55 protein-coding genes (2 of these 55 running past the window's edge) are annotated in these 56626 nt (G+C 59.5%); 23 read left to right on the top strand and 32 right to left on the bottom strand.

What is annotated here, in order from left to right; all coding sequences use genetic code 11:
- Positions 1 to 1497, top strand: the 3' portion of a protein-coding gene (gene purL / locus J5276_RS04710; RefSeq protein WP_209159544.1) for a phosphoribosylformylglycinamidine synthase subunit PurL. It extends 738 nt beyond the left edge of the window; only the last 1497 of its 2235 coding nucleotides appear in the window; the start codon falls outside the window, past its left edge; its stop codon occupies positions 1495 to 1497.
- A gap of 16 nt (positions 1498 to 1513) precedes the next feature.
- Complete coding sequence (locus J5276_RS04705; RefSeq protein WP_003516012.1) at positions 1514 to 1747, top strand: BolA family protein; 234 nt, start codon at positions 1514 to 1516, stop codon at positions 1745 to 1747.
- Positions 1748 to 1883: 136 nt separating this feature from the next.
- Here J5276_RS04705 and J5276_RS04700 read toward each other — a convergent pair whose 3' ends face one another.
- On the bottom strand, positions 1884 to 3032 hold the full coding sequence (locus J5276_RS04700) for a hypothetical protein (RefSeq protein ID WP_065702413.1): 1149 nt from the start codon (positions 3030 to 3032) through the stop codon (positions 1884 to 1886).
- A gap of 109 nt (positions 3033 to 3141) precedes the next feature.
- Here J5276_RS04700 and J5276_RS04695 point away from each other — a divergent pair, with 109 nt between their 5' ends.
- From J5276_RS04695 to J5276_RS04685, 3 genes are all read left to right on the top strand, one after another.
- Positions 3142 to 3393 (top strand): hypothetical protein, encoded by a 252-nt coding sequence (locus J5276_RS04695; protein ID WP_013636391.1) that lies wholly within the window; start codon positions 3142 to 3144, stop codon positions 3391 to 3393.
- Between the two features lie 170 nt (positions 3394 to 3563).
- Entirely contained in the window at positions 3564 to 3899 is a 336-nt protein-coding gene (gene grxD / locus J5276_RS04690; protein ID WP_003516034.1) for a Grx4 family monothiol glutaredoxin, read from the top strand.
- A gap of 138 nt (positions 3900 to 4037) precedes the next feature.
- Positions 4038 to 5246 (top strand): multidrug effflux MFS transporter, encoded by a 1209-nt coding sequence (locus tag J5276_RS04685; RefSeq protein ID WP_065702540.1) that lies wholly within the window; start codon positions 4038 to 4040, stop codon positions 5244 to 5246.
- Positions 5247 to 5319: 73 nt separating this feature from the next.
- On the opposite strand, the gene J5276_RS04680 is transcribed toward J5276_RS04685, so the two are convergent.
- The 5 genes from J5276_RS04680 to rpsD all read right to left on the bottom strand — a co-directional run bounded on the left by J5276_RS04680 (position 5320) and on the right by rpsD (position 9613).
- Complete coding sequence (locus J5276_RS04680; protein WP_003516036.1) at positions 5320 to 6144, bottom strand: inositol monophosphatase family protein; 825 nt, start codon at positions 6142 to 6144, stop codon at positions 5320 to 5322.
- A 30-nt stretch (positions 6145 to 6174) separates the two neighbouring features.
- Positions 6175 to 7002, bottom strand: a complete 828-nt coding sequence (locus J5276_RS04675) for an inositol monophosphatase family protein (protein ID WP_003516037.1) — start codon at positions 7000 to 7002, stop codon at positions 6175 to 6177.
- Positions 7003 to 7018: 16 nt separating this feature from the next.
- Complete coding sequence (gene ttcA / locus J5276_RS04670) at positions 7019 to 7933, bottom strand: tRNA 2-thiocytidine(32) synthetase TtcA (protein WP_003516038.1); 915 nt, start codon at positions 7931 to 7933, stop codon at positions 7019 to 7021.
- A 63-nt stretch (positions 7934 to 7996) separates the two neighbouring features.
- Entirely contained in the window at positions 7997 to 8926 is a 930-nt protein-coding gene (locus J5276_RS04665; RefSeq protein WP_003495341.1) for a glutaminase, read from the bottom strand.
- A gap of 69 nt (positions 8927 to 8995) precedes the next feature.
- The gene (gene rpsD, locus J5276_RS04660; RefSeq protein WP_003516040.1) at positions 8996 to 9613 is read right to left on the bottom strand and encodes a 30S ribosomal protein S4; all 618 of its coding nucleotides are present in this window, start codon (positions 9611 to 9613) and stop codon (positions 8996 to 8998) included.
- Between the two features lie 451 nt (positions 9614 to 10064).
- On the opposite strand from rpsD, the gene J5276_RS04655 reads away from it, so the two are divergent.
- Positions 10065 to 11048 carry a TerC family protein gene (locus J5276_RS04655; RefSeq protein WP_003516041.1) on the top strand — a complete coding sequence of 328 codons (984 nt, stop codon included), beginning with the start codon at positions 10065 to 10067 and terminating at the stop codon, positions 11046 to 11048.
- Between the two features lie 131 nt (positions 11049 to 11179).
- Positions 11180 to 11698 (top strand): hypothetical protein, encoded by a 519-nt coding sequence (locus J5276_RS04650; RefSeq protein WP_112154602.1) that lies wholly within the window; start codon positions 11180 to 11182, stop codon positions 11696 to 11698.
- A 3-nt stretch (positions 11699 to 11701) separates the two neighbouring features.
- On the opposite strand, the gene J5276_RS04645 is transcribed toward J5276_RS04650, so the two are convergent.
- The 7 genes from J5276_RS04645 to J5276_RS04615 all read right to left on the bottom strand — a co-directional run bounded on the left by J5276_RS04645 (position 11702) and on the right by J5276_RS04615 (position 18328).
- Positions 11702 to 13219, bottom strand: a complete 1518-nt coding sequence (locus J5276_RS04645; RefSeq protein WP_025593912.1) for an ATP-binding protein — start codon at positions 13217 to 13219, stop codon at positions 11702 to 11704.
- A 126-nt stretch (positions 13220 to 13345) separates the two neighbouring features.
- Positions 13346 to 14233: an EamA family transporter gene (locus J5276_RS04640; RefSeq protein ID WP_025593913.1), complete on the bottom strand. Its 888-nt coding sequence runs from the start codon at positions 14231 to 14233 to the stop codon at positions 13346 to 13348.
- 37 nt (positions 14234 to 14270) lie between these two features.
- On the bottom strand, positions 14271 to 14909 hold the full coding sequence (locus J5276_RS04635) for a LysE family translocator (RefSeq protein ID WP_019567084.1): 639 nt from the start codon (positions 14907 to 14909) through the stop codon (positions 14271 to 14273).
- 446 nt (positions 14910 to 15355) lie between these two features.
- Positions 15356 to 15595, bottom strand: a complete 240-nt coding sequence (locus J5276_RS04630; protein WP_013636401.1) for a DUF1127 domain-containing protein — start codon at positions 15593 to 15595, stop codon at positions 15356 to 15358.
- A gap of 380 nt (positions 15596 to 15975) precedes the next feature.
- Positions 15976 to 16797 (bottom strand): glutamate racemase, encoded by an 822-nt coding sequence (gene murI / locus J5276_RS04625; protein WP_013636403.1) that lies wholly within the window; start codon positions 16795 to 16797, stop codon positions 15976 to 15978.
- Positions 16781 to 17623 carry an RNA methyltransferase gene (locus tag J5276_RS04620; RefSeq protein ID WP_003516049.1) on the bottom strand — a complete coding sequence of 281 codons (843 nt, stop codon included), beginning with the start codon at positions 17621 to 17623 and terminating at the stop codon, positions 16781 to 16783. Before J5276_RS04620 ends, murI begins: the two co-directional genes overlap by 17 nt.
- A gap of 174 nt (positions 17624 to 17797) precedes the next feature.
- Positions 17798 to 18328, bottom strand: coding sequence for a hypothetical protein (locus J5276_RS04615; RefSeq protein ID WP_162632902.1), 531 nt, complete (start codon positions 18326 to 18328; stop codon positions 17798 to 17800).
- 216 nt (positions 18329 to 18544) lie between these two features.
- On the opposite strand from J5276_RS04615, the gene J5276_RS04610 reads away from it, so the two are divergent.
- Together J5276_RS04610 and J5276_RS04605 are read left to right on the top strand one after the other, a co-directional pair.
- Positions 18545 to 19759, top strand: a complete 1215-nt coding sequence (locus J5276_RS04610; protein ID WP_003516051.1) for an NADP-dependent isocitrate dehydrogenase — start codon at positions 18545 to 18547, stop codon at positions 19757 to 19759.
- 335 nt (positions 19760 to 20094) lie between these two features.
- On the top strand, positions 20095 to 20721 hold the full coding sequence (locus J5276_RS04605) for a glutathione S-transferase family protein (RefSeq protein ID WP_003516054.1): 627 nt from the start codon (positions 20095 to 20097) through the stop codon (positions 20719 to 20721).
- A gap of 77 nt (positions 20722 to 20798) precedes the next feature.
- On the opposite strand, the gene J5276_RS04600 is transcribed toward J5276_RS04605, so the two are convergent.
- From J5276_RS04600 to recA, 3 genes are all read right to left on the bottom strand, one after another.
- On the bottom strand, positions 20799 to 21182 hold the full coding sequence (locus J5276_RS04600; RefSeq protein WP_111782482.1) for a VOC family protein: 384 nt from the start codon (positions 21180 to 21182) through the stop codon (positions 20799 to 20801).
- Positions 21183 to 21258: 76 nt separating this feature from the next.
- Positions 21259 to 23922, bottom strand: a complete 2664-nt coding sequence (gene alaS, locus J5276_RS04595; RefSeq protein WP_003516058.1) for an alanine--tRNA ligase — start codon at positions 23920 to 23922, stop codon at positions 21259 to 21261.
- Between the two features lie 231 nt (positions 23923 to 24153).
- Complete coding sequence (gene recA, locus J5276_RS04590) at positions 24154 to 25245, bottom strand: recombinase RecA (protein ID WP_003516062.1); 1092 nt, start codon at positions 25243 to 25245, stop codon at positions 24154 to 24156.
- 246 nt (positions 25246 to 25491) lie between these two features.
- Between recA and J5276_RS04585 the strand changes: the two genes are divergently transcribed.
- On the top strand, positions 25492 to 26433 hold the full coding sequence (locus tag J5276_RS04585) for a carbohydrate kinase family protein (protein WP_112154601.1): 942 nt from the start codon (positions 25492 to 25494) through the stop codon (positions 26431 to 26433).
- Positions 26434 to 26464: 31 nt separating this feature from the next.
- Complete coding sequence (locus J5276_RS04580; protein ID WP_065659254.1) at positions 26465 to 27388, top strand: pseudouridine-5'-phosphate glycosidase; 924 nt, start codon at positions 26465 to 26467, stop codon at positions 27386 to 27388.
- A 202-nt stretch (positions 27389 to 27590) separates the two neighbouring features.
- On the opposite strand, the gene J5276_RS04575 is transcribed toward J5276_RS04580, so the two are convergent.
- Positions 27591 to 29819 carry an OmpA family protein gene (locus J5276_RS04575; protein ID WP_112154600.1) on the bottom strand — a complete coding sequence of 743 codons (2229 nt, stop codon included), beginning with the start codon at positions 29817 to 29819 and terminating at the stop codon, positions 27591 to 27593.
- 341 nt (positions 29820 to 30160) lie between these two features.
- On the opposite strand from J5276_RS04575, the gene J5276_RS04570 reads away from it, so the two are divergent.
- The 5 genes from J5276_RS04570 (at position 30161) to J5276_RS04550 (ending at position 34022) form a co-directional block, all read left to right on the top strand.
- A complete protein-coding gene (locus tag J5276_RS04570; protein WP_013636412.1) occupies positions 30161 to 30934 on the top strand; it encodes an ABC transporter substrate-binding protein in 774 nt (257 codons plus the stop codon).
- Positions 30935 to 31047: 113 nt separating this feature from the next.
- Positions 31048 to 31851: an ABC transporter permease gene (locus J5276_RS04565; RefSeq protein WP_003516067.1), complete on the top strand. Its 804-nt coding sequence runs from the start codon at positions 31048 to 31050 to the stop codon at positions 31849 to 31851.
- Positions 31848 to 32678: an ABC transporter permease gene (locus tag J5276_RS04560; RefSeq protein ID WP_112154599.1), complete on the top strand. Its 831-nt coding sequence runs from the start codon at positions 31848 to 31850 to the stop codon at positions 32676 to 32678. The genes J5276_RS04565 and J5276_RS04560 overlap by 4 nt, the downstream gene beginning before the upstream one ends.
- Positions 32679 to 32846: 168 nt before the next feature.
- Entirely contained in the window at positions 32847 to 33113 is a 267-nt protein-coding gene (locus tag J5276_RS04555; RefSeq protein ID WP_003516070.1) for an usg protein, read from the top strand.
- A gap of 84 nt (positions 33114 to 33197) precedes the next feature.
- A complete protein-coding gene (locus J5276_RS04550) occupies positions 33198 to 34022 on the top strand; it encodes a class I SAM-dependent methyltransferase (protein ID WP_025593927.1) in 825 nt (274 codons plus the stop codon).
- Positions 34023 to 34123: 101 nt separating this feature from the next.
- Here J5276_RS04550 and J5276_RS04545 read toward each other — a convergent pair whose 3' ends face one another.
- The 4 genes from J5276_RS04545 to J5276_RS04530 all read right to left on the bottom strand — a co-directional run bounded on the left by J5276_RS04545 (position 34124) and on the right by J5276_RS04530 (position 37170).
- Positions 34124 to 35089, bottom strand: coding sequence for an aliphatic sulfonate ABC transporter substrate-binding protein (locus J5276_RS04545; RefSeq protein WP_112154648.1), 966 nt, complete (start codon positions 35087 to 35089; stop codon positions 34124 to 34126).
- Positions 35090 to 35380: 291 nt separating this feature from the next.
- Positions 35381 to 35869 (bottom strand): Lrp/AsnC family transcriptional regulator, encoded by a 489-nt coding sequence (locus J5276_RS04540; protein WP_003507846.1) that lies wholly within the window; start codon positions 35867 to 35869, stop codon positions 35381 to 35383.
- 70 nt (positions 35870 to 35939) lie between these two features.
- Complete coding sequence (locus tag J5276_RS04535; protein WP_162632901.1) at positions 35940 to 36584, bottom strand: uracil-DNA glycosylase family protein; 645 nt, start codon at positions 36582 to 36584, stop codon at positions 35940 to 35942.
- Positions 36577 to 37170, bottom strand: a complete 594-nt coding sequence (locus J5276_RS04530) for a thermonuclease family protein (protein WP_111782415.1) — start codon at positions 37168 to 37170, stop codon at positions 36577 to 36579. The genes J5276_RS04535 and J5276_RS04530 overlap by 8 nt, the downstream gene beginning before the upstream one ends.
- A gap of 108 nt (positions 37171 to 37278) precedes the next feature.
- On the opposite strand from J5276_RS04530, the gene pdhS2 reads away from it, so the two are divergent.
- On the top strand, positions 37279 to 38814 hold the full coding sequence (pdhS2, locus tag J5276_RS04525; protein WP_065687226.1) for a two-component system sensor histidine kinase PdhS2: 1536 nt from the start codon (positions 37279 to 37281) through the stop codon (positions 38812 to 38814).
- A gap of 16 nt (positions 38815 to 38830) precedes the next feature.
- On the opposite strand, the gene J5276_RS04520 is transcribed toward pdhS2, so the two are convergent.
- A complete protein-coding gene (locus tag J5276_RS04520) occupies positions 38831 to 39235 on the bottom strand; it encodes a diacylglycerol kinase (protein ID WP_013636420.1) in 405 nt (134 codons plus the stop codon).
- An 8-nt stretch (positions 39236 to 39243) separates the two neighbouring features.
- Positions 39244 to 40278, bottom strand: coding sequence for a nicotinate-nucleotide--dimethylbenzimidazole phosphoribosyltransferase (gene cobT, locus J5276_RS04515; RefSeq protein ID WP_003516086.1), 1035 nt, complete (start codon positions 40276 to 40278; stop codon positions 39244 to 39246).
- Positions 40279 to 40409: 131 nt separating this feature from the next.
- On the opposite strand from cobT, the gene J5276_RS04510 reads away from it, so the two are divergent.
- From J5276_RS04510 to J5276_RS04500, 3 genes are read left to right on the top strand one after another with little or no spacing between them, the layout of a single operon-like run.
- On the top strand, positions 40410 to 41195 hold the full coding sequence (locus tag J5276_RS04510) for an adenosylcobinamide-GDP ribazoletransferase (RefSeq protein WP_112154598.1): 786 nt from the start codon (positions 40410 to 40412) through the stop codon (positions 41193 to 41195).
- A 19-nt stretch (positions 41196 to 41214) separates the two neighbouring features.
- The gene (locus J5276_RS04505; RefSeq protein ID WP_003516090.1) at positions 41215 to 41409 is read left to right on the top strand and encodes a DUF1289 domain-containing protein; all 195 of its coding nucleotides are present in this window, start codon (positions 41215 to 41217) and stop codon (positions 41407 to 41409) included.
- On the top strand, positions 41406 to 42113 hold the full coding sequence (locus J5276_RS04500) for a TIGR02281 family clan AA aspartic protease (RefSeq protein WP_003516092.1): 708 nt from the start codon (positions 41406 to 41408) through the stop codon (positions 42111 to 42113). Before J5276_RS04505 ends, J5276_RS04500 begins: the two co-directional genes overlap by 4 nt.
- A 115-nt stretch (positions 42114 to 42228) precedes the next feature.
- Here J5276_RS04500 and J5276_RS04495 read toward each other — a convergent pair whose 3' ends face one another.
- From J5276_RS04495 to J5276_RS04475, 5 genes are all read right to left on the bottom strand, one after another.
- A complete protein-coding gene (locus J5276_RS04495) occupies positions 42229 to 42990 on the bottom strand; it encodes an ABC transporter permease (RefSeq protein ID WP_003516094.1) in 762 nt (253 codons plus the stop codon).
- Positions 42987 to 43913 carry an ABC transporter ATP-binding protein gene (locus J5276_RS04490; RefSeq protein ID WP_019567066.1) on the bottom strand — a complete coding sequence of 309 codons (927 nt, stop codon included), beginning with the start codon at positions 43911 to 43913 and terminating at the stop codon, positions 42987 to 42989. Before J5276_RS04490 ends, J5276_RS04495 begins: the two co-directional genes overlap by 4 nt.
- 104 nt (positions 43914 to 44017) lie before the next feature.
- Positions 44018 to 44839 (bottom strand): sulfite exporter TauE/SafE family protein, encoded by an 822-nt coding sequence (locus tag J5276_RS04485; RefSeq protein ID WP_112154597.1) that lies wholly within the window; start codon positions 44837 to 44839, stop codon positions 44018 to 44020.
- Between the two features lie 401 nt (positions 44840 to 45240).
- Positions 45241 to 46509, bottom strand: coding sequence for an extensin family protein (locus J5276_RS04480; RefSeq protein WP_019567064.1), 1269 nt, complete (start codon positions 46507 to 46509; stop codon positions 45241 to 45243).
- Between the two features lie 304 nt (positions 46510 to 46813).
- On the bottom strand, positions 46814 to 48628 hold the full coding sequence (locus J5276_RS04475) for a methyl-accepting chemotaxis protein (RefSeq protein WP_013636425.1): 1815 nt from the start codon (positions 48626 to 48628) through the stop codon (positions 46814 to 46816).
- A 251-nt stretch (positions 48629 to 48879) separates the two neighbouring features.
- On the opposite strand from J5276_RS04475, the gene J5276_RS04470 reads away from it, so the two are divergent.
- Positions 48880 to 49194, top strand: coding sequence for a DUF1883 domain-containing protein (locus J5276_RS04470; protein WP_003516101.1), 315 nt, complete (start codon positions 48880 to 48882; stop codon positions 49192 to 49194).
- Positions 49195 to 49275: 81 nt separating this feature from the next.
- Here the strand turns inward: J5276_RS04470 and J5276_RS04465 are convergent, their stop codons facing one another.
- Together J5276_RS04465 and J5276_RS04460 are read right to left on the bottom strand one after the other, a co-directional pair.
- Complete coding sequence (locus J5276_RS04465) at positions 49276 to 50592, bottom strand: replication-associated recombination protein A (RefSeq protein WP_112154596.1); 1317 nt, start codon at positions 50590 to 50592, stop codon at positions 49276 to 49278.
- A complete protein-coding gene (locus tag J5276_RS04460; protein ID WP_112154595.1) occupies positions 50589 to 51995 on the bottom strand; it encodes a DegQ family serine endoprotease in 1407 nt (468 codons plus the stop codon). The genes J5276_RS04465 and J5276_RS04460 overlap by 4 nt, the downstream gene beginning before the upstream one ends.
- 174 nt (positions 51996 to 52169) lie before the next feature.
- On the opposite strand from J5276_RS04460, the gene J5276_RS04455 reads away from it, so the two are divergent.
- The gene (locus tag J5276_RS04455) at positions 52170 to 52523 is read left to right on the top strand and encodes a lysozyme inhibitor LprI family protein (RefSeq protein ID WP_019567060.1); all 354 of its coding nucleotides are present in this window, start codon (positions 52170 to 52172) and stop codon (positions 52521 to 52523) included.
- 3 nt (positions 52524 to 52526) lie between these two features.
- Here the strand turns inward: J5276_RS04455 and J5276_RS04450 are convergent, their stop codons facing one another.
- Together J5276_RS04450 and ilvD are read right to left on the bottom strand one after the other, a co-directional pair.
- On the bottom strand, positions 52527 to 53528 hold the full coding sequence (locus J5276_RS04450; RefSeq protein ID WP_003516108.1) for a serine hydrolase: 1002 nt from the start codon (positions 53526 to 53528) through the stop codon (positions 52527 to 52529).
- Positions 53529 to 53792: 264 nt separating this feature from the next.
- On the bottom strand, positions 53793 to 55628 hold the full coding sequence (gene ilvD / locus J5276_RS04445) for a dihydroxy-acid dehydratase (protein ID WP_112154647.1): 1836 nt from the start codon (positions 55626 to 55628) through the stop codon (positions 53793 to 53795).
- A 312-nt stretch (positions 55629 to 55940) separates the two neighbouring features.
- Between ilvD and msrP the strand changes: the two genes are divergently transcribed.
- On the top strand, positions 55941 to 56626 hold the 5' portion of the coding sequence (gene msrP / locus J5276_RS04440; RefSeq protein ID WP_025593942.1) for a protein-methionine-sulfoxide reductase catalytic subunit MsrP. Its footprint extends 256 nt past the window's final position; 686 of the gene's 942 nt are visible here — the first part of the coding sequence; the start codon lies at positions 55941 to 55943; its stop codon lies off the right edge, out of view.

Here is a 56626-nt window from a genome sequence, read left to right as displayed (position 1 = left end):
ACCGAAAAGTGCCTGCTGGAAGCCTGCCTCGAGCTGATGAAAACAGGTGCGGTCATCGCCATTCAGGACATGGGTGCCGCAGGCCTTACCTGCTCGGCCGTCGAAATGGGCGCCAAGGGCGATCTCGGCATCGAACTTGATCTCAACGCCGTACCGGTGCGCGAAGAGCGCATGACGGCCTACGAAATGATGCTATCGGAAAGCCAGGAGCGCATGCTCATGGTTCTCGAGCCCTCCAAGGAAGAAGTCGCCAAGGCGATCTTCGTCAAATGGGGCCTGGACTTCGCCATCGTCGGCAAGACCACCGACGACCTGCGTTTCCGCGTGCTGCACAATGGCGAGGAAGTCGCCAACCTTCCGATCAAGGATCTCGGTGATCAGGCTCCGGAATACGACCGCCCGTGGACGCCCGGCAAGGTTCAGGCTCCGCTTGCGGAGAACGACGTTCCTGATGCAGACATTGCCGACGCATTGGTGTCGCTGGTCGGTTCGGCCAACAACTCCTCGCGCCGCTGGGTCTACGAGCAGTATGACACGCTGATCCAGGGCAATTCCCTGCAGCTGCCGGGTGGCGATGCCGGCGTTGTCCGCGTTGAAGGCCATGACAAGAAGGCGCTCGCCTTCTCCTCCGACGTGACACCGCGTTATGTCGAGGCAGACGCCTTTGAAGGCGGCAAGCAGGCCGTGGCCGAATGCTGGCGCAACATCACCGCAACCGGCGCTTTGCCGCTCGCGGCCACCGACAACCTCAATTTCGGCAATCCGGAAAAGCCCGAGATCATGAGCCAGCTCGTCCATGCCATCAAGGGCATCGGCGAAGCCTGCCGCGTACTGGAATTCCCGATCGTTTCCGGCAACGTCTCGCTCTACAACGAGACCAACGGTCAGGCGATCCTGCCCACCCCCACCATCGGCGGCGTTGGCCTGCTGAAGGACTGGGGCCGTATGGCGCGCATCCGCTTTGCCGCCTCGGACGAAGTCGTGCTGCTGGCGGGCGCGCCTGCCGGTCTTGGCACCCATATTGCCCAGTCCGTCTACATGCGCGACGTGCATGGCCGCATCGATGGCCCGGCACCGCATGTCGATCTGGAAGCTGAAAAGAGAAATGGCGATTTCGTCCGCGCCCTTATCGCAGACGGTCTTGCCACAGCGGTTCACGATTGCTCCTCGGGCGGCCTGGCTCTCGCGGTTGCCGAAATGGCAATTTCCTCCGGCATCGGCGCGACGATCGACGCGGTCGAGGGCCATAATCCCGTCCTCACCTTCTATGGCGAAGATCAGGGCCGTTATGTGCTGACCGTCAAGAAGAGCGATCTGGATGAAGTGCGCGCGGCAGCGAAGGCAGCGGGCGTTTCCTGCCCGGCGATCGGCGTCACCGGCGGCTCAAGCGTAAAGCTGGGCACGGCACGCGCTATCGAGATTAAAGAATTGCACTTGGCCTATGAATCGTGGTTCCCTCAATTCATGGATGGCGAAACTCTAATCGCCGCAGAATGAATTAAGGAGATACACCATGCCCATGAAACCCGGCGACATTGAAGACATGATTAAGGCGGGAATTCCCGGGGCAAAGGTCACGATCCGCGATCTGGCCGGTGATGGCGATCATTACGCGGCGGAAGTCGTCGCGGATGCTTTCAAGGGCAAGACGCGCGTGCAGCAGCATCAGATGGTCTATGACGCGCTGAAGGGCAATATGGGCGGTGTTCTGCACGCCCTTGCCCTGCAGACCTCGGCTCCCGAATGACTGAGCTCCGAAAAGCGTCTCCGGCAGGACGGTTTCACTGTCCTTGCCGCGGCAACGCTTGAAGCCATGGATTGAAAAAGGCCCGCGTGAGACTGTCACGCGGGCCTTTTCTTTTCCGGCAAATGGCGCGTGCCGCTTACAAAACAGGTGGCTGCTGCGATTCCAGATCGGCAAAGGAGGCAGCCGGCAACGGCCCAGCCGTCAGCAGGGTAAAATCGTAACCGGACTTGCGGTCCGGCCCCAGAACATATTGCCGGTGCATGCGCAGGAAGTTGCGCTTGTTCTTTTTGTAGCGATCGGGTGAAAGCGAGTGCTTGAAACGGATCGGCACGATCTTCGGCTGCGGCGCATCCTTGTGCCCGGTCAGCGCCACGGTGTTGCAGCGGTAGAGGTGGATCGGATCCGTCAGGCACTGGATATCGAACCATGTCACTTCAGAGTGACGCGCAATCACGCCGACGCTCTGGCGAAGCCTGTCCGCACTCGACAGCAGCGCGCATTGCAGCGCAGCGCCACCGAGCGTCGCAAAGGACAGCTTCCGGCCATCCAGCGCATCTGGCCGCAGTTCCAGCACACGGCCTATCACGGCGAGCGCCAGGCTGGCGCCCATGCTATGCGACACGACCAGAACCTCCTCAGACGGCTGCTCCAGCGCCTTGAGAACGAGGGCTGCCTTCTCTTCAATCCAGTTGCGGGCAATCGGCTCATCGCGCCCGACGGCCAGCGCAAAGCGCCAGTCGGCATAAAGATGCAACGTATGAAACCGCTCGGCGAAAGGCAGAAATGCCTTCACGAAGAACAAGGCCGCAGCGGGAAGACTGATCGCAAGCAACCAGAGCGGCAAACCGAACAGCCATGGCGAGAGCGCGATCCCCGCCGCAAGCGCACCACCCACCAGCATCAGCAGAAACGGGAAAATGAAGAACAGGCCGAAACGCCAGGCGTGACGGAGGTAACGCCCTGCCCCACCTTCCGCGACGATACCGGCCGCAGCCGCAAAGCCTAGTGCGATCTGCCGCCAGAGTGGCGCATCCCGCAGGCGCGATATCACAGCATTGTGGTCGTAGACGAAGATGGTGGAACGCGTCCGCCAGTCGCCCGCCGAGGCCTCCACCGAAAATGTTTCGCCAGCCGGCGAGTTCTCCAGCGCACCCACGGCATAATTGACATCCCACGTCTTGCCAGCAAGCGCTGCCGCCCGCTGATAGCGCAGATGATGCGCAGCCGCATCGAGCGGATCGAAGCCCGGGAAATAAAGAACAAGTCGTGACTTGACGGTCGGCATGCATAAACCCTCGGGCTGGAGACACCCGAAAGGATCGCTTGATACAGTGGGCGATGCACGTATAGTAAAAAACGCGACGGAAATATGATTTATTTGTTGCGAGGGAATTTTGTCTGGGATCGTCGATCAATTGCTAAACGGCGTCGTCAAAGGCGCTCTGTCCGAAGTCCTCGCCAAGACAGGCCTTCGCAAAACCCGCCGCATCCGCCGCCGGACCAAAAGCAACACGTCCCTCGCAGGCGGCATCGTCGGCTCCGTGCTGGAAGCGGCAATCAAAGCAGCCGTCAAACCCAAGCCGGCCAAAAAACAGGTGAGCAAAAGACGCACCGCCGCCGCCCGCAGCAGACAGCGGCTTCGATGATGCATCACCTCAGCGTGCTTCCCACCTGGTAGCCAAGGTTTCGGCCGTCACTTTGCGACTACACACCAGCGTATTTTTTACGCTTCCCGGGTGGAAATCGCGCCGCGACATGTTATTTAGGGACAAAGTCAAAGCAGCGGCCTTGAACCGCATGTGAAAGGAATAGGCCAATGAGCGGCATTCACGATATGATCGACAGCGAAGTGAAGAGCAACGACATCGTTCTTTTCATGAAGGGCACCCCGCAATTCCCGCAGTGCGGTTTTTCCGGTCAGGTCGTACAGATCCTCGATTATCTCGGCGTCGACTACAAGGGCGTCAACGTGCTCGCCGATGCCGACATCCGTCAGGGCATCAAGGATTATTCCAACTGGCCGACCATCCCGCAGCTCTACGTCAAGGGCGAATTCGTCGGCGGCTGTGACATCGTAAGAGAGATGTTCCAGTCCGGTGAACTTCAAAATCACTTCCAAGAACAGGGTATCAGCGTCCGCGGCGCGGCCTGATTTCGGCCGGTTCATCCGGCCCACCCTGATTGTCAGAAAACTTATGCCAGGCGTTGCTTCATGCAACGCCTTTGCCGTTCTTTTTGGGGCAATCCTGTGACAGAACTTTCACAATCCACCACTTCGCGCGCCGTTTCGATGGGGCGCACGGAATTCATCGCGCTTGCCGCGATGCTGATGGCGCTGAATGCGCTTGCCATCGACATCATGCTTCCCGGCCTTCAGGAAATCGGCGCGTCACTTGGCGTCGTGAATGAAAACCACCGTCAATACGTCATTTCCAGCTATCTTCTAGGCTTCGGCATTGCCCAGCTTCTGTACGGACCGATCTCGGACCGTTTCGGGCGCCGCAAGCCGATGCTCGTCGGGCTGGCAATCTACATCGTCTCGGCCATTGCAGTCGTCTTCGTACCGTCATTCACTGGTCTGCTGGTTCTGCGCTTTATTCAGGGCATCGGCTCTGCGGCGACGCGCGTCATCACCATTTCGATCGTGCGCGACATCTATGGCGGCCGTCAGATGGCGGAAGTCATGTCGCTGATCATGATGGTCTTCATGGTCGTTCCGGTCATCGCACCCGGCACTGGCCAGATCGTGCTGTTTTTCGGTGACTGGCACCTTATCTTCGCCTTCATGGCCGGAATTGCCGCCGTCGTGACCGCCTGGATGTATTTCCGCCTGCCTGAAACCCTGCATGCCGATGACGTCAGGCCTTTCACGATTCGTTCGATCCTCGGTGGCTTCAAGATCGTGCTCACCAACCGTATCGCGCTCTGCTACACGCTCTCCAGCACATTTATCTTCGGTGCGCTGTTCGGCTTCATCAATTCCGCCGAACAGGTCTATAAGGGCATCTACGGGCTGGGCGCATGGTTTGCGGCCGCTTTTGCGGGCGTCGCCCTGTTCATGGCCTTCTCGTCCTTCATCAATGCAAGGCTTGTCGGCAGGTTTGGCATGCGCAAGCTGTCGCACGGATCGCTGCTCGGCTTCATCGCCATCACCTTCGTGTGGCTGGTGGTACAGATGGTTGGGCCGGAACCGATGCCCTTTGCGATCTTCATCGTGTTCTTCGCGCTTGCCATGTTCCAGTTCGGCTGGATCGGCTCGAACTTCAACTCGCTCGCCATGGAGCCGCTCGGCCATGTCGCCGGCACGGCCTCGTCCGTTATTGGCTTCATGGGAACCGTCGGCGGTTCGCTGATCGGTGCCGTTATCGGTCAGGCTTTCGATGGCACAGCGCTGCCAATGGTAGCCGGCTTCTTCGCCGTCTCCATTATCGGCCTCGTCTTCGTGCTGATCGGAGAAAAGGGCGTGCTGTTTCAGGCCCACAACAAGCCGACGCACTAAGGGCGGATAGACAAATAAAAAGGGCGCGGAACTCGGTTCCACGCCCTTTTTGTTGATAAAAGCCGAACTTCACTCAAACCGTGAAAATCTTCTCGCGCAGCAATTCCCATGTCTCCTGATCAGGAGCAAGCAGCAGGCCACCCTCAAGGTGGCGCGGCAGGTAAGGCGAGCCGTCGAAACGGGCGGCGTAGGCGCCCGCTTCCTGCGAAAGCAGGGTGCCAGCGAGATGATCCCAGGGCATAAGCTTGTTGTACATCAGGAAATGCATGTGGCCGCCGCAGAACACGCGGTATTCATGCGCAGCACAACGGTAGCTGGTGAAGAGCCGCACATCCGCGAGGTTCATGAGAATCTTGCGGCGGGTCTCCACGTCAAAATAACCGGTGTTGGCGATGCCGACCATCTGCGACAGTGCCGGTGCGGGCACGACGGACATCTGCGTCTGCGAACCATCGGCGGCACAAAGCCATGCGCCGGAACCCTTTTCAGCAATCGCCCAGTCATTGCCCATCGGATCGAAAATGAGACCGGCAACGGTCTCGCCCTTGGAGATGACGCTCATCATCACGCCAAACAGCGGCAGGCCCGACGCGAAGTTGTAGGTGCCGTCGATCGGATCGACCACCACGGCAAGATCCGCATCCGCAAGCTTGCCAAGCAGCGAGGCATCCGCCGCAACGGCCTCTTCACCGATGAACAGCGCCTGCGGCATGATTTCCTGCACGCGGGCGCGGATCAGCCGCTCAGCAGCCTCGTCAGCCTCGGTTACGAGGTCTATCGCCTCGCTCTTTATCCTGACGTCGCCCTCACCCAGATTACGGAACCTCGGCAGGATTTCCACTGCCGCCGCCTCCTGAAGCGCATTGGCGAGAGAGGCGATGTCGAGTTCGATAGCCATGGGCGATATCCTTCTATTTAAGCGTCAATATTATAAGGCCACGATTTCCCGGCGCAGCATCTTCCAGCTTTCCTTGTCGGGCGCCGACAGGATGCCGCCTGTCGTCTGTCCTGGCCGGTAGGGCGTATTGTCGAAACGGGCCGTGTAGCCGCCCGCTTCCTGATGAATGAGAACGCCGGCGAGATGATCCCAGGGCATCAGCTTTTCGTGGCCGATGAAGTGCAGCTTGCCAGTCGAGGCAAGCCAATATTCATGAGCCGAGCAATTGATTGAAAGCGCCATCTTGATCTTTGCCATATTGGCGGCGATCACCGGGCGGCGATCTTCATGGCTGTGACCCCAGGAAAATATGCCGACCATTTCGGACAATGGCAGGGGATCGGCAACCTTGAGCCTTGCCTGTGAGCCGTCCTTGCGGTGGAGATAAGCGCCCTCGCCTTTGAGAGCAAGGATGGTATCACCCATGACAGGATCGTGGATGATGCCTGCGACCGTCTCACCCTTGACGGTGACGGCGAGCAGCGTGCCGAAAGCTGGAAAACCGGAAGCATAGTTGAAAGTGCCGTCGATTGGATCGATCACGAAGGCAAATGGTGCATCGGCAAGGGCAGGAATAACGGATTGATCCGCGTCATAGGCCTCTTCGCCGACAATATGGGCCTTCGGAAACCGTTGCAGAAGAGCGGCGGTTATCGCCTTTTCCGTCAGAATATCCGCCTCGGTGACGAGATCGACCGCAGAGGTCTTTTCGGAAATCGCGCCTGCGTCGAGATTGCGGAAGCGGGGCATGATTTCCTGGCGGCCGGCAGCGGCAACGGTGGAAATCAGAAAGTCGATATCTTTATCGGAAAGGGTCATCGCTAAGGGCACTTCTTCATAAGGGAGGGCTGGCCTCCGTACGCTCTTCAGGTGACGCGCCGGTGACAGAGAGCGCCGAGAAATCAAAAAGCTTCGGGTCGAGCAGATGCGATGGATTGACATGGGCAAGCGCCCGCAGCATCACGTCCTTGCGGCCCGGCATACGCCTTTCGATGTCAGCCAGCATCTCCTTCATGGCATTGCGCTGAAGCCCGTCCTGCGAGCCGCAGAGGTCACAGGGAATGATCGGGAATTCCATCGCCGCCGCGAATTTCGCCATATCCTCTTCGGCGCAATAGGCAAGCGGGCGCAGCACCATCAGGTCGCCCTCGTCGTTCATCAGCTTTGCCGGCATGCCAGCCAGACGGCCGCCATGGAAGAAGTTCATGAAGAAGGTCTCGAGAATATCCTCCCGGTGATGGCCGAGCACGAGCGCGTCGCAGCCCTCTTCCCGCGCAATACGGTAGAGATTGCCGCGCCGCAGCCGCGAACAGAGCGAACAATAGGTGCCACCCGCCGGCACCTTTTCCTTCACAACGGAATAAGTGTCGCGATATTCGATGCGATGTGCGACGCCGATCTTCGCCAGATATTCCGGCAGGACATGCTTGGGGAAATTCGGCTGGCCCTGATCCAGATTGCAGGCAATGAGTTCCACGGGCAAAAGGCCGCGCCACTTCAGATCAAGCAGCAGCGCCAGAAGGCCGTAGCTGTCCTTGCCGCCGGAAAGGCCTACCAGCCAGCGCTTCTGGCCGTTCAGCATGCCAAAATCCCCGAAGGCCTGACGTACATTGCGCAACAGCCGCTTGCGCAGCTTGTTGAAGGAGACAGAACGGGGTGCCGCGTCGAACAGCGGATGCGAAGCGCCATTTTCTCCGGCCAGGTCCTGATCGGCCTCGACCTCATCTGCGATGCTGGTGACAATGTTCATGATTAGCCCGCTCTGGCATTCAGCCATTTTCAATGCAGGAAATGCCCGCATCCGCCCGCAATATCAAGCCCCGAATACCGACCAGCCGGTTTTCGTCGCCAGCATTTCCAGTGCATGCGACCCAAGCGCCGAATTGCCAACCTTGTTCAGACCCGGCGACCAGACCGCAATCGACGCCTTGCCCGGCGCCACTGCCATGATGCCGCCGCCCACGCCGCTCTTGCCCGGCAGGCCGACATGATAGGCGAAATCGCCCGATCCGTCATAATGGCCGCAGGTCAACATCAGCGCATTGATGCGCCGCGCGCGTCGGTCTGACACAACCGTATGACCACTCAGCGGATTGCGGCCGCGATTCGCAAGGAAAAGACCGGCCCGTGAAAGCTGCGCGCAGGTCATGGACAGCGCGCACTGATGAAAATAGACGCCCAGCGTATATTCAACAGGGTGATGCAGATTGCCGAAGGACCGCATGAAATTGGCAAGCGCGAAATTGCGGAAACCCGTCGCCTGCTCGGATTTCGCCACGGTGTCATCAATGCTGATCGTGTCATCATCAGCGAGATAACGGACGAAACGCAGAAGCTCGCCAATCGCCTCGCGCGGCTGGTGGCCGGAAAGAACGATATCCGTCACCACGATGGCACCGGCATTGACGAAGGGATTGCGCGGAATGCCGTGCTCATGCTCCAGCTGGACGATGGAGTTGAAGGACGACCCCGACGGCTCACGCCCCACCCGGTTCCATACCGTCTCGCCCGCCTTGCCGAGCGCCAGCGTCAGCATGAAGACCTTGGAGATGCTCTGGATCGAAAACGGCGTGAGCGCATTGCCAGCCGTATAGGTGGTTCCGTCGACAGTGGTGATGGCGATACCGAACTGGTTCGGATCGACCTTGGCGAGTTCCGGAATGTAATCCGCAACCTTGCCCTCGCCCAGGCGCGGCACCATGCTGTCGTAAATGGAATCGACGATCGCCTGAATGTCCTGCATGCAAAGCCTTCCCCAGCAAACAAAAAAGCCGCCCCGAGGGGCGGCTTTCTCAATACTGAAACGCGCCGATTAACGCGAGTAGAATTCGACGACCAGATGCGGTTCCATGACGACCGGGTACGGAACGTCAGACAGAGCCGGGATGCGAGCATAGGTCGCAACCATCTTGTTGTGATCGACTTCGATGTAATCAGGAACGTCGCGTTCTGCGAGCTGAACAGCTTCGAGAACGGTCACCAGCTGCTTGGACTTCTGGCGAACTTCGATAACGTCGCCCGGCTTGCAACGGTAAGAACCGATGTTGACGCGAACGCCGTTAACCGTGACGTGGCCATGGTTGATGAACTGACGCGATGCGAAAACGGTCGGAACGAACTTGGCGCGGTAGACGATGGCGTCCAGACGCGACTCGAGCAGGCCGATCAGGTTCTCGGAGGTATCGCCCTTGCGACGGTTTGCTTCGTCGTAGGTGGCGCGGAACTGCTTTTCGCGCAGTTCGCCGTAGTAGCCCTTGAGCTTCTGCTTGGCGCGCAGCTGCGTGCCGAAGTCGCTCATCTTGCCCTTGCGGCGCTGACCGTGCTGGCCCGGGCCGTATTCGCGGCGGTTTACCGGGGACTTCGGACGGCCCCAGATGTTTTCGCCCATACGGCGGTCAATTTTATACTTAGCCGATTCGCGCTTGCTCATCGTATTTCCTTCTCAATAGGTTATGCCGGTTTGTTGCCAAACCGGTTTGAGGAAACACGCCCTCCTCTGAAGCCCGTTTCAGGACCTCTGACAGGTTTCTCACATGCGAATGGAGAGACCACGGGACATGTCGGTGATGTTGACCGCCGAACGTCAGCTTATAAACTGCAAGGCAGTCAACGAAACACACCGGACATGACTGCCCGGCGTTGGGGCGGCTTCTAAACACGTTTTACAAATTTGTCAAACAAAGCCCGCCGCTTTTTTCTCGAACTAGCCCTTGAAAAGCTGGAAGGCCCACCCACTTCTAAGCCGTAATCAGGACTCGGGCCCCTCTGGCGTGTTACCGGACAACACGCGATGTCGAGTCTCTTGAAGGTTGGGGCCCACGTTTATTCCTGATACGCGTCCCCATCCGCAAAGCCAACCTCGTCCGGCTAAAGGTTGACTGATGGAGTTCCTCCTCAACGATTTTCTCGGTACCCCCACATGGATGTGGGCGGTCTTCATTTCTCTCGTCCTTGGCCTCTTGGCGCTCGATCTCGGCGTGCTGCACAAGAATTCCAAGGAAATCGGCATCCGTGAAAGCTTGCTGATGTCCGGCTTTTATATCGCCATCGGCTTGGCCTTCGGCGGATGGATCTGGTACCAGTCCGGTGAACAGTCAGCGATGGAATATGTCACCGGCTTCGTGGTCGAAAAAAGCCTCGCCATGGACAATATCTTCATCATCGCGATGATCTTCTCCTATTTCGCCATTCCCCGCCAATATCAGCACCGCGTGCTGCTATGGGGCATCCTCGGCGTGATCGTTCTGCGCGGCATCATGATTGCCGGCGGCGCCGCAATTGTCGAAAACTTCCACTGGGTGCTTTATCTCTTTGCGGCCTTCCTCGTCTTCACGGGCCTCAAGATGCTGTTTTCATCCGACCATGACGAGAACGACATCGGCAATAACCGCATCCTGAAATTCCTGCGTAGCCGCCTTCCGGTAACGGAGAAGCTGCATGGCGAGAAATTCTTCGTCAAGGAGACCGATGCTGCCACAGGCAAGCTGAAGACCTTTGTGACGCCGCTGTTTCTGGCGCTCATCATGGTCGAAATCGCCGACCTCATCTTCGCGGTCGATTCGATCCCGGCGATCTTCGCTATCACCACCGATCCGTTTATCGTCTATACCTCTAACATCTTCGCGATCCTCGGCTTGCGCGCCCTCTATTTCGCACTTGCCGCCCTGATCCACCGCTTCGCCTATCTGAAATACGCGCTGGCTGCGGTTCTGGTCTTCGTCGGCTCGAAGATTTTCGTCGCGGATATGCTCGGCATCGCCAAGATCCCGCCCGCCGTCTCGCTCGGCGTCACCGTCGCCATCCTCGCAACAGGCATCATCGGTTCGCTGATTGCGACGCGCAAGGAAACAAAGGCTATCGAGTAATGATGAGCAAGGAGGAGGCGATTACGCCTCCTCTTTCTTTTTAGATAATGAAATATATGATCTGTATTATTGTTAGCTAGACCGAAATATATTTTCTCAATATTAAAACAAACGTCCAATTCATCGCAAAAATGACTTTTGAAACCGTTGATCAGGCAATCTCAGAAAAGAAACTTTGGCGAGCGAAGGAAATCCTTCAGGGCAGGCTCAGCCATCCTGAAGTCGATCTGGCACTCTTTCAAAAATACGGTGAAGTGCTGCTTGAGATGAACGATCTCATTGAAGCGGGACGGATGTTGTTCTGCTCAGGCGCACGCGACGAGCGTTTCAGGGAAGCGATCACTATATTCCTGTCAAGAAGCAACAGGCGTGAACCGCAACGCTTTCTGGCGCAATTGCCTTCTTCTATTAGACGACAACGGCATCTTGCTGATTTTATCGCTTCGCCGGAATTCGAACGTGACGGATGGACAGCGACCCAGCTCTCCCGGCTCGCTCCCTTGCAAACACATGTCAGCATCCGCCGCTATCAACGGCCGCATCGATTGACCTCGGCACTGTTTATAGCCGTTATTTTTTGCGTACTGGCTCTGAGCCTCAGTGGTCTCTACACGATGATCAGTTTCGCGGTGCGGACTTTGACTGAATAGCGATTATTCGGCCGCCAGCCTCGCATCATCCTCAGCCGCATCCGCATCGCCGGGTGCGGTCTTCGCGTCGAGATCGGGGAACGCCACGATGCGCTTGCCGGAGAAATCGGCGTGTACCACCACAAGCTCCTTCTCCTCGAAATAACCGAGAAGACGGCGCGCACGGCGGGCGGAATGGGTACCGTAAGCGCGGGCAATACGGGCGTCGGATGGGCAAGGCTCCTCATTGAGCGCCGCCTTGACCAACAGCAGGAAAACCCCCTGCAGATCGTCGGAGACCGACATCGACAATTCCAGCGCCTTCTCCCAGCCTTCGCTGGCCGCCATTGCCGCATCCACGCCGGAGCGGGCAATCGCCACCTGCCGGCGGAAATCCGCCAGCGTCATCGGCGTGCCGGGAATACGGCGCATGCGGGCGCGCACCAGAAAATCTTGGTACAGCACGGCGTCCGTGCGATAGGCCGATTGCGGATCGTCGAGAATTTCGACCAGCACCGCCGCGATCTTCTCTTCGCGCTCCTCCGGCGTCAGCTCCGGCTGACCTGCACGTGCCGACTGCTCCGGTGAAGGACCGGCGGCGGCGGGGGTGGAGCGAGAGAGTTCAGCGAGAATATCGGTTGTAGGGCGCGGCGCTGGCGGCGTGCGGCGCGTGGCGGGTCGCGTGAACTCTTCCGGGTCCGGCGTGAAGATCAGATCCTCCACATCCTGCGGTGCATCCGGCAGCGGCATGAGCTTCGGCGAGGAAGACCGCGCCGAGGTTTCCACCGCACCGATGACGATGGGCAACGGGCGGCGCGACAGCGCCGGTCCAAGCGCCACGAAATTGCCGCGCTGCAGATCCCGGAACATTTCCGCCTGCCGCCGGTCCATGCCGAGCAGATCGGCAGCGCGCGCCATATCGATATCGAGAAAGGTGCGGCCCATCAGAAAGTTCGAGGCTTCCGCCGCTACGTTCTTGGCAAGCTTGGCAAGGCGCTGCGTGGCGATGACGCCCGCAAGCCCGCGTTTACGCCCACGGCACATCAGATTGGTCATGGCGCCCAGCGACGCCTTGCGCGCATCCTCGGTCACCTCGCCGCCGACGGAGGGCGCAAACATCTGCGCCTCATCAACAACGACAAGCACGGGATACCAGAATTCGCGATCCGCATCGAACAGGCCGTTGAGGAAAGCGGCAGCGGCCCGCATCTGCTGCTCGATATCAAGACCTTCAAGCGTTAGCACGCAGGAAACGCGGTGCTGGCGGATGCGGTTGGCAATGCCCGCAAGCTCGGCTTCCGTGCGCTCTCCATCCACCACCACATGGCCGAACTTGTCGGACAGCGTGACGAAATCACCCTCGGGATCGATAATGACCTGCTGCACCCATTGCGCCGATTGCTCCAGGAGCCGGCGCAGAAGGTGTGACTTGCCGGACCCGGAATTGCCCTGCACCAGCAAACGCGTTGCAAGCAATTCCTCAATATCGAGCTTGGCCTGCTGCCCGCCCGATAGGGTTCCCATGTCGATGCCGACCTGCAATGTTCCGTTCCTCGTGCTGCATGTCATCCGACCGATTCCCGTAACGGCGGCCGAACATGCTCTTTACCAAAAAATCACCGATTGCGTCTGCCCCGTGCCGATAATGCACAGGCAATTGCGCCACATCTATGCGGCCCCGGACGAGACGCGCGAAAATGATAGCCGCCTGCCAAACACATTCAGCATCAGCCCGATGATGACCAATGCGGCACCGACCACTTCGAAGACGGTAATATGCTCCGCAAAAGCGAGATAGGCGCTGACGAAACCGACAATCGGCACCAGCAGCGAAAACGGCGCCACCGTTCCGGCCGGATAACGTAGAAGCAGGTAACTCCAGATACCCGCGCCGACGATGGTCGCACCATAGGCCATGTAGATCACCACGAGAGCCATCGTAGGCGTCGCATTGCGCAGCCCTTCCGCAATCGCATCAGGTCCCTCCACCACCAGCGAAAGCAGCACCAACGGCAGAACGGGAACAAGGCTCGTCCATGCGACAAAGGAGACCGCATTCACCTGGCCGATGCGGCGATTGACGATGTTGCCGCAGGCCCAGGCAATGGCCGAGCCGACGCCCATCAGCAGCGGTATCAACGCTGCAGCCGTCATGCGCTCCACGCCGATGACCGCCAGCCCGCCAAAGGCAACGATTGCGCCGACGATCTGTGACGGCAACGGCCGCTCGCCGAGAAACACCACGGCCAGCGCCAGCGTGAAGAAGGCCTGCGACTGCATGACGAGCGAAGCAAGCCCTGCCGGCAGGCCGAGCTTGATGGCCGGGTAAAGCAGGCCGAATTGCACGAAACCCATCGCCATGCCGTAAACGATCATATGCCGCCACGGCACATTGGGTTTGGGAAGGAAGAACACCAACGGCACGGCTGCAAACAGATAGCGCACCCCCGTCAGAAACAGAGGCGGCATGTCGGCGACGCCGATCTTGATGGCAACGAAGTTGAAGCCCCACAAAAACACGGTGATCAGGGCAAGAAGAATATGCGGCAACGCCATTTTGTTATGTCCGAATTTCAGGCGATCGACGGGCGTTTTACGCCGAAACCGCCCTCTTCCAGCCAAATGTAATGAGACCGGCGCCGATCAGGAGACCGCCGCCCGTGCGGTTGACGATGCGCTGAACCTTGGGTTTGCGGATCGTATTGCGGGCGGCACTTGCCAGAAGTCCATAAAGCGCCGCATTGCAGCTGGCAAGCACAAGGAATGTCGCTTCGAAAATCAGCACCTGCGGCCAGAAAGGCAGAGTCGGCACCAGAAACTGCGGCAGGAAGGCGACGAAGAAGACAATGCTCTTGGGGTTCAGCGCCGTGACGACATAGGCATGCAGGAAGATTTTGAGCGGCCTTTCACGGCCGGTCACGCCCGTCCCTTCGGCACCTTCTCCGCCGACCGGCGAACGCCACAGCTTGATGCCGAGATAGATGAGGTAAGCCGCACCGATCCATTTCAGACCGGTAAAAAGGGCCGCCGATGTGGCAAGCAGCGCGCCGAGCCCCAGCATGGAGGCCGTCATCGCAGTGAAATCACCAAGCGCCACACCCGTCACCGTCGCGGTGCTCGCCTTGCGGCCATGCCCCAGAGCATAAGAAATCACCAGCAGGATCGTCGGCCCCGGAATGGCAAGCATGATGGCGGATGCGGCCACGAAGGCCAGCCAGTTCTCCAGTGGCATGATGCAATCTCCCCCGTTCGGTCTTTGGAGCAAGCCACCAAAAGCGCCCGGTATCAAGCCAAATTTTCGGAGGCTGTGCCGCTTTGTCATCCAGCGGACGAAGGGGCTGCTGCTGCCGCTTCATCACCTGTGCAAGATCGTAATTTGACTGCATGGCAAGCCATGCCGCGCCGCGCTGACCCCTGCCCGCTCCAGCCGCAGGGCAAGATCAGGGGTAACGCCCGCCCGGACGTTCAGGAGGATAGTGCAACGCGCTATATGCCAGGCCTTTCCGCAGCTTCCGTTATGGAAAACTGAAGTGCGGCAATGAACCCCTCGCAGACGCACCGTGGGTGGATGCAGGATCAAGTCCGGCATGACGGTGGCGCGCATTTCGAACTTCATTAGAAGTGTGAAACGGACAACGGAGCCTCCCCGGCATTTTCTCGCCGGAGAGACTGTCGCCATCAAAACCGCGGCGCCCAGTAAGGAGGGGCCCACTCCCGCCGCATTTTGCGGTCGGACGGCTCCAGGCCGATATCATCCAGAAGACGCTCCGGCAGATCGGAAAGATCGGTCGGCGGCGGGCGCGGCACCATTGCCGCTACGAGAACCGCTTTCAGGGTTTTCCAGACGCCGAATGTGACGAACAGGCGGTCGACCGCATCCGGCAGCGCATATGCTACCAATGGTTGATTTTTCTGCATGGGGAATCCGTCCCGGCGCGGCGAAGCAGCCAGGTCCTTTATCGATGATAAAACGACATGCAGGAACGGCGGGCGCAACACGCGGTAGCGCGGACGCACAATTCAGCTGTCAGACGAAGTGAAGATGCCAAACGGCAGGGAAATCAGGCAGGAAGCCTTATCGGAGGTCGATGCCTCGGGACATGTAACCGCCGATGACCATGCCGGAAAAGCCAGACATGCCGGTAAGGCGCATATTCATATAGTCAGTCATTCCACGCCTCCTTTTTATAGCGGTTACAGACAAGATGCATCTTACACGAGATGCCGGACGCGACAAGAGGTCGCAATCTCGAATTGCAAAAGTCCGGCAGAATAGATGCAAAAATGCAACAAGCCGTTCAGCTCAGCGAGACGCTGAGGCCAAAACCCTGCATCAGCCGCCGTGTGGCGAAATCCGGCTTGCCGGAAGTGAAGACGGCGAAATCGAAACCATCTGGATGCTCCGCATCCTGCGGCAGCGGCACCAGGTGGCGCGCGCGACGGGCAATCGCTTCCGCCGGATCGAGCCAGTCCACCGGCCATGGCGCCAGCCGGCGAAACACATTGGCCATGAAGGGATAATGAGTGCAGGCGAGAACAACGATATCGGTGCGCTTGCCGTCGCTATCGATGAAGCAGGGTTCGATTTCCGCCAGCACCGCTTCATCGGAGATCGGTTCGCCCCTGATCCAGCTTTCGGCCATACGCGCCAGATTTTCCGATCCCACGAGGCGAACATGGCATTGCGTGGCGAATGACTGGATGAGATCGCGCGTATAGGCGCGCTTGACGGTGCCGGGTGTTGCCAGCACGGAAACGAGACCGGAACGGGTGCGTTCGGCCGCAGGCTTGATAGCTGGAACAGTGCCGACGAAGGTCATATCAGGAAAGCGCGCCCGAAGATCGGCACCTGCCAGTGTGAAGGCGGTGTTGCAGGCAATGATGCAGACTTCGGGGCTATAGTCTTCAAGCAGCTTTTCGAAGAGCGAAAGAATGCGCGCTTTCAGCGCCTCCTCTTCCCAGCCGCCATAGGGGAAACCGGCGTCGTCGGCCACATAGATGAAACCGCGCTCGGGCATCAGCACGCGCGCCTCGCGCAGTACCGTCAGCCCGCCAATGCCGGAATCGAATACCAGCACCGGTTTGAGAACATCGGCCAGAGCCTCAGTCGTCTTCAGCATTCTCCCCAGCCCTCTCCGACAATGGTCCCTCCGCCGTTCCGGCCCGGCCTGCCTGCTTAGGCCACTGCCGGGGAAAACGATCGAGTGACCTGATCACGCCACGGAAAACACTGATTTCCTGCTCGGAAAAGCCGCGTCTCGACAGCACCGCACGCAGATTGTCCACCATTTTCGGCTTTTTTTCGGGCGGATGAAAATATCCGCGCGCATCGAGCGCCTCCTCGATGTGTTCGAACAGGCCGAAGACCTGTTCCTTGGTCGAGGGCCGCTGCTCGATGGGCTGGAAAAGCGTCTCGTCCAGATCGTCCATGCCGGATTTCATCCACTCATAGGACATCAAAAGCACGGCCTGCGCGATATTGAGCGAGGCGAAGGCGGGGTTGACCGGAAATGTCACGATCTCATCGGCCAGCGCCACTTCTTCATTGGTAAGGCCCCAGCGCTCACGCCCGAACAGGATGCCGGTTCTTTCACCCGCCTTGAACTTCGCGCGCAGCGTGCCGGCTGCGGTAACGGGGGCACGAACCGGTTTGAAACCGTAACGCTCCCGCGCGGTCGTGGCATAGACGAAATTGAGATCCTTGATCGCCTCTTCCAGCGTCTCGAACACCTTAGTCCCGTCGATGACATGATCGGCCTTGGAAGCGGCGGCGCGCGCCTTCTCGTTCGGCCAGCCGTCACGCGGCTTGACGAGGCGAAGTTCGGCAAGACCGAAATTGGCCATTGCCCGTGCCACCATGCCGATATTTTCGCCGAGCTGCGGTTCGACCAGAATGATCGCCGGGCCTTCCGCCACAAGTTCAAGCTCGCTGTTTGTGCCTGCCATCGTCGTTTTCCAGTTTCTGAAGCGCCGCATCGATTTTCAGGCCGATGCGTTTTATGGTTTTCGCGCATTTCCAGACTGAAAACCGGTCGCCGCTTTTCCTGAAAATGCTCTAAAGCGCGCTTCACTGGCACAGATCGGCGCCAAAATCAAAGCCGGGGCAGGCAGAACGCCCTGTTATTCGCCCTTGATGATCGCCGCCATCTCTGCGCGTAGCGAATCCCTGCCCTCGTCTCCAACCCGGTGAATGTCGCTGATGACAGGCTGGCCGTTTTCCTCGATGACATCGAAATGCACCTCGTCGACCGTTGCCTTCATCTCTGCCTCATCCATGCAGGCCCAGAGCTTGAACTTCGCCGTCACGTCAGTCACGCCGTCCTTCACCTCACCGGGCGTTACCGAAACATCCACCAGCGGACAGCCATCCTGCGAGTTGGTCACCACATCGTAGCCGAAGGGATCGCCGGTCTCGCCGCTTTCCGCCTCGTAAGCCGGCTTCTTGGAAGCTTCGCGGTATTGGGCAATGAAGTCCTTGCTGAACAGGCTGGTCAGCATGTCCTCGTCGAAGATGTATTTCCAGTTTTCCGCATCGCCGGACCAGTTCTTGACGGTAATGTCCATCACCTTCTGGACGGGATCGGCAGGGCCGGCCGCAAGGGCGCTGTGGGAAAAGAGGACGGCGGCAGTCAGAAGCAGAATATTCCGCATGATGTGATCCCGGAGGTAGGCCCGACGCGCGGGCGAAGCGATTCGCCTGACTGTATTCCGGCAATATGGTTTGGCAATGCGCAAAGCGTTATTGCACCGCGCCAAAAAAGCGCCCCCCATGGCTTTGCCTCAGGCGCGCGCGATGCTATAGCCGCACCGGATATTTTTCCGAATACCGGCGTCACCAGGCGCCACAGCTTCGAAGGTGAGGAATTCATGGCAAAGATCAAGGTAGCCAATCCAGTCGTCGATCTCGACGGCGACGAAATGACCCGTATCATCTGGCAGCTCATCAAGGACAAGCTGATCCTGCCATACCTCGATCTCGACATCGAATATTATGACCTCTCGGTCGAAAACCGCGATGCTACCAACGACCAGGTAACAGTCGATGCGGCACACGCCATCAAGAAGCACGGCGTCGGCATCAAGTGCGCGACGATCACACCGGACGAGCAGCGCGTCGAGGAATTCGGCCTGAAGCAGATGTGGAAGAGCCCGAACGGCACGATCCGCAACATTCTGGGCGGCGTCATCTTCCGCGAGCCGATCATCTGCAAGAACGTTCCCCGCCTCGTTCCCGGCTGGACGAAGCCGATCGTCGTCGGCCGCCACGCCTTCGGCGACCAGTACAAGGCAACCGATTTCAAGTTCCCCGGCAAGGGCAAGCTGACGATCAAGTTCGTCGGCGAAGACGGTCAGGTCATTGAAAAGGACGTCTTCGACGCTCCGAGCGCTGGCGTTGCACTCGCAATGTACAACCTTGACGAATCCATCCGCGAATTCGCCCGCGCATCCATGATGTACGGCCTGATGCGCAAGTGGCCGGTTTACCTGTCCACCAAGAACACCATCCTGAAGGCCTATGACGGCCGCTTCAAGGACATCTTCGAAGAAGTCTACCAGACCGAGTTCAAGGCGAAGTTCGATGAAATCGGCATCATCTATGAACACCGCCTGATCGACGACATGGTCGCCTCCGCTCTGAAGTGGTCCGGCGGTTACGTCTGGGCCTGCAAGAACTACGATGGCGACGTTCAGTCTGATACGGTTGCCCAGGGCTTCGGTTCGCTCGGCCTGATGACCTCCGTTCTCCTGTCGCCGGACGGCCGCACGGTTGAAGCTGAAGCGGCACACGGCACGGTCACGCGCCACTACCGCCAGCACCAGAAGGGTCAGGAAACTTCGACCAACTCGATCGCTTCGATCTTCGCCTGGACCCGTGGCCTCGCCCACCGCGCCAAGCTGGACGACAATGCAGAACTCGCAAAGTTCGCAGCAACGCTCGAAACCGTCTGCGTCGACACCGTCGAAAGCGGCTTCATGACCAAGGACCTCGCGCTCCTCATCGGTCCGGACCAGCCCTGGCTCTCCACCACCGCCTTCCTCGACAAGATCGATGAAAACCTCAAGACGGCGATGGCGGCTTAAAAGAACGGGGCGCTGCCCGTTTGAAATATCGACAAAAGGAAACCCGGCCGCAACGCCGGGTTTCTTTTTTTGTTCACAGTATCTTGCTTAGATGTTGCACTAGGCGCAGACTTCGATTCCGCAGCGTGCCGCAGTCAGAAAAATAAAAATGTATAGCTGAAACAGCATAAAACGACACATAACTTGTCCGGCACAGTCAAAAATTCATGTGGTTACCAGCGCGATCCTTCGGGAAAACAGATAATGCTGTGGACTATAAAAACGCACCGTGTCAGCGCGAACTGCGCGCAGGTTTTCAATGATGCTTTTGCAATTTTGCTTGGGGAGGCAAAGCAATGAGTGAATTGATCTTCTACACCAATCCCATGTCGCGCGGACGCATTGCGCGATGGATGCTCGAGGAAGTGGGCGTTCCCTACAAGACAGAGATACTGGGCTTCTCGACGTCGATGAAATCGCCGGCCTATCGGCTGATCAACCCGATGGCCAAGGTGCCCGCCATCAAACACGGCGACACCATTGTCACCGAAGCGGCAGCGATCTGCGCCTATCTGGCGGATGCCTTTCCGGGTGCCAACCTTGCGCCGACGCCCAAAGCGCGCGGACTTTATTACCGCTGGATGTTTTTTGCTGCCGGTCCGTTGGAAATGACAACCAGCATGAAGGCGATGGGGTTCGAGGTGCCGCAGGAAAAGCTGCGTATGGCTGGCTGCGGCAGCTATGCGGATGCGATCAACACGCTCGAACGTGCCGTCAGCGAAAACCGCTTCATCGCCGGCGATCACTTCACTGCGGCGGATGTCTATGTAGGTGCCCATGTCGGCTGGGGCCTGCAGTTCGGCACAATCGAAAAACGTCCGGCCTTCACGGACTATATGGCGCATCTGACCGACCGCCCCGCCTTCAAGCGGGCCACCCAGCTTGACGAAGCGGCAGCGAAGGATATGCAGGCAGCGGGTTGAGGAAACTGACAGGCATTTCGCCTGAAAGCGGAGCACGAGCGCTTACAAGGGTCACAAAACGGATTTTGGAAGCGGGCTTATTCGTTGGGCTGGGCGAGTGGTTCGCCGATCTCGATTGCATGCCCGTCCGGATCATAAAAACGGAACACTCTCTGTCCCCATGCCTGCCGCTCAACGGGATGGATCAACTCCACATGCGGCGCAATATTCCGAAATGCCGCATCGACATCCTCGTGTTCGAAATAGAGCAGCAGGTTCCGTCTGCCGTAAGGTTTGTCCGTGTCCGGCGATGTCCGCCAGACCGTCTGTTCGAGCGAACGCCCCTCATGGATTGCAAAGCCGCTTTCAAAGAGGACGAAATTTCCGAAATCGTCCAAAACCTTCAGGCCGAGCCTGTCACGATAAAACTCCTTGGAGCGGTTGATATCGCACACGAAAGGGATGGGATTTACAAAGCGCATCACGTTCCTTTCGGATTTCAACATCCAGAATCAAAAAGGCGGGGTAGAACCCCGCCTTTTTTTCAATTCATCCAGATCAGGCCGCGAGCGCTGCCGCCACCGCGTTGATGGCGTCCTGTGCCTTGGCGCCATCGGGGCCGCCGGCCTGCGCCATATCCGGGCGTCCACCGCCGCCCTTGCCGCCGAGGGCCGCAGAGGCCGTGCGGACGATATCGACGGCGCTGAACCGGCCAGTCAGATCCTCGGTCACGGCAGCAACAGCACTTGCCTTGCCGTCTTCGGACACGGCGATCAGCAGCACGACGCCGGAGCCGATATTTGCCTTGGCTTCATCTGCAAGACCCTTGAGGTCCTTGGCATCGATGCCGGACAGGGATTTTGCGAGGAAATTGACGCCCGCAACCTGCTGTACGTCGTTTGCGCCGGCATCCGACGAGCCGCCGCCCATTGCGAGTTTCTTGCGGGCATCCGCAAGCTCGCGCTCCAGCTTCTTGCGCTCGTCGAGAAGTCCCTCGACACGCGACAGCACATCGCCCGGCTGAACCTTCAGAGACGACGCCAGTGCCTTTACGCGCTCATCCTGCTCGGAGAGATAAGCAAGCGCGCCTTGACCCGTTACGGCCTCAAGACGGCGCACGCCCGCACCGACGGCACTTTCGCCGAGAATGCGGATAAGGCCGATCTGGCCGGTTGCGGCAACATGGGTGCCGCCGCAAAGCTCGACCGAGTACGGACGGTTGGCCTTCGCACCGTGAACACCGGTGCCCATGGAGACAACGCGGACTTCATCGCCGTATTTTTCGCCAAACAGTGCCATAGCACCCTCGGCGATGGCGTCGTCAACGCTCATCAGACGCGTCACGACAGGCGAGTTCTGCAAGACGATCTCGTTTGCCATTTCTTCGACGACCTTCAGCTCCTCGGCCGACATCGGCTTCGGATGCGAAACGTCAAAGCGCAGACGCTCGGGTGCGACCAGCGAACCCTTCTGAGCAACGTGCGTACCAAGCACCTCGCGCAGCGCCTCATGCAGCAGGTGGGTGGCGGAGTGGTTGGCGCGCAGACGCGAGCGGCGGTCGTGATCGACCGTCAGCTGCACGGCGTCATCGAGCTTCAATCCTCCCTTGGAAACCGTGCCGGAATGCACGAAAAGGCCCTCGCCCTTTTTCTGGGTTTCTGAAACGGTAAAGGTGCCGTTATCGCCAGAGATTACGCCGGTATCGCCCATCTGACCGCCGGACTCGCCATAAAATGGCGTCTGGTTGACGACGATCTGCACCGTCTCGCCCTCGGCAGCACTATCCACCGACTTGCCGTCCTTGACGATCGCCTGAATAACGCCCTCGGCGGTTTCAGTGTCGTAACCAAGGAATTCGGTCGCGCCGAGCTTTTCCTTCAGTTCGAACCACACCGTTTCGGTCGCCTTATCGCCGGAACCAGCCCAGTGCGAGCGTGCTTCCGCCTTCTGGCGCTGCATGGCATCGGTGAAGCCGGAAATATCGACGCCGATTTCGCGGGCGCGCAATGCGTCCTGCGTCAGATCGAGCGGGAAGCCATAGGTATCGTAAAGCTTGAAGGCGGTTTCGCCGTCCAGCATATCGCCCTTGTGCAGGGTCGAGGTGGCGTCGGACAGCAGCGACAGGCCGCGTTCCAGCGTCTTGCGGAAACGGGTTTCCTCAAGCTTCAGCGTCTCGGAGATCAGCGCCTCGGCGCGAACCAGTTCCGGATAGGCGCGGCCCATCTGCTGTATCAGCGCCGGCAGCAGCTTGTAGATCAGCGGCTCGCGCGAACCGAGAAGCTCGGCATGGCGCATGGCGCGGCGCATGATGCGGCGCAGAACGTAACCACGGCCCTCATTCGACGGCAGGACGCCATCGGCGATCAGGAAAGCGGAGGAGCGCAGATGATCGGCAATGACGCGGTGGCTGGCGCGCTTCTCGCCCTCTGCCGGAACGCCGGTCGCTTCGACGGAGGCCGAAATCAGCGCCCGGAACAGATCGGTGTCGTAATTGTCGTGTTTGCCCTGCAACAACGCCGAAATGCGCTCGAGACCCATGCCGGTGTCGATAGAAGGGCGCGGCAGATCGATGCGCTCTTCCTTCGTCAGCTGCTCATATTGCATGAAGACGAGGTTCCAGATTTCGATGAAACGGTCGCCATCCTCTTCCGGTGAACCGGGCGGTCCGCCCCAGATATGATCGCCGTGGTCATAGAAGATTTCCGAGCAGGGACCGCACGGACCGGTATCGCCCATGGCCCAGAAATTATCGCTGGTCGGAATACGGATGATGCGATCGTCGGAGAAACCGGCGATCTTCTTCCAGAGATTAAAAGCCTCGTCGTCGGTGTGATAGACCGTGACCAGCAGACGGTTGCGATCGATGCCGAATTCCTTGGTAATCAGGTTCCAGGCATGGGTAATCGCCTCTTCCTTGAAATAGTCGCCAAAGGAGAAATTGCCGAGCATTTCGAAGAACGTATGGTGACGGGCCGTATAACCGACATTGTCCAGGTCGTTATGCTTGCCACCGGCGCGCACGCATTTCTGCGCCGAGGCAGCGGTGGAATAAGGACGGCTTTCGAGACCGGTGAAGACGTTCTTGAACTGCACCATGCCAGCATTGGTGAACATCAGCGTCGGATCGTTGCGCGGCACCAGCGGGCTGGAGGGCACAATCTCGTGTCCGTTCTTCTTGAAGTAGTCGAGAAAGGTCGACCGAATTTCATTCACACCGCTCATGCCCACACACCGCTCACAGCTGGAGTCCATCACCGCCATCCCGAATGATGGCTATCTTGCAAAATCAAAGGCTTTTATCGTCCGCATCCTGCCCTGTCCAGCCATGGAGGCGCACCAAGGCGTCTAGGCAAAGAAAAAGGGCCACGCGAGGAAAATCGCGCGACCCTTTTGATCCATACCAGCTCATGCCGGCAAAGCCACCGGACGCGAACGCCCGGACCTTCGAATGCATCAGCCCTCGTCGGGACCGTCGTCGCTTTCGCCGGCTTCCGGGCCGCCATTCTGCAGGAACCGATCGGCGATCAGACCAGCGTTCTGGCGCAGCGCCAGTTCGATCTCGCTTGCCATTTCCGGATTGTCGCGCAGGAAGGTCTTGGCATTTTCACGCCCCTGCCCCAAACGCTGGCTATTATAGGAGAACCATGCACCGGATTTCTCGACGATACCGGCTTTCACGCCGAGATCGACAAGCTCGCCGGTCTTGGAAACGCCTTCGCCATACATGATGTCGAATTCCACCTGCTTGAAAGGCGGTGCCATCTTGTTCTTGACGACCTTGACGCGGGTCTGGTTGCCGACAACCTCTTCACGCTCCTTGACGGCGCCGATACGGCGAATGTCGAGACGCACCGAGGCGTAGAATTTAAGCGCATTACCGCCCGTCGTCGTTTCCGGCGAACCGAACATGACACCGATCTTCATGCGGATCTGGTTGATGAAGATCACCATGCACTTCGACTTGGAGATCGAGGCGGTCAGCTTGCGCAGCGCCTGGCTCATCAGACGTGCCTGAAGGCCCGGCAGGCTGTCGCCCATCTCACCTTCGATTTCGGCACGCGGCGTCAGCGCCGCAACCGAGTCCACCACCAGAATGTCGACGGCACCGGAGCGCACCAGCGTATCGGTGATTTCAAGCGCCTGCTCGCCCGTATCCGGCTGCGAGATCAGAAGGTTCTGCAAATCCACACCGAGCTTGCGGGCATAGACCGGATCGAGCGCGTGCTCGGCATCCACGAAGGCGCAGATGCCGCCCTTCTTCTGGGCTTCCGCGATCGTCTGCAACGCAAGCGTCGTCTTACCGGAGCTTTCCGGGCCGTAAATCTCAACGATACGCCCCTTCGGCAAACCGCCGATACCGAGCGCTATATCCAGGCTGAGAGAACCCGTCGAAATGGTCTCTACTTCAACCACGTTTTCATTGGAACCGAGCTTCATGATCGATCCCTTGCCGAACGACCGTTCGATCTGGGAGAGCGCCGCTTCCAGTGCCTTGCTTTTATCCACCGATTTATCCTCTACGAGACGCAAAGAATTTTGTGCCATCCGATCCACCTTTAGGTTATTGAAGCCGCACAGGCAATGAAGCAGTATGGAAATAGGATGTACTCTATTTGTTCTCATATCGCAAGGCGCAGCCAGCATATTGAAAACAAATAGCGATAAGTGGTTTGTTCTGCTTTCGTTTTTCCGTGTCCGGCCTATCGCTGCGAACCGGATGTGAAGGGGAACAAACAGAAGATTGGGACGAATCGTCCACCTTTTCCATCCGCGAAAGAGGGAAACACAAGCGTGAAGAAAATACTCGTTCTGGGCGGCGCGCATATAGACAGGCGCGGCATGATCGAGACTGAAACGGCGCCCGGCGCCAGCAATCCTGGCTCATGGATGGAAGAGGCTGGCGGCGGCGGTTTCAACGCGGCGCGCAATCTTTCCCGGCTCGGTTTTGCCGTCCGTATCATCGCACCGCGCGGCGGTGACGTGACCGGCGAAGCGGTGGCCGAGGCAGCAAGGCAGGCGGGCGTGGAAGATACGCCCTTCGTTTTCCTCGATCGCCGCACGCCAAGCTACACCGCCATTCTGGAGCGCGACGGCAATCTTGTCATCGCACTCGCGGATATGGACCTCTACAAGCTGTTTTCGCCGCGCCGACTCAAAGTTCGCGCGGTGCGTGAAGCGATTACCGCGAGCGACCTTCTGCTTTGCGATGCCAATCTGCCGGAGGATACGTTGAAGGCGCTCGGTCTCATTGCCCGCGCCTGCCAAAAGCCGCTCGCGGCCATCGCCATTTCGCCCGCCAAGGCGGTGAAGCTGAAGGACATGCTCGCCGATATCGACATTCTCTTCATGAACGAGGCAGAGGCGCGCGCGCTGACGGGACAGACGGCAGACAATGTTCGCGACTGGCCGGACATTCTCCGCAGGGCAGGCCTTGCCGGCGGCGTCATCACCCGTGGCGCAAGCGAAGTGGTAGCCTTCAACGCGACGCAAACCGCAAGCCTCCACCCACCCATCATCCGCGAGGTGAAAGACGTAACCGGCGCCGGAGACGCCATGGCGTCCGGTTATCTCGCGGCGATTACGGAGGGCAAAGCCATCACTGAGGCCCTGCGACTGGGTGCCGCGGCGGCCGCCATCACCGTGCAATCGCCTTTCGCCACCGCCCAAGACCTGTCAAAAGACAGTGTCGAGACCATGTTGGGGCTTGTCCCCAAGGCCGAAATGCTGGCATGAACCCGTTTTTTTATAGTCTGGAACAAACAGAATGACCCGCCCCATCTCCCCGCTCCTGCCCATCGTCTATTCGCAAGAGGTTGCCGCTGCCAAACAGCGCGGCGCGCCGATCGTCGCGCTGGAATCGACCATCATCACCCACGGCATGCCCTATCCCGGCAATATCGAGATGGCCGAAGGCGTCGAACAGATCATCCGCGATCAGGGAGCCGTTCCGGCAACCATCGCCGTCATTCACGGCACGCTGCATATCGGCCTCGAGAAGGAGCAGCTCGAAGCGCTTGCCCAGACCACCGACGCCATGAAGGTCTCGCGCGCAGATATTGCCTTTGCGATTGCCGAGCGCCGCACCGGTGCCACGACAGTGGCAGCCACCATGATTGCCGCTGCCCGCGCCGGCATCCGCGTTTTCGCCACCGGCGGCATCGGCGGTGTGCACAAGGGCGCGGAGGAGACCTTCGATATTTCCGCCGATCTGACCGAGCTTGCCAAAACCGGCGTGATCGTCGTCTGCGCCGGCGCCAAGGCCATTCTTGACATCCCGAAGACGCTGGAAGTTCTCGAAACCAACGGCGTGCCTGTCGTGACTTTCGGTTCGGAAGAGTTCCCGGCTTTCTGGTCGCGTTCTTCGGGCCTTCCCAGCCCGCTGTCGCTCAACAGCCCTGCAGCCATCGCCAATTTCCAGACGACCCGCGAACAGCTCGGCATCGATGGCGGTATGCTGATTGCCAATCCCGTGCCGGAAGAGGACGAAATTCCGCGCGAGGAGATGGAAATCTATATCAATCGCGCCATTTCCCACGCCGAGCGCGAGGAGATCACCGGCAAGGCCGTCACGCCCTTCCTGCTCGGCGATATCTTCCGCCTGACCGACGGCCGCAGCCTCGCGACCAATATCGCGCTGGTACGCAACAATGCCCAGCTCGCAGCAGAGATTGCTGTGGCGCTTAACTAAGCGTTAGAGGCTGGATTATCCTCAAATTTGAGGATGATGGCAGGGTGAGAAGCATCCCGGTCATGCCGGATTTGATCACGCCGGACCCCGGATCTGGTCCGGAGTTACGGATAATGTGTCGGCCTAGGAACTTTGCTACCAATAAAAAAGCCCGGAAAGCTTTGCGCTTTCCGGGCTTTCATTTTTCAGTTCCTGAACCTTATCAGTTCTGGGCGACCGGTCTTACCAGCGGTGTCACGCGGCGGATGGTGACGCGGCGGTTCTGCTGTTCCGGGCCGAGTGTCTGAACCTTCAGGTAACGCTCGCCGTAGCCTTGAGTCGCCAGGTTTTCCGGCGGAATGCCGTAAACATCGGTCAGGACATTGGCGACGGAAGCGGCACGCTCGTCGGAAAGAACGAGGTTGCTTTCATCCGAACCAACGGCATCTGTGTGGCCTTCGATCAGGAAGGTTTCCGCCGGGTTCTTTGCCAGCGCCTTGTTGATCGCATCCGCTACTTTCCGCAGCGAACGGGCCTGCGCCATCGGAATGTCAGCGCTTCCAGTGGCAAATGTGATCGTATCGAGGTCGATACGGCGCACCTTGTCGCGGATACGGGCCGAATAACGCACTTCATCCAGCGAGTAGACACGCTCCACCGGCTCGACCGGCGGCTGCTCCAGGAAGCGGTAATAATCGCGGTCCGGATCGCTCGACGTGTCGATGATGTAGTCACGAACCGGAATGCGCAGACGCATCGGCGGCAGGTCGAGGCCGGGATCGCGATAGACATATTCACGGTCCGGTTCGTCCATCAGCTCCGGTGCATAGAACAGCACATATTCCCGGCCACGGTCATCGATGCGCGAACGCTGGATGACGTCGCCATAGCGGTTGCGGATCGTCACCACCTGCGTGCCGTCGCGACGCTCGACGGTCTCGCGGACACGTCCGCCGGGCAGGCGCTCGTAATAGGGCTCGCCGCCATCGCGGATGAAGCGCTGATTGTCGTCGCCGCGCACAACCACGCGGTCGCCAAACTGCAGGATGATCGGCGCATCGCGATCCTGATCGCGCCGGCCGCCTTCGCGCGGCTGCCATTCCCGCGCACCTTCCGGCCGGTCATATTGCGGACGGCGGTCGACACGCTCGCCCTGCTGAGAGGTAATCGCCTCCATCTTCACGGGCGGCGGAGCCTTGCCTCCGGCAGCACCGGCGCGCTGCGCTTCGGCGTCGGAAGTCGGCACCTTCACGTCACCGGCCTGCTCACGCTCGCGGCGGCGTTGCTCGCGTGCCTGGTTGTTACCGGAGCGCTCCACTTCCTTGTCGCTGTCGAGAACGGCGGCACCCTTGTCGACGGGCAGAATGACGGTGTCGGCAGTCTTGGACGGGTCCTTGGCGATAGCCTTGGCCTTGTCCAGTTCCTGCTTCGTCGTCGGAGGCGCTTCCGTCTGCGGAATGGCGACCTGATTGGGAACCGCTTCGCCGGCAGGCGCCTGTCCTGTCGTGGCACCGCTTGGCGGCGGAGGTGTCGGAGTACCCGGCAGCGGCGCTGCAGGCTCCGTCTTGCCCTGGCCTTCTACCGGCTGCTTCTCAGAAGGCTGCTGGCCGGGCGCAGGATTGGGCTGAGCTTCCGGAGCCGGTGGCCGTGCCGGTGTCGGCGCTTCCGTTGGAACAGGAGCCTCCTTTACAGCTGGCTCAGGAGCCGCTGGCTTTTTCTCCGGAACGGCCTTTTCGGCGGGTTCCGATTTCGGTTCCGGTGCTGGAGCGGGCGCCTTTTCCTCTACCGGCTTTTTCTCGGCGGCGGGCTCGCGCTGTTTCGCCGGCTGCTCGGTATTTTCAGGGCGTGCGGCTGGCTGTTCGGCCGCCGGCTCCGGCTTGCGCGGACGTGCGGGGCGTTGCTCGCCCTCACCTGCCGGCTGCTCGGCTCTAGCCGGTTTGCGCGGCCGTTCCTGCGGCTGCTGCTCCGCGGGTGCAGGTGCGGCTTCGGGCTCAGGCTGCGGGCGCTGCTTGCGGGCGGGTGGCTGTTCAGCTGGCGCCGGTTCCGGTTGGGCTTCGCGCTGCTGCTGCTGCCGTTTCGGTTCTGGCTGAGGCTCGCGTTGCGGCTCGGGCTGAGCTTCACGCTTGGGTTCAGGACGCGGTTCGGCCGGTGCGGCTTCAGCCTTCGGCTGTTCGCGCTGCGGTTCCGGAGCCTGCTCCTGCTTTTTCGGCTCTGGCTCTGGCTTCGGCTGCGCCTCTTCGGCTTGCTGGCGTTGCTTGCGCAGCAGCTCTTCCGGGTTCTGCTCCTCCGCTTGCGGCTGCGCCTGCGCCAATATCACCGGGGCCTGTGCCTGGGGCATTTGCGTTTGCGTCCGTGCGGCGCCGGCATAACCGGCGGCGGCCGGCTCCACCGCGATCGCCAGCGACATGAGGGGGAAAACCACCCCCGTCAGCAATGTGTTCTTCTTCAGCATCGGTGCTTCCTCATCTGCCAATCGTTGTACGCCGCTTATGCCGCGACATTGTGAATCCGGCCGCGCGTGCAGGCGCTGGTCAACGCCTTGCATACGCTTCGGTTCCCATGATGACCAAAGCGTTCTGTACCGGAAATGAACAGATCAAGGCCATTTCGTGAAAGCTCCGCGACGAAAAAGAGGGCGCTAATATTGCAGTTGCATTTTTTGACCAACCGGACGAATAATTGCCGCGCGCTGAAGGCCGCGAATGGCAACCCGTTCTGTTGCGCCTGCGCTCACGACGTCCGCACTGAAAACAACAACAGACTGCGGATGAACGACCAAAAGAGAGGATCGAAATGCCTATTTCCACCCGTCTGCTCGCAGCCGTATCGATTGCCGCCATCTCCCTGTTTTCCGGCGCGGCCCTCGCGCAGGACAAGATCGTCATCGGCACGGAAGGCGCCTACCCGCCCTTCAACAATCTGGAAGCCGACGGTACGTTGACCGGCTTCGACATCGACATCGCCAAGGCGCTGTGCGTCGAAATGAAGGCTGAATGCACCTTCGTCACCAATGACTGGGACGGCATCATCCCCGCCCTGCAGGCAAAGAAGTTCGACGCCATCATCGCGTCCATGTCGATTACGCCGGAGCGTCTCCAGAAGGTCGATTTCTCCAAGAAATATTACAACACCCCGCCGGCAATCGCCGTACCGAAGGATTCGCCGATCAAGTCCGTCGACGACCTGAAGGGCAAGTCGCTCGGCGCGCAGGGTTCCACGACCCACTCCAACTATGCGGAAAAGCACTTCCCGGGTTCCGACCTGAAAATGTACCCGACCGCCGACGAATATAAGCTCGACATCTCCAACGGCCGCATCGACGCCGTCATCGACGATATCGTCGTCCTGTCGGAGTGGCTGAAATCGGATGCAGGCAAGTGCTGCAAGATCCTGACGCCGCTTCCGGTGGATGTCGAGATCAACGGCAATGGTGCAGGCGTAGCCGTTCGCAAGGGCGATACCGCGCTCGCCGACAAGTTCACGGCTGCCATCGCCGGCATCCGCGCCAACGGCAAGTACCAGGAAATCAACAAGAAATACTTTGATTTCGACGTTTACGGCCAGTAAGCGGCGCGTCGCCTGTTGAAATCTGGTGGCGGAAGGCTTGCCCTTCCGCCATTTTTGTTTGAAAACGTAACCATAACAATCACGGCGGCTTAAGACCGCGGGGGAAAACTGGCATGAGCGGAGCATTTTCCGCCATAGGTGCGTTCTGGACCTATGTCTCGACACTTCTCGACCCTTTCTGTGGGCCGGTCGGTCTCTTCACGCTTTTCGGAAACGGCACCCTCGTCACCTGTGGCGATGCCGGCTGGGGCGACGAAATCGCCTTCGGCGTCAAGGTCACGATCTCGCTGGCGCTCGCCACCCTGCCCGTCGGGCTTGTGATCGGTTTCCTCATTGCGCTCGCCGCGCAATCGGAGGAAAAATCGCTGCGGCTGGCGGCCGGTGTCTATACCACCATCTTCCGTGGCCTGCCGGAACTCCTGACGCTGTTCATCGTCTATTACGGCATACAGATGCTGCTGCAATCGGCCGCCGGTTATGTCGGGATAACAGGCCCGGTAGAGATCAACGCCTTCGTGGCGGGCATGGTCGCGCTGTCAGTGGTGTTTTCGTCCTATTCCTCGGAAGTGTTGCTATCTGCCTTCAAGGCCATCCCAAAGGGCCAATATGAGGCGGGCCATGCACTCGGCCTCTCGCGCGGCCACACCATGGTGCTTGTCATCATCCCGCAGCTGGTCAGGATCGCCCTGCCCGGCATGACCAACCTTTGGGTCATCCTGCTCAAGGATACCTCTTACGTCTCGATCATCGGCCTTGCCGATATCGTGCGCCAGACCGGCATCGCTGCCCGCGTCAGCAAGGAAGCCTTCTTCTTCTACGGCATCGCCTGCCTGCTCTACCTCATCCTCGCTCTGCTCTCCTCCATCGGCATCGGCTTCATCGATCGCTGGTCGCGCAAGTCGGAGGCAAGCCGATGAGCCATGTTCAGGAACTCATTCCGCCGCGCCCCGCGCCGGTTGCCACAGACAAGCCCCTCAACATATCGCGCGTCGTCGGCATCGCCGTTATAACGCTCTGGCTGCTGATGGCCGCCGGGCTGATCTTTGCGATGATCGAAGGCTGGGACTGGGCGAAATTCGAACGTTACGGGCCGCGTTATATCGATGGCCTCATCACCACCATTACGCTAGTTGGCAGTTCGATCATCCTCGGCGCACTTCTCTCGGTGCCGATCGCCTTCGCCCGCATGTCGGAAAATCGCGTCATCAGCGCGCTGGCCTATGCCTATGTCTACGTTTTTCGCAGCACGCCGCTGCTGGCGCAGCTTTTCCTGATCTATTACGGCCTCGGCAGTTTCCGTCAGGGGCTGGAAACCGTTGGCCTGTGGTGGTTCTTCCGCGAGGCCTGGTATTGCGGCCTCTTGTCGCTCACCCTCAACACCGCCGCCTATCAGGCCGAAATTCTGAGGGGCGCGATCCGAAGCGTGCCACGCGGCCAGATTGAAGGTGCCGCCTCGCTCGGCCTGTCGAAATTCATCACCTTCCGCAAGGTCATTCTGCCGCAGGCCCTCATCGTGGCTCTGCGCCCCTACGGCAACGAGATCATCCTGATGATCAAGGGTTCGGCAGTGGTCTCCATTGTCACGGTCTTCGACCTGATGGGACAGACGCGCTACGCCTTCTCCCGCACATTCGATTATCAGGCCTATCTCTGGGCGGCGATCTTCTACCTGACGATCGTCGAGACGCTCCGGCATGTCTGGGCATGGCTCGAAGCCCGCCTGACACGCCATCTCAAGCGCTAGGGGCACGGTTGGCAGCACTCAACAGAGAAGACTGCCAACATTTTGAAAAATATAACTATTTTGTGACAACCCAGACCTTTGGCAAGGTTGGGTTAACCCTGTCGTGTTCCCATATCAGATACAGCGACAACGCTGTGATCGGCAATCATGAGAACGGGAACAGCCGACATGAACAAGGAAATGGAAATGATGCTGAGGGGCTACGGCCTCACCACCGCCCAGATTTTTTATCGCATGCCGGACCATCCACTGGTTCTCCAGACCTATGTCTGGCAGGACTATGATCTCGCCCCGGATTTCCCCGAAATGCACGGTTTCCTCAAATTCTGGCAGGAAAAGCTAGACGGTCCGTTGCACTCGGTCCGCTACGTACACCGGCAGGTGATCTCGGCGCAGGAATGGCGCGCACTGAAAGGAGAGTTCATTCTCCACTGAGGCCCATCGCCACATAAGCATTGCGCCCGTCCGTCTTGCGGCTTACAGCAGACTTCAACTGAAGATGCTGACGGATACCGCACGATGACGAAGAACCAGAAAATTGACGAAGAGGCGCTTGCCGAAGCCTATAACCGCGCGCTCGCGCTTGAAAAAGCCGGCGATGTTGACGCGGCGGTGAAGGCCTATGAAGAGGTTCTGGCCATCGACCCGGACGATCACGGCGGCGCAGCCGTTCGCATCGCCGCCATGGGCCGCGGCGAACCGCCTTCCAAAGCGCCCGACGCCTATGTCGAAACCCTGTTCGACCAGCACGCCGAAGCCTTCGAGGATATTCTTGTCGAACAGCTCGGTTATGCAGTGCCGATGATGGTGCGCCAGCGCCTGCAAACGCTTGATCTCGGCCCCTTCAAGCGCCTGCTCGATCTCGGCTGCGGCACCGGCCTCACCGGCGAAGCGCTGCGCGACATGGCTGATGACATCACCGGCATCGACATTTCCGAAAACATGGTCGAGATCGCCCACGAGAAGGACCTCTACGAGACGCTCTATGTCGCCGAAGCCGAGGACTTTCTCGAAGACAATGACGACGAGCCCTTCGACATCATCACCGCAACCGATGTGCTGCCCTATCTCGGCGCGCTGGAACCGCTGTTTTTCGGCGCCGCTGAAAACCTCGTCCCTGGTGGCCTGCTGATCTTCTCGTCGGAAACGCTGCCCGAAGCAACCATGGCCGGACGTCCCTATATGGTCGGCCCGCACCAGCGTTTCGCCCACGCCGAAACCTATGTTCGGGAAAGACTGGCAGCGACCGGTTTCGACATAGTCGAAGTCACCGATATCAACGTGCGCATGCAGGACGGCAACCCCACACCCGGCCATCTGGTGATTGCCAGGCTCAAGGGCTGAGGCAGAGGCAGAGGCAAGCGCTCCTGACATGGAACGCTTGCCTGAATCAATCTCTCAGCAACAACAGCCAGACGATTGAAGAGACTCAGCTTTCGCCCGGCTCAACTCGCTTTGGGACGCCAGACGATATCGGTAACGTTGAGTTTCTTCGGCACGATTTTCAGATCATAGAACTCGTCGGCCAGCGCCTGCTGATAGCTGATGGCCTCATCCGAAACCAGCGAGACACGCCCCAGATCCGCTCCCGGACGCGTCAGCGACACCTTGGTGACATCCTGCGGGACGCCGGTTATCGCCGCCAGCAAGTTTGCAGTCTCATCGATATTGGCCTGAGCCTTTGCGCCGACGCTTGCGAGTTCCCTGAGGAGCAGCGGCACGAGGTCGGGATTGCTTTCCACGAAGTCGCCATTGGCGAGGAAATAGCTCCAGGGATCGACAATACCTTCGGCAGTCGTGAGAACCCGTGTCGTCGGCTCCTTTTCCGCCACGGCAAAATAAGGATCCCAGATCGACCAGGCATCGATGCTGCCGCTGCGGAAAGCGGCCGCCGCATCCGGCGGGGCAAGGTCGATGGATGTTATGTCGTTCAGCGTCAGACCGGCCGTTCGCAATGCTTTGACAGTAACGTTATGGGCGCTGGAGCCGCGCTTGAAAGCCACCTTCTTGCCCTTGAGGTCGGCCAGCGTCTTCAGCGGCGAATCCTTCTGCACAAGGATTGCCGATCCACCGGCGGCGCCCTTGTAAGTTCCCACATAGCGCAGATTGCCACCGGCAGCCTGCGCGAAAAGTGGCGGCACATCGCCCGTCGGTCCGATATCCAGCGCACCTGCGCCCAGCGCTTCAAGAAGCGGCGGCCCGGAGGAGAACTCCGACCATTTGACCTCAATGCCGCGATCCTTCAACAGCGCTTCAAGCGCGCCCTGGCTCTTTGCCAACGCGATCACGCCATTCTTCTGCCAGCCGATCCGTAACGTGGTGGTCGCGGCTCCAGCCCGCCGGATATGCGGCAGGAACGCCGCCCCCGTTGCACCCGCAATCAGTCCCAATGTTCCGCGTCGTGTGAGCATGTGGATATCCTTCGCTGTTGCCATCATCAGATATACAAAGCGTAGATATTCGAGTGATTTTATCAAAATCCCACTTTGCGCGGCACCAGTGCAAAGAGAATTGAATGTGCTAATTTGCCGTCGCAGGCGGAATAAGATTGCCTGGCCGCCTCGGTACGCCAGGAGTGTGCATTCCCCGGACAACCGCCAGATGGCCGACTTGAGTGCTTGCGGAAAAGCAAACTGCCCAACGAAAAATGCCCTCCCCGGCAGCCGGAAAGGGCATTGTTCAAAAAGCCTGATCAGCCGGGATCACTCCTCGCCGGATTTGGGATTATCCAGCAGCATGTAATCGAGCGGCAGTTCCGTCGTATATTTGATCTGTTCCATCGCAAAGGCAGACGACACGTCACGAATTTCGATCTTGGCGATCATCCGCTTGTAGAAGGCGTCATAGGCCGCGATGTCAGGCACGACAACGCGCAGCAGATAATCGACATCGCCGCTCATGCGGTAAAACTCGACGACTTCGGGGAACTCGGAGACCACCTCGGAAAACCGCTTCAGCCATTCAATGGAATGGGAGGCAGTGCGGATGGAGACGAAAACGGTGACCTTGGTGTTAACCTTGACCGGATCCAGCAGCGCCACGCGCCGGCGGATGACACCGTCCTCTTCCATCTTCTGGATACGCCGCCAACAGGGCGTCGTGGAAAGGCCGACCTTTTTCGCCAGATCAGCGACAGCCAGCGTGGAATCCTCTTGCAGAATGCGCAAAATCTTACGGTCTAGGCGATCCAATTCGTCTACCCTCCTGAATTAATTTCCTTTCAATACACTATTTTTTAGAGAAAAACAGAAAATTGTTTCACTAAAGTCGCATTTCCACATGTTCTCGCAGAACGGGAAGCAGCTCCTCGGTAAACCACGGATTCTTCTTCAGCCAGCCGGTGTTGCGCCAGCTTGGATGCGGCAGCGGCAAAATGGCCGGTCCCGAATTTGAATGAAAGTAGCTGCGCCAGTCGTACACAGTCTCGGTCATGGTTTTCCGCCGTCTTTCGCCGAGATGAAAGGCCTGGGCATATTGACCGATGGCAAGGACCAACTCTACCTGCGGCATCGCCGCCAGCACCTTCTCCCGCCACTGCAGCGCACATTCGCGTCGAGGCGGCAGGTCACTGCCCTTGTCGTCATAGCCGGGGAAACAGAACCCCATGGGCACAATAGCGAAGCGGTCCGGATCGTAGAATGTCTCACGATCAACATTCAGCCACTGGCGCAGCCTGTCGCCGGAGGCATCGTTGAAAGGCACACCCGTTTCATGCACGCGAAGCCCGGGCGCCTGCCCTGCAATCAGGATACGCGCCCTGGTCGACATCACCACGACCGGTCGGGGTTCGTGCGGCAGGCGTCCGTAGGTTGGGGTGTCGCGACAGATGCGACAGAGGGCAATCGCGCCCCTCAGCCCGTCCAACCCGTCGTCATTCATCGGCAGCGCTCGATCCGCCTCAGCCATGATTCCATCCCAGAAGATGACGGATGATGGTGAGGAAACCCGCTGCGGGCGTTTGCAAATCCGCTGCGCGATGTTCGCGCCGCCACTCCGCCGGTTTTTCGAATTCTCCGGCCCATATGCCGCGAGCTTCCTTGCGCGCCAGCGCCTGTTCGCCGGAGAACTGGAAATAACCTGAAGCGATGGCAAAACCCGACGCCACCATTTCCGAGGACACATCCCGGTCTCCCGCCGAGCAATAGACCAGCAGCCGTCCGTAACGGTCCTTGGAACTGCCGGAACAGGAAAAGGTCGTGCCTTCGATCATCTGTTGCAGAACGCGGCGCGCCTCCGCGCCGCATGGCCAGGTTTCGCTGCCGCGCCGGCACGTCTGCGAAAGCTCCGGCGCATCGATGCCGAGCAGCCGGAACCGGTCCTCGCCCTTTGAAAGCGTATCGCCATCGATCACAAAGAAACGGCCGGTATGGGTCTCGCTATTGATCTGATCGAGCTTGGCGGCAATCAGAATGCCGAGAAAAACGGTGGCAAGGAAAAGCCCGCCGTCGCGAAAAATCGAGAAAAAGCCGCGCCTGCCTCCATTTCGTCTCATGTCACAACAAACCCTTGTCAGAAATGGCAAACAAATCCTTTCACGGCAGCATCTTCTTAAGATTTTGTGCGTAGCCTGCAAAGGGTTCATGTCACCTGCGTTGTAACAATGAGTAAAAGCGTCAGCACGTCCACCGATAAGATCATCGTCGACCGTTCACGAAAGCACCGTAACAAGGCTGTTTTCGACACGGTGAAGACGACGCGTGAACGCTTGCAGCAAGGCGCTGGCGGCAGCGAAGCCTATGAACGTGAAATGCTGACGATGCACATCGCAGAAGCCCTTCAGGGCGCGATGGTCATGCCGCTTTTCATCGTATTCGCCTCTATCATCGGTTTGTATATCACGGGTGACATAGGGCTGATCATCTGGTCGCTCATTGCGCTGAGTTTCCATGCCATGTCTCTGGTGCTGGCCAAAAGAGCCGCCAAACAGGGGATCACGGCCGAAAATCTGCCGAAGTGGCGCAATCTCTTCCTTGCCATGCAGATCCTCATCGGTTGCGCCTGGGCAATGTTCGCCTTGGCCGAACCGGTGCGCAACAACCCGACACTCGTTCTTTTCTTCAAGGGCGCGACGCTGCTGATCGCGCTTTCGCTTACCGCCATGGCCAATTTCATGCTGCGGCGGGCCACCTTCATGACCTTCCTGCCGGTGCTGGCGGCGCTGTGCGTCACCTCCGTCGTCTCCCGCGATCCCTTCGATGTTGGCCTCGCCCTGATGTTCGGCATGGCGATTCTTTTCTGTCATCGCATCACCAGCAGGCTTTACCAGACCAGCATCAAGCTGCTGTCGTCGCAGACTGAAAAAGATGATCTGATCGCCGAACTCGAAGTCGCCAACTCAATGTCGGATGAGGCGCGGCGGCGTGCGGAAGAGGCCAATCTGGCTAAATCGCGCTTTCTCGCCTCCATGTCGCACGAGCTGCGAACCCCGCTCAACGCCATTCTCGGCTTCTCCGAAGTCATGTCAGCAGAGGTGCTCGGTCCGCTCAACAATCCGCTCTACAAGGAATATTCCGGCGACATCCACCGTTCCGGCCAGCATCTGCTCGACCTCATCAACGAAATCCTCGACCTGTCGCGTATCGAGGCCGGCCGCTACGACCTCAATGAAGAAGCGGTCTCGATGCTTGAGATCGCCGAAGATTGCATCGGCATGATCCAGCTTCGCGCCCGCGCCAAGACCATCAGGATTTCGCAGCAGTTTGAAAGCAGCCTGCCGCAGGTCTGGGCGGATGAAAAATCGATCCGCCAGGTCATCCTCAACCTGCTCTCCAACGCCGTCAAATTCACCCCGCAGGGCGGTGAAATCCTCGTGAAGGCAGGCTGGACGGCGGGTGGCGGGCAATATGTGTCGATCAAGGACAACGGCCCCGGCATTCCAGAGGAAGAGATCCCCGTGGTGCTGTCGGCCTTCGGTCAGGGATCGATCGCGATCAAGAGCGCCGAACAGGGAACCGGGCTCGGCCTGCCCATCGTTCAGGCCATCCTTGCCAAGCATGACGGCCAGTTCATCCTGAAATCGAAATTGCGTGAAGGCACCGAAGGCATCGCCATCCTGCCGGCAAAACGCGTGCTGCAAAGCCTGCCAGCCGTGGAGGAAACCCACGCCATCCAGCCACGCCGCCGGTCCTTCGCCTAAGCGTCAAATCTGCCGTTCAGAAGAACAGCGTCGTCACCAGCGAATAAAGCACGAAAAATCCGTTTGCCGTCAAAAGGCAGAAGACGGCGAAGGAACCGAGATCCTTGGCGTGCCGCCCGACGGAAGAAATTTCCGGCGAGATGCGATCCACCAACTCCTCAATCGCGGTATTGAGCGCCTCGACGGCGAACAAAAGCAGCATCAGCACCGTAAAGACGAGAAGATGCGCAAACGGCGCGCCAGCGACCAGAAGCAGGGCAAGGCCGACGCCGAAGGCGAGAACCTCGTGCCGGAACGCCGCTTCCTGCCACAGCCGTCCAAGCCCCTGCAAGGAATAGCGGGCAGCAGCAAAAAGATGCCGCCATCCCTTTTCCTTGCGAAAGGCAGGTTCCGGTTGCTTCTTCTGCGGCGTTGCGTCCATCTTCGGCCTCAATGCTCAGTGTGGGAATGGGTACCAGTATCGACACCGGCAGCTTCGAAAGTCGCCATGCCGGAATGGCAGGCGGCGGCAGCCTTGACGATGCCGGCGGCCAAAGCGGCACCCGTGCCCTCGCCAAGCCGCATGCCCAGCGCCAGAAGCGGCGTCTTGCCAAGTTTCTCGACGGCAGCCAGGTGGCCCGGTTCACCGGAGACATGGCCGATCAGGCAATGGTCGAGCGCCGAAGGATTGGCAGCCTTCAACAGCGCGGCAGCGGCAGTCGCCACATAACCGTCGATCAGCACAGGAATGCGCTGCACGCGCGCGGCAAGGATCGCGCCGGCAATCGCCGCAATCTCACGGCCACCGAGACGGCGCATGATTTCGAGCGGATCGGACAGATGGTCCTTGTGGAACTCGACGGCAGCCTTCACCGCCGCGATCTTGCGGGCCATGACCTCGCCTTCAGAGCCGGTACCGGGACCGGTCCACTCTTCCGCCGTGCCGCCATAGAGCGCTAGGTTGATCGCGGCTGCGATGGTGGTGTTGCCGATGCCCATTTCGCCAACGCAGAGAAGGTCGGTACCGCCAGCAATCGCCTCCATGCCGAAGGCCATGGTGGCGGCGCAATCGCGCTCGGAAAGGGCAGGCTCGCAGGTGATGTCGCCGGTCGGGTAGTCAAGTGCCAGATCGAAAATCTTCAGACCGAGATCGTTGGTGACGCAAATCTGGTTGATCGCCGCACCGCCTGCCGCAAAATTCTCCACCATCTGCTGCGTCACGGATGTCGGATAGGGCGTGATGCCGTGCCGGGTGACGCCATGATTACCGGCGAAAATCGCCACCAGCGGACGGGTGACGGCGGGCGAGCGGCCCGACCATGCGGCAAGCCACATGGCGATTTCTTCCAGCCGACCGAGCGAACCGGCCGGTTTCGTCAGTTGCGCATTGCGCTCCTTGGCCGCGACCAGCGCATGCGTATCCGGGCCGGGAAGCTCGCGCAGCAGCGCGCGGAAATCGTCGAAGGGCAATCCGCTCATGCTCATGGTATCTGTCTTTCTCGTCGTCGGGTTGGCGGAAACTTGTGTTTTCCGGCAAATCGGTCTTTGTTGCGCCTCTCATAATCGCGGACGCGCCGCGGAACAACCGGAAATGCAAGTACAGCAGCGGAGAGAGCATGAAGGCCGGGGATTTTATAACAGATGTCATGCATTCCGTTGCCTTTCTCAGCCGCCTGCCGGTCCCATCGCGCTTCTTCGGTGAAGGTGACGGTCCATCGATGCGCCGGACAGCACGCGCTTTTCCCGCAGCAGGCCTCCTGATCGCCCTGCCCGCTGCTGTCCTCGTGGTGGCATTAGCGAAGTTCGACGCCTCACCGCAGCTCACCGGCTGGCTTGCCATCGCCGTCACCGCGCTCATAACAGGTGCGTTGCACGAAGACGGCTTGGCGGATATGGCCGATGGCTTCGGCAGCGGCAAGGACAAGCCGAAAACGCTTGAGATCATGAAGGACAGTCGCATCGGCAGCTATGGCACGATCGCCATGGTCCTGTCCTTTGCACTGCGCGCCACGGCACTCGCATCGCTTATAGAAACCCTGCCTGCCAAGACCGCCGCCGCCTGCCTGATTGCCGCGCTGGTGGTGAGCCGCGCCCTGATGGTATGGCACTGGCAGTCACTGCCCGCCGCCAAAACCTCCGGCATCGCCGCCGGCGCCGGCCAACCCGGGGAAAGCGAGCGCAACATCTCGCTCGCAACAGGGTTGCTGCTGCTCGTGCTTTTCACGCTGCATGCCCTGCCCTTTGTGTCTATCGTAGTCGTTCTGGCGGCTGCCTGCCTCGCGACGATGCTGTTCGGCAGGCTCTGTGTCAGCAAGATCGGCGGCCATACCGGCGACACCATCGGCGCCAGCCAGCAGATCACGGAGATCTTTACTCTCGTCGCTCTTGCCCTTGCGACGTGACAGACTGATATAGATCCCCATGGAAACACCCTGCATTCATATCTGCTCCCTCGACGCCACAAACACCCTCTGTATCGGTTGCGGACGCACGCTGGACGAGATCGGCGGCTGGGCAACCTATAGCGACGAAAAGCGCCGCATGATCATGCAGGCGCTTCCCGAAAGACTGGCAAAAACAGGCAAGGACACCTCCAGGGAGACGCACACCGCATGAACAGGCTGACTTTCGTTCTCCTTTTGCTGGCCGTGGGTCTCGGCCTGCTTCTCGTCAATCACGACAGCGGCCGCACCTTCGGCATCGACAACGAGAAATTCGGGCAGATCGTCTATCTCCTGCCGATTGCGGGCTTGCTATCAGTCGGCATTCTGGCGGGAAGCCGCGGCAGCTTCGCAAGCGTTGTCCGGCAACTCGCCATCTGGCTCGTGATTATCCTCGGCCTCGTATCCGTCTATCTCTATCGCTACGACCTGCAATCCTTCGCCGACCGGCTGCTGGGTGGCCTGATGCCCGGCCGCGCGGTGGTGGTGACGACCGCTGGCGGCGAACAGGAGATCATACTGCACAAATCGATGAGCGGCCATTTCGAGGCGAATGTCAGCATTGAAGGCAAAACCATCCACATGCTGGTCGATACCGGCGCGAGCTCCGTGGTGCTGGCCAATGCCGATGCCGCCGCCATCGGCATCGACACCACGAAACTGCGCTACACCGTGCCGGTGATGACCGCGAACGGCCGCACGGCGGCAGCGCCCGTCACCCTGTCCGAGATCGGCATCGGCCCGATCGCGCGGAGCAACATCCCCGCCCTCGTCGCGCAGGATGGCCAACTGGGCCAGAGCCTGCTCGGCATGAGCTTCCTGTCGACGCTTGGTTCGATGCAGATGCAGACCGATGAGTTGAGATTGCGAGACAGGTGAAACCTGCCGGGCAGACAGTTCCTGCTCGAGATCAAAAAATAACGTCTCGCTATCCGAATACGAAAACGCCCGGTGCAAACCGGGCGTATCATATTCACGGCAAACCTCTTTCCGGTCAGTTGCGCAGCCGGTAACCGGTCTTGAACATCCAGCCGACGACGCCGAGGCAGAGCGCAAGGAACAGCGTGATCATCGCCAGGCTGATGACGGGATTAACGTCGGCGATCTCGTAGAAGCTCCAGCGGAAACCGCTGATGAGGTAGAGCACCGGGTTGAAATGACTGACCGTCTGCCAGAAGGGCGGCAGCATGTCGATGGAGTAGAAGCTGCCGCCAAGGAATGTCAGAGGCGGCACCACCAGCATCGGGATGAGGTTCAACTGCTCGAAATTCGTGGCCCAGATGCCGATGATGAAGCCGAACAGGCTGAAGCTCACCGCCGTCAGCACAAAGAACAGGATCATCATGAACGGATGGGCGATGGTGATATCCACGAAGAAGGAGGCCGTTATCAGGATGATCGTGCCGATCATCAGCCCCTTGGTCGCCGCCGCCCCGACATAACCGGCAACAATTTCCGTCATCGCCACTGGCGCAGACAATATCTCGTAGACCGTGCCGGTGAATTTCGGAAAATAGATGCCGAAAGAGCCGTTGCTGATGCATTGCGTCAAAAGCGTCAGCATGATCAGGCCGGGCGTTATGAACGCGCCATAGGAAACCCCGCCAACCTCCTGAATCCTTGAACCGATCGCCGTTCCGAAAACGATGAAATAGAGAGAGGTGGAAATGACCGGCGACACGACACTCTGCAACAGGGTGCGGCGGGTGCGCGCCATTTCGAACAGGTAGATGGACTTGACAGCTTCGAAATTCATTTCTGGTCTCCTACCAGCGAGACGAAAATATCCTCAAGAGAGCTTTGACGTGTCGAAATATCCTTGAAATGGATGTTGGCACCGGAAAGCGCAGTCAGCAGATCGGCAATGCGCCCCTGCTCGCCGTTGTCCTCGATCTCGTAGGTGATGGTGTTGCGGTCATCCGAGAGCGAAAGGCCGAAGGATGAGAGACTGTCCGGCAACGCCTCCACCGGCTGCGAAAGTTCAAGGAAAAGCTGCTTGCGGCCGAGCTTCTTCATCAGCGCGGTCTTTTCTTCCACCAGCAACAATTGGCCGCCATTGATAACGCCCACTCGATCGGCGATCTCTTCCGCCTCCTCGATGTAATGCGTGGTCAAAATGATTGTGACGCCCTTGGAGCGCAGCTCGGAAACGACATTCCACATGTCGCGGCGCAAGGTAACATCCACACCCGCCGTCGGCTCGTCGAGGAAGAGGACCTTCGGTTCGTGCGCAAGCGCCTTGGCGATCAGCACGCGTCGCTTCATGCCGCCGGAAAGCTCCCGCAGCATATTGTCCTTCTTGTCCCAGAGCGACAGCGATTTCAGGACGCGCTCGATCAGTTCCGGGTTCTTCTTCTGCCCATGCAGACCACGCGAGAAGCTGACGGTGTTCCACACGGTCTCGAACTGGTCTGTCGTCAGTTCCTGTGGCACAAGGCCGATCAGGGCACGCGTCTGGCGAAAATCCTTCACCACATCATATCCGCCAACGAGAACCGAGCCTTCACCCGGATTGACAAGCCCGCAGATGATAGAGATCAGCGTCGTCTTGCCGGCTCCGTTGGGCCCGAGAAGAGCAAGGATTTCCCCCTCTCTGATATCGAGGCTGACACCTTTGAGCGCCTGAAAGCCATTTGAGTAGGATTTGGTCAGATTCCGTATCGAAACAATGGCATTCATCGCGAATCTTTCGAAAAAACGAGTAAGATGCACGCCATATAGGCCGTACAACCCGCAATTGCCAGCCCAACGGCCTGAACACTGCATTCGGCGGGGAGGGAAAATCAGCTGTAGACGCTGTAGAAAAACTGGGCCGCGACGAAGACCAGAAACACCCCGAAGGCCCGCTCCAGCTGCTTCTTGCTGAGTGCATGCGCCAGCCGCGCGCCATAGGGCGCGACGACAAGCGTGATGGGGATCAGCAGCGCGACGGCGATCCAGTTGATGAAGCCGGTGGAAAAAGGCGGCAGACCTGCATCACCCCAGCCGGCCCAGATATAGCCGAGGAGACCCGGCAGCGAAATAAGCACTCCGACACCGGAGGATGTGGCAACCGCCTGATGGATGGTGCGTCCGTAAAGCGTCATGAAAGTATTGTTCATCACCCCGCCGCCCACACCCATCAGGCCAGACAGAAGGCCGATGCCGGTGCCGACCAGAAAGCGGACCGGGTTTTTCGGCAGGTCTGAACCGAGATGCCAGCTCGCCCGGTTGAAGATCATCCGGAAAGCGAGCGCAAGCGCAATGAAAGCGAAGATCAGCCGCAGGGCGACGCTCGAGGCATGCGCAGCCACCACAGATGCGAGGATGGTGCCGAGCGGCACGGCGACGATCCAGCCCTTCAGGAGATCGATATCAACGGCACCTTTCTGTTGATGCGTCAGGAAGGAACGAATGGAGGTCGGCACGATGATGGCAAGCGAAGTGCCAAGCGACAGATGCATGCGCACCGCCTCCGGCACATCCAGAAGCCCGAACACATGGTAGAACACCGGCACCAGCACAGCACCGCCGCCAATGCCGAACAGCCCCGCCAGAAGTCCAGCGACCACGCCCGCGGCCGCAAGCGCCGAAGCAAAGATCAGTATCTCTGAAACTGGGGGCATGAAAGCAGGCTCCCGGGGGCCGTTGTCACAAACATGTGACGCTCATAGCGTATCAGAAAAGGGCGGCAAGCCATGTTGGCCGCAGGTCAGTACGGCGCGATGTTTTTTGCCGGATATCCGCACCGGATAGACCGTTTTATGGGATTTCTTCCCATTGCATGCCCTTGCAAAGACGCCGATATCCCCCGATTTAGGCAGTCTTCTTCAACCGGCCTTAGGGCCGGTCTTTTTTTGGGCGGCTAGCACCAAACCCAACAGGCCCAAATTGTAATGTGGCCACATCCCCCACTCCGTCATTCCGGGTAGCGCCGGGACGGACGGGAAGTTACGGGTCGACGTGACGCACCACAACTAATGCCTCACGCCTATCGTCATGCACCACCGTGTCGTCTCGTCGCCCCCTAGTCGCAATGCCTGTAACCGGACTTGCGGGTGCGCAGGTCGAAGTGGAAATGGTTCCAGTGGTTGGGATCGCTGCCCGGCCCGAGAACCGTGGAGAAATATTTGCAGCTATCGGACCTCACTGCCTTCAGCAGCGCCTTTTCCCGGAAGGCGAAGAAGTTCTTGCTGCGGACGTCGATCTCCTTGCCGTTGTTCAGCGTTATGGTGCCGATATCGATGGCGTTGCCGCGCGCATGTTCGGACCATGGATTGCTGGAGCGCGAATTCATCTTGCGGCAGGAATAACCGCCCATGGGCGTGATGCGCCCGACGCCTGAGAGGTAACGGAAGCGGGAGGACGGCACGAGTTCGAACTTTACCCATTTGGCGAAGGCAAGCGTGACCTGGCAATTGAGCTTCACTGCCGGGCGGATGGCAACGCCGCTGGCAAGCCCGCTGAGTTCGATCGGATAGTCGATACCGCAGGTCGGACCATCTGCAATGCGCGCAACATCGCGGAAGGCGACGCCGAGACGGCGCAGCTCGGAGCGACAGGCCACTTCCGAGGATGGCATGACGCCGGGCGGCATAGCCGAGCGGTTGCTTTGCAATCCGTCGCGGGCCATCGGATCATTGGGCATCAGCATGGCGACCTCCTCCACCGGCTGGCGGCGGGAAGAAGACCCCGGCGGCGGTGGCGGTATCAACCGCGACTGACCCGCACTTTGTTGCCGGCGAGCCGGAGAAACGGCAACCGGATTGTCGGTGCCGATGCCGTCCACCACCGGCTGGGCGGAAGCGCCTTCGGCAATATCGGCATCCTGCTCTTCCGCAAGTCCGCGAACCGGCTCCACGCCCAGCATGGAATCCATGTTCACCCCGCCCTCGCCTTCGGCGATCTGATTTGCGGCGCCCTGCTGGTTGGGCATGGCTGGGGAGGCCATACTTTGGCCGTTCGCGGCCATCCGCGCCTGATGCTGGCCATCCAGCGTGGAATAGCCCTGGCCGCGCTGTGGCGATTGCAGCAGGGGATCCTGCGAGGCATAAGGCTCCGGCATCGGCTGCGACACGGCTGCGGGATAATTGGTGGCCTGCCCGGTCCGCTCGGCCTGATAGACCGCACCCGGCGGCGCGCTGTAGCCTTGCTGCCGCGACGACCGGATGGCGCCGACACGTGTCGTGCCGTCAACCTCGGCCGGCGGCACAAGGCCCTCCGCCGAACACGACACCATGACCGTGGAAATCATCAACAACGTCACAAGACGACGCGGAAGGGAAACATACGCCATACGAGAACCTGTACCTTCAGCGGCCGCTACCCGCGGCAATACAGGTAAATTTTAAAGAAACGGGGTAAACGAATCCTTATTGGTTGGGAGAAATAACGAACCGGGCTGTTCCGTGAAGCGAGAAATGCGGAAGCCTCGAGCGAAATCATACCAAAGGTGTCAGCAAAGCTCCGCAAACCAACGCCTCTCACGATGCAGACACACCACGGGTCCGGCACGACGGAGGAGAGGTTGTCTCACTTCCTCGAAACAGAAAGGGCGCAGCCAAAGCCGCGCCCTGTAAACTATCTCAAGCGGATAAAAATCAAGCCGCCCGCGAAACCTCGCGCCCTGCCCCATGCCCGAGTTCGAAACGGGACAGCAGCGCGCGGAGCTGCCGGCTTTCTTCGGCCAGCGTCTGGCTGGCCGCCGTCGTCTCTTCCACCATGGCGGCGTTCTGTTGGGTCATCTGGTCCATGTGGTTGACGGAGGTGTTGATCTCCTGCAGGCCGGTGGCCTGTTCCCGCGCCGCCGTGGCGATGGAATTGACATGGCCGTCGACCCGGTTGACCAGCGTCACGATCTCATCCAGCGCATCGCCCGTGGAGCGAACGAGTGCGACACCGCCGCCGACCTCTTCCGCGGAACGATTGATAAGGGTCTTGATCTCCTTGGCGGCATTGGCAGAGCGTTGCGCGAGTTCGCGAACCTCCTGCGCCACCACGGCAAAACCGCGTCCCGCTTCGCCTGCCCTTGCGGCCTCGACACCGGCATTCAGCGCCAGAAGGTTGGTCTGGAACGCGATTTCGTCGATGACGGAAATGATCTGCCCGATGCGCCGCGAAGATTCCTCAATACGGCCCATCGCATCGACGGCATTACGCACGATCTCGCCCGAGCGGCCTGCGCTCGTTTTTGTATCCTGCACCATTTGTCGGGCCTCGTTCGCCCGTTCGGAAGCGGTGCGCACCGTCGCGGTGATTTCGTCAAGAGCCGCCGCCGTCTCCTCCAGCGCCGCTGCCTGCTGCTCTGTCCGGCGCGAAAGATTGCCGGTCGCACCGCTGATGTCAGATGCGCTATCGTTGACGACATGGCCGGTTCTGGCGATCGCCTCGATCGCCCCATGCAGCGCGCCGACGGCGCGGTTGAAATCCATGCGCAGCTTTTCATATTCGCCGCCGATATCGGCAAGCTCGACGGTCAGATCGCCATTGGCGAGTGCTTCCAGCGAACTGCCGAGCTCGTTCATGGCATGAGCCTGACGCTCGGATGCGGAGCGCAACGCCATCTCGTTGCCATGCCGCGCCTCCTCCAGCGCCCGCTGCTGCCCCGCCTCGCGGGCCTGCAAGGCGCTGCGCTCATTGACGCTGTCACGCAGCACCAGCAACGTCTTGGCAATGGCGCCGATTTCGTTGCGACGGTCGGCGAATTCGATTTCCGCCTCGCCGTCACCATCAGCGATCCGCTTCATACTCTGCCGGATGCGATCGATAGGCCGTGTCACGCTGCGCACGACGGCTGCAGCCACGCCGATCACCAGAAGGCCGGACAGAACACACACTGCGATGTTGAAATAGGCATTGCTCCAGAAAACCGCCTCAAGATCGTCGACATAAACGCCAGTGCCGACAATCCATCCCCAGGGCGCGAAACCGGCGACATGGGAAAATTTCTCGACTGGGTCCGGCGCGCCGGGCTTGGGCCAATAATAATCGACAAAGCCCTGGCCGCCCGCCTTCACCGTATTGACGAATTCGACGAACAGCGCCTTGCCGTTCGGATCCTTGTTGGCAGTGAGATCGCTGCCGTTCATCTCGGGCTTGATCGGATGCATCACCATCTTGGGATGCATGTCGTTGATCCAAAAATAGCCGCTGCCGTTGCCATAGCGCATCGCCGCAATCGTGGTCTTGGCTTGTTGCTGCGCAGCCTCACGCGTCAGGGTGCCACCCTGCTCCAGCCGGTAATATTGCTCAAGAATGGCGACAGCCGTTTCGTTCATGGATGCGAGTCCCGCTTTACGCTCGCGTTCCATCTCATGAAAAGTCTCGAACAGGCTGAATGTAAGTGCCGCAGTCAATATTGCCAGAAACAATGCAACGAGCGCATAAAGGCGCATAGATATCGTGACGTTTTTCATATTCCCCCCAACGCCGCTGACGGCACTTCGACCGGCGTACGTTAGAGTTAAAAAATTTATTATAACTGAATACGCTTATTATACGTTAGTATTATTCCAGACCTCCTCCTCCCAACCCGCCAATACTCTCCACGGCCCTTCAAAGCCGGCGCAGCGACCCGAAATTCTACACGGTGCTGCCGTTTTAAAGAGCTCGTTAACCCTGACGTCCTATCCTCTTTTGCCAAAATACAGGTACAGGGAGACGCGCAATGTCACGGCCGAATTTCCGCTTTACACACTATGACCTGAAGGAATTGCGGGCTGGGACGACCATTGAGGTGTCCCTTTCGGCCGTCAACAATGTACGGCTGATGACAGGCGCAAACTTCCAGCGTTTCACAGAATTGCTCGATTTCAAATATCTCGGCGGCGTCGCGAAAAAATCGCCGATCCGCATCAGCATTCCCGAGACCTTGCACTGGCATCTGGTGATCGATGCGGAAGGGCATAGCGGTCTGGCGGAATCCTCGGTCAAGATGCTGCCTGCGCCGTCGCAGGTCATGCAACACCGAAAGGCATCCTGATTTCCCTTTGGAAACAGTTGGATGGCGCGGTTTTACGACTCACTTTGGCAAGCGCCTGATTCTTTTTGTGAAGAAAGCTTTTTATCGCGAACCGCGCTCGCGGCGCAGCTTCGCCCACCAGTCGAGACGCTTGCGGATGTCCCGCTCGAAACCCCTGTCGGGCGGATCGTAAAACGTCTTGCGCCCCATTTTTTCCGGAAAATAGTCCTGTCCCGAAAAGGCATCCGGCTCGTCATGGTCGTAACGGTAACCGTCACCGTAACCCTCGCCCTTCATCAGCTTTGTGGGCGCGTTCAGAATATGTTTTGGCGGCACCAGCGAGCCGTTTTCCTTGGCCGCCCGCATCGCCGATTTGAAGGCTGTATAAACGGCATTCGATTTCGGCGCGGTGGCGAGATAGACGCAGGCCTGCGCCAGCGCCAGTTCGCCTTCCGGTGACCCCAGATAATCATAGGCGTCCTTGGCGTCATTGCAGACGGCAAGCGCCTGCGGATCGGCAAGGCCGATATCCTCCACCGCCATGCGCACCAGCCGCCTCCCGATAAAGAGCGGGTCTTCGCCGGCATCGAACATGCGGCAGAGATAATAAAGCGCCGCATCCGGGTCCGAACCGCGCACCGATTTATGCAGCGCGGAAATCAGATTGTAGTGGCCATCCTGTCCCTTGTCATAAACCGGCGCGCGCCGCTGCACGATGCGCGTCAGCCCTTCGGTATCGAAAGTCTCGTCCTTGCGCGCCGCGCGCCAGACCTCTTCGGCAAGCGTCAGCACGGCGCGGCCATCGCCATCGGCCATCCGGATCAGGCTGGCACGCGCCTCCTCGTTCAGCGGCAGAGGCTTGCCCTCCGCCTCTTCGGCGCGCTTCAAAAGCTCGCCCAGGCTCTCCTCGTCATGCGAACCGAACGTGAGGACACGCGCCCGCGACAAAAGAGCGGCATTCAGTTCAAAGGACGGGTTTTCGGTGGTTGCCCCCACAAGAATGATGGTGCCGTCTTCCATGACCGGCAGGAAGCTGTCCTGCTGGGCACGGTTGAAACGATGGATCTCGTCAACAAAAAGCAGCGTCTGCCGGCCGTTCATCCGGCGTGTGCGTGCTGCCTCGAAAACCTTCTTGAGATCGGCAACACCGGAAAAAATCGCCGAAATCTGCTCGAAAGCCAGCCCGGCCTCGCCCGAAAGCAGACGGGCGACCGTCGTCTTGCCGGTACCGGGCGGTCCCCAGAAGATCATCGATCCGAGTGAGCCGCTATCGATCATACGGCGCAGCACGCCCTCTTCACCCGTCAGATGCGGCTGCCCGGTCACCTCCGCCAGCGTCTTCGGACGCAGGCGGTCGGCAAGAGGCCGCCGGTTGGCGACCTCGACAGGCACCTGTGGAGCAAAGAGGTCATCGCTCATCGCAGGAACTGCCGGATACGTTGACCGTCACGCAGGATTTCCACCCGCCAGAAGCCGGGATTGTCGTCCAGCGCCTTTTCGACCGCAGCGGTGGAGCCGATATCCGAGCCATTCAGCGATAGGATGACGTCCTTCGGCTGGAAACCGACCCGATAGGCCGGCGAACCGCGCTTCACATCGGTGACGACGACGCCGGTCACCTGCGAAGGCATGCGCAGTTCATCCGCAAGCTTCGGCGAGAGATTGGCGACAGTCGCGCCCGCCAGGGGATTGCGTCCCTCCAGCAGGCGTTCATCACGCGGCGCGGTTTCCGGCGCCGTGTCGAGCGCAATGGTCACCTTCTTCTCTTTGCCCTTCTCCACCAGCGTCAATTCGGCGGACTTGCCGATGCCAGCCGTCGTGAGGCGATAACCGAGTGCATCGGGATGCTCCACCTCCAAACCGTTGACCGCCGTTACGACCTGCCCCGGCTCGATGCCAGCTTTCTCCGCCGGGCCGTCCTTGACGACGCTGACAACGAGCGCACCGCGCGCGCGGTGCAGGCCAAGCGCCTCGGCGACATCGGAGGTGACAGGATCGAAGGTCGCGCCGATATAGGGCCGCTGGAAGTTCGCGTCGCCACGCTCGGCGGCGGCAACGAAAACGCGGACCAGATTGGCGGGAATGGCAAAACCGATGCCGTTCGACCCGCCGCCCTTGGAGAAGATGGCAGTATTGATGCCGATCAACTCACCCGCCATGTTCATCAGCGCGCCGCCGGAATTGCCGGGGTTGATGGAGGCGTCGGTCTGGATGAAGAAGCCGAAATCGCCCTGCGTCACCTGGTTGCGCGCCAGCCCCGAGACGATGCCGCTTGTTACCGTCTGGCCGACACCGAAGGGGTTGCCGATGGCAAGCACGAGATCGCCGACTTCAATGGCATCCGAATTGCCAAGCGAAAGCACCGGAAACTGTTCCTTCGCGTCGATCTGCAGAATGGCAAGATCGACCCGGTCGTCCTTCAGCAGCACCTTGGAGGAGAATTCACGCCCATCCGCCAGAGCCACCTTGATGTCGTCGGCGCCATCGATGACGTGATTATTGGTCACCACGAGGCCGCCGGCCGTCACGATCACACCCGATCCAAGCGAGGACTGTTTCTCCGTGCGGTTCGGCATCTGCTGGCCGAAGAACTGTTCGAAGAACGGGTCGCCGGCAAAGGGCGACGAGCGCCGCTGCACGATGCGTTCGGCATAGACATTCACCACAGCGCCCGCGGTACGCTTGACCAGCGGCGCGAAGGAAAGCTGCATTTCCATGTGGCTTGCGGGCACGGTCTTGTTGTCCTGCGCCTGCGCTCCGACCGGAACGAGAAGCAGCGCCGCAAGAAAGCCGGTGGACAGATACTTCAGCACGCTCTGCATGTGATTCCTCATCCTCATCAGTATGATGGAGTTATAACGTGAAAGCCTATAAAGCAAAGCGCGGCAAGATGATGGCCGATCTTTTTCATGCGATGACCGGCTTGTGCAGGTGGAACCAACAGCACCCCATTTCGGTTTCACCCACACGAGCCTGTCCTCAAAATGAGACGACCCATGCACATGAAACAGACAATCCTTGCCTCCGGCATCCTCCTCGCCTGCGCTTCATTGGGTTCGCCCGCCAACGCCGCCAGCTTCGATTGCACGAAGCCGGATCTGGCCGCGGATGAAAAGGCGATCTGCGACAACCGAGCCCTCAACGATCAGGACGTGAAGATGGTCACCACCTTCGACATCCTGACACAACTGATGGCGATGGGCGCACGCGACACCTTGCGCGAAGAACAGAGCCAATGGTTGAAAAAGCGCCAGGAATGCAATGCGGATGTCGCCTGCATTACAAGTGCCTATGAGGAGCGCATGAAGCGGCTCGGGGAAGCTTTTCAGAGCATAAACAGACCGCTCTGATTTTCACGCAACGCGAATGATATTCTCCATCAGCCCATGCAATTGGTCGCGATAACCGGTTCTCGCCGAAGGCGCATCCTCGCGGGACGTCATAACCACCGAAAGCCGTTTAGCGGGGACGATATAGAGCATCTGCCCGCCATAGCCCCAGGCATAATAAACCGTCTCGCCCGCCATCTCCTTGATGAACCAGCAATAGCCGTAACCATCGCCGTTGAAGACGGAATTGGTGCGTTGTTGCCAGGATTGATCGATCCAGCTCTGCGAAATCAAACGCTCGCCGCCTGGCGTTACCCCGCCCAGCCGGTAAAGCTCGCCGAAAGCCAGCAGCGACCGCGCCGTCATCGCCATCTGGTTGCCGCCGAGATAGATGCCCTGCGGGTCGCGCTCCCAGCCGCCGATTGAGAAGCCCTCCAGCGGCCGGAACCAGTCGCGCGCCAGCGACAGCGTCGAACGGCCGGATGCCTTGGTCAAAATCGCCGAAAGCAGATGCGTGGAACCGGTGGAGTAAAGCATGCCACCGCCCGGCTCTCCGGCAAAACCCGACCCCAGCGCCATTCGCACCCAGTTGCGGCTGGCGACCCAGCGGCCGTAGTTCGGGCCGGACATTCGTTCCAGACCGGATTGCATGGAAAGCAGGTTGCCGATGGTTACCCTTTCCAGACGCGCATCGGGGTTCGGCGGAAAATCGCTGCGCAGGATCGTGGCAATCGGCTGATCCGCCCCGGCCAATATCTTGCGGTCGATCGCCATGCCGACCAGCGCGGAAATCACAGATTTCGAGGCCGACTTGATGTTGGTGGAACCCATAAGGCTGGCGCCGTGATAGGCACGGCTGGCCACCTCCTCGCCGTCAATACTGACGATGACGGCTTTCAGGCTCGAAAGCCCATCCGCCTCGTTGAGCAATGGACTGAAGCGGGCGCCATTGCCGGGTGTTTGCCCGTGGGCAAGGCGGGCGAAAGGCAGGGATGCGATAAGGCCGAGTGCGGTTCGTCTTTTCATGGTGCTGAAGTTAGGCATCGCGGCGCGTTGGAAAAGGGCAAGTGACGGAACATCACTCCAATGTGACTGATGGCATGGAGGGTGGACGGCCGGATGGTTTAGAATTTGCGGTGCAGAAACAACGTGTTGCGCGAGCTTGGAGAATCAAGCTCTGAGGCAATTGAATCTGTTTCTTAACGGCGCGCGTAATCTGGGTCAGAACAAGAAAAAGCCGCTCAGAAGAGCGGCTCAGGCTGCCTGCAATGTAGGACCCTGCCCACCAGATTACTCCGGCAAAATCCGAACAGCACCCTTGTCGGCACTGGACGCAAAAGCCGCATAGGCCTTCAGCGCTGTCGTGACGTTGCGCTTGCGGAACTCCGCAGGCTTCCAGCCGAGCTGATCCTGCTCGGCGCGGCGGGCTGCCAGATCCGCATCCGTAACTTTGAGGTTGATCGTGCGGTTGGGAATATCGATCTCGATCAAGTCGCCCTGACGCACGAGGCCGATAGCGCCGCCCTGCGCCGCTTCCGGCGAGGCATGGCCGATGGACAGGCCGGATGTGCCGCCCGAAAAACGTCCGTCGGTGATAAGCGCGCAGGCTTTGCCAAGGCCCTTGGACTTGAGGTAGCTGGTCGGATAGAGCATTTCCTGCATTCCGGGGCCGCCCTTCGGTCCTTCGTAACGAATGACGACGACATCACCTGCCTTGACCTCGTTGGAAAGAATGCCCTTCACCGCAGCGTCCTGGCTTTCGTAAACAACCGCCGGACCGCTGAATTTCAGGATGGATTCGTCGACACCCGCCGTCTTCACGATGCAGCCATCAAGAGCGATGTTGCCATAAAGCACGGCCAGACCGCCATCCTTGGAGAAAGGCTTTTCAACCGAGCGGATAACGCCGTTCTCACCGTCCGTATCCAGATCGTCCCAGCGCGACGACTGGCTGAAGGCCACCTGCGTCGGCACGCCGCCGGGGGCAGCCTTGAAGAACTGCCGCACGGTTTCGCTGTTGGTGCGGGTGATGTCCCAACGGTCGATGGCGTCGCCCAGCGTCGCCTCGTGCACCGTGTAGGTATCGCGATTGAGGAGACCGCCGCGATCCAGCTCGCCGAGAATGCGCATGATGCCGCCGGCGCGGTGAACGTCTTCCATGTGCACGTCCTGCTTGGCAGGCGCGACCTTGGAAAGGCAGGGAACCTTGCGGGAAAGACGGTCGATGTCTTCCATGCCGAAATCGACACCGCCCTCATGCGCTGCCGCCAGAATATGCAGCACCGTGTTGGTGGAACCGCCCATGGCGATATCCAGCGACATGGCGTTTTCAAACGCAGCCTTGTTGGCAATGGTGCGCGGCAGAACGGTCTCGTCGTCCTGCTCGTAATAACGGCGCGCCAGATCGACGATCAGGTGACCGGCCTCGACGAACAGGCGTTTGCGGTCCGAATGGGTGGCAAGCGTCGAACCGTTGCCGGGCAATGACAGGCCGAGCGCCTCGGTCAGACAGTTCATGGAATTGGCAGTGAACATGCCGGAACAGGAACCGCAGGTCGGGCAAGCGGAACGCTCGATGATCTTGACGTCCTCATCGGAAATCTTGTCATCGGCAGCTGCGACCATGGCGTCAACCAGATCGAGCGCGACCGTCTTGCCATGCAGAACGACCTTGCCCGCTTCCATCGGACCACCGGAAACGAATACGGCGGGAATGTTGAGGCGCATCGCCGCATTCAGCATGCCGGGGGTGATCTTGTCGCAGTTGGAGATGCAAACCATCGCGTCGGCGCAATGGGCATTGACCATGTATTCGACCGAGTCAGCGATGATTTCGCGCGACGGCAGCGAATAAAGCATGCCGTCATGTCCCATGGCGATGCCGTCATCGACAGCGATGGTGTTGAATTCCTTGGCAACGCCACCGGCCGCTTCGATTTCACGCGCAACGAGCTGGCCGAGATCCTTCAGATGCACATGGCCCGGCACAAACTGCGTGAAGGAATTGACCACCGCGATGATGGGCTTGCCGAAATCGCTGTCCTTCATGCCGGTGGCGCGCCATAGGCCGCGCGCGCCCGCCATGTTGCGGCCGTGGGTTGTCGTTCTGGAGCGATAGACTGGCATGGTATTTTCCTCGATCTCTTGGGCAGAAGAGCGCATTACCACACCGCGGTCAAAATGCCCTCGCCCTATTTTGCGGTTTTTCTAGCGCAAACCGTAAGCCCTGTCACTGTCACCTTCGGGCAAAACAGTACGGTTCGGTACGGTACGCCCGGTTTGAATGTTGCAATTCGCGCGGCCTGTCATCACAAATGCGCGATTTTTGCCGCCCGGCCGCTGTTTTTGCGCAGAGTGCTGAAACATATCTGTGCAGCGGCCGTATAGCCTATCATAATCGATTTATCGCCGATGCACCCGGCTTTTGTGGAGGTTGAAATGCCCGCCTATCGTCCGCCCCTCATCCCGGCACGAGAAATCACGCCGAAGAATATCTACCTCTCGAGACGCGGCTTCCTGGGCACCGCGGCGGGGCTTGCGGCAATCGGGCTTTCCGGCCGCGAGGCTGTCGCCACTCCGCTTGCTGCCAAAGCAGGCGCCTACAAGCTGGATGAGAAGCTCACCCCGCTCGATGCCGTCACCAGCTACAATAATTTCTATGAGTTCGGAGTGGGCAAATCCGACCCGAAGGAAAATTCCGGCAAGTTCAAGCCCACCCCCTGGACGGTAAAAGTGGATGGCCTTGTCTCCAAACCGCAGGAATTCGGCATCGAAGAGCTGATGAAATATCAGCTAGAGGAGCGCACCTATCGCATGCGCTGCGTCGAGGGCTGGTCGATGGTCATTCCGTGGATCGGTTTCCCTCTCGCCGCACTTCTCGACAAGGTGGAGCCACTCGGCAGCGCGAAATACGTGTCCTTCGAAACCGTGGTGCGGCCGGAGGAAATGCCGGGCCAGAGCGGCCTGTTCCAGCCTCTGTCCTGGCCCTATGTCGAGGGTCTGCGCCTAGATGAGGCCCGCCATCCTCTGACCATTCTTGCCGTCGGACTATACGGCGAAACCCTGCCGAACCAGAATGGCGCGCCCATTCGCCTCGTCGTTCCCTGGAAATACGGCTTCAAGGG

Origin of the sequence: Agrobacterium sp. S7/73, assembly GCF_019355535.1 — a bacterium.
In the GTDB taxonomy this organism is placed as follows: Bacteria; Pseudomonadota; Alphaproteobacteria; order Rhizobiales; family Rhizobiaceae; genus Agrobacterium; species Agrobacterium tumefaciens.
This window is presented reverse-complemented; position numbering and strand designations above follow the sequence as displayed.

Excerpts from the sequence above, each read along its gene's own strand:
- J5276_RS04705 (WP_003516012.1), top strand. The coding sequence starts at position 1,514 with ATGCCCATGAAACCCGGCGACATTGAAGACATGATTAAGGCGGGAATT.
- J5276_RS04700 (WP_065702413.1), bottom strand. The coding sequence starts at position 3,032 with ATGCCGACCGTCAAGTCACGACTTGTTCTTTATTTCCCGGGCTTCGAT.
- grxD (WP_003516034.1), top strand. The coding sequence starts at position 3,564 with ATGAGCGGCATTCACGATATGATCGACAGCGAAGTGAAGAGCAACGAC.
- J5276_RS04685 (WP_065702540.1), top strand. The coding sequence starts at position 4,038 with ATGGGGCGCACGGAATTCATCGCGCTTGCCGCGATGCTGATGGCGCTG.
- J5276_RS04680 (WP_003516036.1), bottom strand. The coding sequence starts at position 6,144 with ATGGCTATCGAACTCGACATCGCCTCTCTCGCCAATGCGCTTCAGGAG.
- J5276_RS04675 (WP_003516037.1), bottom strand. The coding sequence starts at position 7,002 with ATGACCCTTTCCGATAAAGATATCGACTTTCTGATTTCCACCGTTGCC.
- ttcA (WP_003516038.1), bottom strand. The coding sequence starts at position 7,933 with ATGAACATTGTCACCAGCATCGCAGATGAGGTCGAGGCCGATCAGGAC.
- J5276_RS04665 (WP_003495341.1), bottom strand. The coding sequence starts at position 8,926 with ATGCAGGACATTCAGGCGATCGTCGATTCCATTTACGACAGCATGGTG.
- rpsD (WP_003516040.1), bottom strand. The coding sequence starts at position 9,613 with ATGAGCAAGCGCGAATCGGCTAAGTATAAAATTGACCGCCGTATGGGC.
- J5276_RS04655 (WP_003516041.1), top strand. The coding sequence starts at position 10,065 with ATGGAGTTCCTCCTCAACGATTTTCTCGGTACCCCCACATGGATGTGG.
- J5276_RS04650 (WP_112154602.1), top strand. The coding sequence starts at position 11,180 with ATGACTTTTGAAACCGTTGATCAGGCAATCTCAGAAAAGAAACTTTGG.
- J5276_RS04640 (WP_025593913.1), bottom strand. The coding sequence starts at position 14,233 with ATGGCGTTGCCGCATATTCTTCTTGCCCTGATCACCGTGTTTTTGTGG.
- J5276_RS04635 (WP_019567084.1), bottom strand. The coding sequence starts at position 14,909 with ATGCCACTGGAGAACTGGCTGGCCTTCGTGGCCGCATCCGCCATCATG.
- J5276_RS04630 (WP_013636401.1), bottom strand. The coding sequence starts at position 15,595 with ATGCAGAAAAATCAACCATTGGTAGCATATGCGCTGCCGGATGCGGTC.
- murI (WP_013636403.1), bottom strand. The coding sequence starts at position 16,797 with ATGCTGAAGACGACTGAGGCTCTGGCCGATGTTCTCAAACCGGTGCTG.
- J5276_RS04620 (WP_003516049.1), bottom strand. The coding sequence starts at position 17,623 with ATGGCAGGCACAAACAGCGAGCTTGAACTTGTGGCGGAAGGCCCGGCG.
- J5276_RS04615 (WP_162632902.1), bottom strand. The coding sequence starts at position 18,328 with ATGCGGAATATTCTGCTTCTGACTGCCGCCGTCCTCTTTTCCCACAGC.
- J5276_RS04610 (WP_003516051.1), top strand. The coding sequence starts at position 18,545 with ATGGCAAAGATCAAGGTAGCCAATCCAGTCGTCGATCTCGACGGCGAC.
- J5276_RS04605 (WP_003516054.1), top strand. The coding sequence starts at position 20,095 with ATGAGTGAATTGATCTTCTACACCAATCCCATGTCGCGCGGACGCATT.
- J5276_RS04600 (WP_111782482.1), bottom strand. The coding sequence starts at position 21,182 with ATGCGCTTTGTAAATCCCATCCCTTTCGTGTGCGATATCAACCGCTCC.
- alaS (WP_003516058.1), bottom strand. The coding sequence starts at position 23,922 with ATGAGCGGTGTGAATGAAATTCGGTCGACCTTTCTCGACTACTTCAAG.
- recA (WP_003516062.1), bottom strand. The coding sequence starts at position 25,245 with ATGGCACAAAATTCTTTGCGTCTCGTAGAGGATAAATCGGTGGATAAA.
- J5276_RS04580 (WP_065659254.1), top strand. The coding sequence starts at position 26,465 with ATGACCCGCCCCATCTCCCCGCTCCTGCCCATCGTCTATTCGCAAGAG.
- J5276_RS04575 (WP_112154600.1), bottom strand. The coding sequence starts at position 29,819 with ATGCTGAAGAAGAACACATTGCTGACGGGGGTGGTTTTCCCCCTCATG.
- J5276_RS04570 (WP_013636412.1), top strand. The coding sequence starts at position 30,161 with ATGCCTATTTCCACCCGTCTGCTCGCAGCCGTATCGATTGCCGCCATC.
- J5276_RS04565 (WP_003516067.1), top strand. The coding sequence starts at position 31,048 with ATGAGCGGAGCATTTTCCGCCATAGGTGCGTTCTGGACCTATGTCTCG.
- J5276_RS04560 (WP_112154599.1), top strand. The coding sequence starts at position 31,848 with ATGAGCCATGTTCAGGAACTCATTCCGCCGCGCCCCGCGCCGGTTGCC.
- J5276_RS04555 (WP_003516070.1), top strand. The coding sequence starts at position 32,847 with ATGAACAAGGAAATGGAAATGATGCTGAGGGGCTACGGCCTCACCACC.
- J5276_RS04550 (WP_025593927.1), top strand. The coding sequence starts at position 33,198 with ATGACGAAGAACCAGAAAATTGACGAAGAGGCGCTTGCCGAAGCCTAT.
- J5276_RS04545 (WP_112154648.1), bottom strand. The coding sequence starts at position 35,089 with ATGCTCACACGACGCGGAACATTGGGACTGATTGCGGGTGCAACGGGG.
- J5276_RS04535 (WP_162632901.1), bottom strand. The coding sequence starts at position 36,584 with ATGGCTGAGGCGGATCGAGCGCTGCCGATGAATGACGACGGGTTGGAC.
- J5276_RS04530 (WP_111782415.1), bottom strand. The coding sequence starts at position 37,170 with ATGAGACGAAATGGAGGCAGGCGCGGCTTTTTCTCGATTTTTCGCGAC.
- pdhS2 (WP_065687226.1), top strand. The coding sequence starts at position 37,279 with ATGAGTAAAAGCGTCAGCACGTCCACCGATAAGATCATCGTCGACCGT.
- J5276_RS04520 (WP_013636420.1), bottom strand. The coding sequence starts at position 39,235 with ATGGACGCAACGCCGCAGAAGAAGCAACCGGAACCTGCCTTTCGCAAG.
- cobT (WP_003516086.1), bottom strand. The coding sequence starts at position 40,278 with ATGAGCATGAGCGGATTGCCCTTCGACGATTTCCGCGCGCTGCTGCGC.
- J5276_RS04510 (WP_112154598.1), top strand. The coding sequence starts at position 40,410 with ATGAAGGCCGGGGATTTTATAACAGATGTCATGCATTCCGTTGCCTTT.
- J5276_RS04505 (WP_003516090.1), top strand. The coding sequence starts at position 41,215 with ATGGAAACACCCTGCATTCATATCTGCTCCCTCGACGCCACAAACACC.
- J5276_RS04500 (WP_003516092.1), top strand. The coding sequence starts at position 41,406 with ATGAACAGGCTGACTTTCGTTCTCCTTTTGCTGGCCGTGGGTCTCGGC.
- J5276_RS04495 (WP_003516094.1), bottom strand. The coding sequence starts at position 42,990 with ATGAATTTCGAAGCTGTCAAGTCCATCTACCTGTTCGAAATGGCGCGC.
- J5276_RS04490 (WP_019567066.1), bottom strand. The coding sequence starts at position 43,913 with ATGAATGCCATTGTTTCGATACGGAATCTGACCAAATCCTACTCAAAT.
- J5276_RS04485 (WP_112154597.1), bottom strand. The coding sequence starts at position 44,839 with ATGCCCCCAGTTTCAGAGATACTGATCTTTGCTTCGGCGCTTGCGGCC.
- J5276_RS04480 (WP_019567064.1), bottom strand. The coding sequence starts at position 46,509 with ATGGCGTATGTTTCCCTTCCGCGTCGTCTTGTGACGTTGTTGATGATT.
- J5276_RS04475 (WP_013636425.1), bottom strand. The coding sequence starts at position 48,628 with ATGAAAAACGTCACGATATCTATGCGCCTTTATGCGCTCGTTGCATTG.
- J5276_RS04470 (WP_003516101.1), top strand. The coding sequence starts at position 48,880 with ATGTCACGGCCGAATTTCCGCTTTACACACTATGACCTGAAGGAATTG.
- J5276_RS04465 (WP_112154596.1), bottom strand. The coding sequence starts at position 50,592 with ATGAGCGATGACCTCTTTGCTCCACAGGTGCCTGTCGAGGTCGCCAAC.
- J5276_RS04460 (WP_112154595.1), bottom strand. The coding sequence starts at position 51,995 with ATGCAGAGCGTGCTGAAGTATCTGTCCACCGGCTTTCTTGCGGCGCTG.
- J5276_RS04455 (WP_019567060.1), top strand. The coding sequence starts at position 52,170 with ATGCACATGAAACAGACAATCCTTGCCTCCGGCATCCTCCTCGCCTGC.
- J5276_RS04450 (WP_003516108.1), bottom strand. The coding sequence starts at position 53,528 with ATGAAAAGACGAACCGCACTCGGCCTTATCGCATCCCTGCCTTTCGCC.
- ilvD (WP_112154647.1), bottom strand. The coding sequence starts at position 55,628 with ATGCCAGTCTATCGCTCCAGAACGACAACCCACGGCCGCAACATGGCG.